This window comes from Pseudarthrobacter siccitolerans (assembly GCF_030823375.1).
Taxonomy (GTDB): domain Bacteria; phylum Actinomycetota; class Actinomycetes; order Actinomycetales; family Micrococcaceae; genus Arthrobacter; species Arthrobacter siccitolerans_A.
Genome location: NZ_JAUSXB010000002.1, coordinates 1 through 57,236 on the forward strand (window position 1 = coordinate 1; position 57,236 = coordinate 57,236).

Annotated in this window: 53 protein-coding genes and 1 pseudogene (1 of these 54 running past the window's edge); 32 read left to right on the forward strand and 22 right to left on the reverse strand. The window is 60.4% G+C overall.

Features of this window, described 5'->3' with window-relative positions; translation table 11 throughout:
• Positions 1–1,712 (forward strand): Eco57I restriction-modification methylase domain-containing protein (locus QFZ36_RS20560; RefSeq protein ID WP_306639300.1); only part of this gene is annotated, 1,712 nt, incomplete at its 5' end.
• Positions 1,713–2,248: 536 nt separating this feature from the next.
• Complete coding sequence (locus tag QFZ36_RS20565; RefSeq protein ID WP_306639301.1) at positions 2,249–3,196, forward strand: hypothetical protein; 948 nt, start codon at positions 2,249–2,251, stop codon at positions 3,194–3,196.
• 27 nt (positions 3,197–3,223) lie between these two features.
• Here the strand turns inward: QFZ36_RS20565 and QFZ36_RS20570 are convergent, their stop codons facing one another.
• The gene (locus QFZ36_RS20570) at positions 3,224–4,708 is read right to left on the reverse strand and encodes a DUF559 domain-containing protein (RefSeq protein WP_306639302.1); all 1,485 of its coding nucleotides are present in this window, start codon (positions 4,706–4,708) and stop codon (positions 3,224–3,226) included.
• A 122-nt stretch (positions 4,709–4,830) separates the two neighbouring features.
• On the opposite strand from QFZ36_RS20570, the gene QFZ36_RS20575 reads away from it, so the two are divergent.
• Entirely contained in the window at positions 4,831–5,520 is a 690-nt protein-coding gene (locus tag QFZ36_RS20575; RefSeq protein ID WP_306639303.1) for a DUF6308 family protein, read from the forward strand.
• A gap of 1 nt (position 5,521) precedes the next feature.
• Here the strand turns inward: QFZ36_RS20575 and QFZ36_RS20580 are convergent, their stop codons facing one another.
• Positions 5,522–6,745, reverse strand: coding sequence for a Shedu immune nuclease family protein (locus QFZ36_RS20580; RefSeq protein WP_306639304.1), 1,224 nt, complete (start codon positions 6,743–6,745; stop codon positions 5,522–5,524).
• 233 nt (positions 6,746–6,978) lie between these two features.
• Complete coding sequence (locus tag QFZ36_RS20585) at positions 6,979–7,410, reverse strand: hypothetical protein (RefSeq protein ID WP_306639306.1); 432 nt, start codon at positions 7,408–7,410, stop codon at positions 6,979–6,981.
• A 134-nt stretch (positions 7,411–7,544) separates the two neighbouring features.
• Here QFZ36_RS20585 and QFZ36_RS20965 point away from each other — a divergent pair, with 134 nt between their 5' ends.
• Positions 7,545–7,904, forward strand: a complete 360-nt coding sequence (locus QFZ36_RS20965) for a 4-fold beta flower protein (protein ID WP_373427094.1) — start codon at positions 7,545–7,547, stop codon at positions 7,902–7,904.
• Positions 7,905–8,008: 104 nt separating this feature from the next.
• On the opposite strand, the gene QFZ36_RS20590 is transcribed toward QFZ36_RS20965, so the two are convergent.
• Both QFZ36_RS20590 and QFZ36_RS20595 read right to left on the reverse strand, forming a co-directional pair.
• A complete protein-coding gene (locus QFZ36_RS20590) occupies positions 8,009–8,152 on the reverse strand; it encodes a hypothetical protein (RefSeq protein ID WP_306639308.1) in 144 nt (47 codons plus the stop codon).
• Between the two features lie 9 nt (positions 8,153–8,161).
• Positions 8,162–8,878: an SOS response-associated peptidase gene (locus QFZ36_RS20595; protein ID WP_306639310.1), complete on the reverse strand. Its 717-nt coding sequence runs from the start codon at positions 8,876–8,878 to the stop codon at positions 8,162–8,164.
• Positions 8,879–8,966: 88 nt separating this feature from the next.
• On the opposite strand from QFZ36_RS20595, the gene QFZ36_RS20600 reads away from it, so the two are divergent.
• Positions 8,967–9,851 carry a hypothetical protein gene (locus tag QFZ36_RS20600; protein WP_306639312.1) on the forward strand — a complete coding sequence of 295 codons (885 nt, stop codon included), beginning with the start codon at positions 8,967–8,969 and terminating at the stop codon, positions 9,849–9,851.
• Positions 9,852–9,876: 25 nt separating this feature from the next.
• Here the strand turns inward: QFZ36_RS20600 and QFZ36_RS20605 are convergent, their stop codons facing one another.
• Both QFZ36_RS20605 and QFZ36_RS20610 read right to left on the reverse strand, forming a co-directional pair.
• On the reverse strand, positions 9,877–10,797 hold the full coding sequence (locus tag QFZ36_RS20605; RefSeq protein ID WP_306639314.1) for an AbiTii domain-containing protein: 921 nt from the start codon (positions 10,795–10,797) through the stop codon (positions 9,877–9,879).
• Positions 10,798–11,308: 511 nt separating this feature from the next.
• Positions 11,309–12,355 carry a hypothetical protein gene (locus tag QFZ36_RS20610; protein WP_306639316.1) on the reverse strand — a complete coding sequence of 349 codons (1,047 nt, stop codon included), beginning with the start codon at positions 12,353–12,355 and terminating at the stop codon, positions 11,309–11,311.
• Positions 12,356–12,494: 139 nt separating this feature from the next.
• On the opposite strand from QFZ36_RS20610, the gene QFZ36_RS20615 reads away from it, so the two are divergent.
• On the forward strand, positions 12,495–13,532 hold the full coding sequence (locus QFZ36_RS20615; protein ID WP_306639318.1) for an ATP-dependent DNA ligase: 1,038 nt from the start codon (positions 12,495–12,497) through the stop codon (positions 13,530–13,532).
• 191 nt (positions 13,533–13,723) lie between these two features.
• On the opposite strand, the gene QFZ36_RS20620 is transcribed toward QFZ36_RS20615, so the two are convergent.
• Complete coding sequence (locus QFZ36_RS20620; RefSeq protein WP_306639320.1) at positions 13,724–14,305, reverse strand: recombinase family protein; 582 nt, start codon at positions 14,303–14,305, stop codon at positions 13,724–13,726.
• A gap of 286 nt (positions 14,306–14,591) precedes the next feature.
• Here QFZ36_RS20620 and QFZ36_RS20625 point away from each other — a divergent pair, with 286 nt between their 5' ends.
• From QFZ36_RS20625 to QFZ36_RS20635, 3 genes are all read left to right on the forward strand, one after another.
• On the forward strand, positions 14,592–16,682 hold the full coding sequence (locus tag QFZ36_RS20625) for a restriction endonuclease (RefSeq protein ID WP_306639322.1): 2,091 nt from the start codon (positions 14,592–14,594) through the stop codon (positions 16,680–16,682).
• Between the two features lie 38 nt (positions 16,683–16,720).
• Positions 16,721–17,239 (forward strand): hypothetical protein, encoded by a 519-nt coding sequence (locus tag QFZ36_RS20630; RefSeq protein WP_306639324.1) that lies wholly within the window; start codon positions 16,721–16,723, stop codon positions 17,237–17,239.
• A gap of 474 nt (positions 17,240–17,713) precedes the next feature.
• Positions 17,714–19,138, forward strand: coding sequence for a hypothetical protein (locus tag QFZ36_RS20635; protein ID WP_306639326.1), 1,425 nt, complete (start codon positions 17,714–17,716; stop codon positions 19,136–19,138).
• A 119-nt stretch (positions 19,139–19,257) separates the two neighbouring features.
• Here QFZ36_RS20635 and QFZ36_RS20640 read toward each other — a convergent pair whose 3' ends face one another.
• From QFZ36_RS20640 to QFZ36_RS20665, 6 genes are all read right to left on the reverse strand, one after another.
• The gene (locus QFZ36_RS20640) at positions 19,258–24,210 is read right to left on the reverse strand and encodes a helicase-related protein (RefSeq protein WP_306639328.1); all 4,953 of its coding nucleotides are present in this window, start codon (positions 24,208–24,210) and stop codon (positions 19,258–19,260) included.
• A gap of 107 nt (positions 24,211–24,317) precedes the next feature.
• Positions 24,318–24,671, reverse strand: a complete 354-nt coding sequence (locus tag QFZ36_RS20645) for a TnpV protein (protein WP_306639400.1) — start codon at positions 24,669–24,671, stop codon at positions 24,318–24,320.
• Between the two features lie 192 nt (positions 24,672–24,863).
• Positions 24,864–25,226 (reverse strand): ParB family protein, encoded by a 363-nt coding sequence (locus tag QFZ36_RS20650; protein WP_306639330.1) that lies wholly within the window; start codon positions 25,224–25,226, stop codon positions 24,864–24,866.
• Positions 25,223–26,146, reverse strand: a complete 924-nt coding sequence (locus QFZ36_RS20655) for a ParA family protein (protein WP_306639332.1) — start codon at positions 26,144–26,146, stop codon at positions 25,223–25,225. Before QFZ36_RS20655 ends, QFZ36_RS20650 begins: the two co-directional genes overlap by 4 nt.
• Positions 26,147–26,306: 160 nt before the next feature.
• A complete protein-coding gene (locus QFZ36_RS20660; RefSeq protein ID WP_306639333.1) occupies positions 26,307–28,160 on the reverse strand; it encodes a hypothetical protein in 1,854 nt (617 codons plus the stop codon).
• Between the two features lie 138 nt (positions 28,161–28,298).
• Positions 28,299–28,544 carry a hypothetical protein gene (locus QFZ36_RS20665; protein ID WP_306639334.1) on the reverse strand — a complete coding sequence of 82 codons (246 nt, stop codon included), beginning with the start codon at positions 28,542–28,544 and terminating at the stop codon, positions 28,299–28,301.
• Between the two features lie 230 nt (positions 28,545–28,774).
• Here QFZ36_RS20665 and QFZ36_RS20670 point away from each other — a divergent pair, with 230 nt between their 5' ends.
• From QFZ36_RS20670 to QFZ36_RS20685, 4 genes are all read left to right on the forward strand, one after another.
• Positions 28,775–29,266: a hypothetical protein gene (locus QFZ36_RS20670; protein ID WP_306639335.1), complete on the forward strand. Its 492-nt coding sequence runs from the start codon at positions 28,775–28,777 to the stop codon at positions 29,264–29,266.
• Positions 29,263–30,261, forward strand: a complete 999-nt coding sequence (locus tag QFZ36_RS20675; protein ID WP_306639336.1) for a hypothetical protein — start codon at positions 29,263–29,265, stop codon at positions 30,259–30,261. Before QFZ36_RS20670 ends, QFZ36_RS20675 begins: the two co-directional genes overlap by 4 nt.
• Positions 30,262–30,882, forward strand: a complete 621-nt coding sequence (locus QFZ36_RS20680; RefSeq protein WP_306639337.1) for a phosphatase PAP2 family protein — start codon at positions 30,262–30,264, stop codon at positions 30,880–30,882.
• 95 nt (positions 30,883–30,977) lie between these two features.
• Complete coding sequence (locus QFZ36_RS20685) at positions 30,978–31,436, forward strand: hypothetical protein (protein WP_306639339.1); 459 nt, start codon at positions 30,978–30,980, stop codon at positions 31,434–31,436.
• Between the two features lie 139 nt (positions 31,437–31,575).
• Here QFZ36_RS20685 and QFZ36_RS20690 read toward each other — a convergent pair whose 3' ends face one another.
• Positions 31,576–31,830 (reverse strand): winged helix-turn-helix domain-containing protein, encoded by a 255-nt coding sequence (locus QFZ36_RS20690; protein WP_373427095.1) that lies wholly within the window; start codon positions 31,828–31,830, stop codon positions 31,576–31,578.
• Positions 31,831–32,101: 271 nt separating this feature from the next.
• Here QFZ36_RS20690 and QFZ36_RS20695 point away from each other — a divergent pair, with 271 nt between their 5' ends.
• The 12 genes and pseudogenes from QFZ36_RS20695 (at position 32,102) to QFZ36_RS20750 (ending at position 44,053) form a co-directional block, all read left to right on the forward strand.
• Positions 32,102–33,178, forward strand: coding sequence for a CHAP domain-containing protein (locus QFZ36_RS20695; protein ID WP_306639343.1), 1,077 nt, complete (start codon positions 32,102–32,104; stop codon positions 33,176–33,178).
• Complete coding sequence (locus tag QFZ36_RS20700; protein WP_306639345.1) at positions 33,178–33,690, forward strand: hypothetical protein; 513 nt, start codon at positions 33,178–33,180, stop codon at positions 33,688–33,690. Before QFZ36_RS20695 ends, QFZ36_RS20700 begins: the two co-directional genes overlap by 1 nt.
• A gap of 41 nt (positions 33,691–33,731) precedes the next feature.
• Complete coding sequence (locus QFZ36_RS20705; RefSeq protein WP_306639346.1) at positions 33,732–35,198, forward strand: chromosome partitioning protein ParA; 1,467 nt, start codon at positions 33,732–33,734, stop codon at positions 35,196–35,198.
• 35 nt (positions 35,199–35,233) lie between these two features.
• Positions 35,234–35,830 (forward strand): DUF6668 family protein, encoded by a 597-nt coding sequence (locus QFZ36_RS20710; protein WP_306639348.1) that lies wholly within the window; start codon positions 35,234–35,236, stop codon positions 35,828–35,830.
• An 11-nt stretch (positions 35,831–35,841) separates the two neighbouring features.
• Positions 35,842–36,111, forward strand: coding sequence for a hypothetical protein (locus tag QFZ36_RS20715; protein ID WP_306639349.1), 270 nt, complete (start codon positions 35,842–35,844; stop codon positions 36,109–36,111).
• 27 nt (positions 36,112–36,138) lie between these two features.
• Positions 36,139–36,876, forward strand: coding sequence for a hypothetical protein (locus tag QFZ36_RS20720; RefSeq protein WP_306639350.1), 738 nt, complete (start codon positions 36,139–36,141; stop codon positions 36,874–36,876).
• The gene (locus QFZ36_RS20725; RefSeq protein ID WP_306639351.1) at positions 36,873–38,135 is read left to right on the forward strand and encodes a hypothetical protein; all 1,263 of its coding nucleotides are present in this window, start codon (positions 36,873–36,875) and stop codon (positions 38,133–38,135) included. Before QFZ36_RS20720 ends, QFZ36_RS20725 begins: the two co-directional genes overlap by 4 nt.
• The gene (locus QFZ36_RS20730; RefSeq protein WP_306639352.1) at positions 38,122–39,630 is read left to right on the forward strand and encodes an SCO6880 family protein; all 1,509 of its coding nucleotides are present in this window, start codon (positions 38,122–38,124) and stop codon (positions 39,628–39,630) included. Before QFZ36_RS20725 ends, QFZ36_RS20730 begins: the two co-directional genes overlap by 14 nt.
• A 134-nt stretch (positions 39,631–39,764) precedes the next feature.
• A complete protein-coding gene (locus tag QFZ36_RS20735) occupies positions 39,765–41,222 on the forward strand; it encodes a helicase HerA domain-containing protein (RefSeq protein WP_306639354.1) in 1,458 nt (485 codons plus the stop codon).
• Positions 41,219–42,988: a type IV secretory system conjugative DNA transfer family protein gene (locus QFZ36_RS20740; RefSeq protein ID WP_306639356.1), complete on the forward strand. Its 1,770-nt coding sequence runs from the start codon at positions 41,219–41,221 to the stop codon at positions 42,986–42,988. The genes QFZ36_RS20735 and QFZ36_RS20740 overlap by 4 nt, the downstream gene beginning before the upstream one ends.
• Before the next feature lie 14 nt (positions 42,989–43,002).
• Positions 43,003–43,431, forward strand: a pseudogene (locus QFZ36_RS20745) (DUF4913 domain-containing protein).
• Between the two features lie 139 nt (positions 43,432–43,570).
• The gene (locus tag QFZ36_RS20750; RefSeq protein ID WP_306639358.1) at positions 43,571–44,053 is read left to right on the forward strand and encodes a hypothetical protein; all 483 of its coding nucleotides are present in this window, start codon (positions 43,571–43,573) and stop codon (positions 44,051–44,053) included.
• 201 nt (positions 44,054–44,254) lie between these two features.
• Here the strand turns inward: QFZ36_RS20750 and QFZ36_RS20755 are convergent, their stop codons facing one another.
• A complete protein-coding gene (locus tag QFZ36_RS20755) occupies positions 44,255–44,419 on the reverse strand; it encodes a hypothetical protein (RefSeq protein ID WP_306639359.1) in 165 nt (54 codons plus the stop codon).
• Between the two features lie 780 nt (positions 44,420–45,199).
• On the opposite strand from QFZ36_RS20755, the gene QFZ36_RS20760 reads away from it, so the two are divergent.
• From QFZ36_RS20760 to QFZ36_RS20775, 4 genes are read left to right on the forward strand one after another with little or no spacing between them, the layout of a single operon-like run.
• Positions 45,200–45,619 (forward strand): helix-turn-helix domain-containing protein, encoded by a 420-nt coding sequence (locus QFZ36_RS20760; protein WP_306639360.1) that lies wholly within the window; start codon positions 45,200–45,202, stop codon positions 45,617–45,619.
• Positions 45,619–47,991, forward strand: a complete 2,373-nt coding sequence (locus tag QFZ36_RS20765; protein ID WP_306639362.1) for a hypothetical protein — start codon at positions 45,619–45,621, stop codon at positions 47,989–47,991. Before QFZ36_RS20760 ends, QFZ36_RS20765 begins: the two co-directional genes overlap by 1 nt.
• Positions 47,992–48,027: 36 nt before the next feature.
• A complete protein-coding gene (locus QFZ36_RS20770) occupies positions 48,028–48,708 on the forward strand; it encodes a vWA domain-containing protein (RefSeq protein ID WP_306639364.1) in 681 nt (226 codons plus the stop codon).
• The gene (locus QFZ36_RS20775) at positions 48,709–49,461 is read left to right on the forward strand and encodes a PP2C family serine/threonine-protein phosphatase (RefSeq protein WP_142938811.1); all 753 of its coding nucleotides are present in this window, start codon (positions 48,709–48,711) and stop codon (positions 49,459–49,461) included.
• Positions 49,462–49,767: 306 nt separating this feature from the next.
• Here QFZ36_RS20775 and QFZ36_RS20780 read toward each other — a convergent pair whose 3' ends face one another.
• Genes QFZ36_RS20780 through mobC form a run of 3 tightly spaced genes read right to left on the reverse strand, consistent with a single transcriptional unit; the run spans position 49,768 to position 53,054 of the window.
• Positions 49,768–51,000, reverse strand: coding sequence for a hypothetical protein (locus QFZ36_RS20780; protein ID WP_306639366.1), 1,233 nt, complete (start codon positions 50,998–51,000; stop codon positions 49,768–49,770).
• Positions 51,001–51,030: 30 nt separating this feature from the next.
• A complete protein-coding gene (locus QFZ36_RS20785; RefSeq protein ID WP_306639367.1) occupies positions 51,031–52,662 on the reverse strand; it encodes a relaxase/mobilization nuclease domain-containing protein in 1,632 nt (543 codons plus the stop codon).
• Between the two features lie 2 nt (positions 52,663–52,664).
• Positions 52,665–53,054: a plasmid mobilization relaxosome protein MobC gene (gene mobC / locus QFZ36_RS20790; RefSeq protein WP_306639369.1), complete on the reverse strand. Its 390-nt coding sequence runs from the start codon at positions 53,052–53,054 to the stop codon at positions 52,665–52,667.
• Positions 53,055–53,282: 228 nt separating this feature from the next.
• Here mobC and QFZ36_RS20795 point away from each other — a divergent pair, with 228 nt between their 5' ends.
• Positions 53,283–53,618, forward strand: a complete 336-nt coding sequence (locus QFZ36_RS20795; RefSeq protein WP_306639371.1) for a hypothetical protein — start codon at positions 53,283–53,285, stop codon at positions 53,616–53,618.
• 534 nt (positions 53,619–54,152) lie between these two features.
• Here the strand turns inward: QFZ36_RS20795 and QFZ36_RS20800 are convergent.
• Together QFZ36_RS20800 and QFZ36_RS20805 are read right to left on the reverse strand one after the other, a co-directional pair.
• Positions 54,153–54,440 carry a helix-turn-helix domain-containing protein gene (locus tag QFZ36_RS20800; protein WP_306639372.1) on the reverse strand — a complete coding sequence of 96 codons (288 nt, stop codon included), beginning with the start codon at positions 54,438–54,440 and terminating at the stop codon, positions 54,153–54,155.
• A gap of 426 nt (positions 54,441–54,866) precedes the next feature.
• On the reverse strand, positions 54,867–56,222 hold the full coding sequence (locus QFZ36_RS20805; RefSeq protein ID WP_306639373.1) for a ParB/RepB/Spo0J family partition protein: 1,356 nt from the start codon (positions 56,220–56,222) through the stop codon (positions 54,867–54,869).
• 400 nt (positions 56,223–56,622) lie between these two features.
• Here QFZ36_RS20805 and QFZ36_RS20810 point away from each other — a divergent pair, with 400 nt between their 5' ends.
• Both QFZ36_RS20810 and QFZ36_RS20815 read left to right on the forward strand, forming a co-directional pair.
• Entirely contained in the window at positions 56,623–56,811 is a 189-nt protein-coding gene (locus QFZ36_RS20810) for a hypothetical protein (protein WP_306639374.1), read from the forward strand.
• A 40-nt stretch (positions 56,812–56,851) separates the two neighbouring features.
• Positions 56,852–57,064 carry a hypothetical protein gene (locus QFZ36_RS20815; RefSeq protein WP_306639375.1) on the forward strand — a complete coding sequence of 71 codons (213 nt, stop codon included), beginning with the start codon at positions 56,852–56,854 and terminating at the stop codon, positions 57,062–57,064.
• 94 nt (positions 57,065–57,158) lie between these two features.
• On the opposite strand, the gene QFZ36_RS20820 is transcribed toward QFZ36_RS20815, so the two are convergent.
• A protein-coding gene (locus tag QFZ36_RS20820; RefSeq protein ID WP_306639377.1) for a hypothetical protein crosses the window boundary here: on the reverse strand, positions 57,159–57,236 show its 3' portion. It continues 72 nt past the right edge of the window; 78 of the gene's 150 nt are visible here — the last part of the coding sequence; the start codon falls outside the window, past its right edge; the stop codon is at positions 57,159–57,161.

The following is a 57,236-nucleotide window of genomic DNA, read 5'->3' on the forward strand; positions in this document are numbered from 1 at the left end:
AGCGGCTCGATCACGTTTTCGAAATCATGGGAGAAGAGGTGGAAACCGGCGCAGCTTTTGATGTTGTTTCCGCAAAGCTCGTCGCCTCCGGATCTCTTACACCCGCGGAACTCGTTGCCTGGAGCCCGCCGCTGCAACGGACCTACGGGCGCGTGCTGGACCTGCATAACCAGAAATGGAACGGCATCTGGTTCCGAATCGTGCGTAACTTCTTCTGGTCAGCAACAGCTGGAGAGTTCGACCTGGTCATTGGAAACCCCCCGTGGGTCCGGTGGTCAAAACTGCCCGATGCCTACCGTGAACGGGTTAAGCCCACCTGCGAGAGCTATGGAATCTTCTCCGAAGCCGGACGCCACGGGGGCAACGAACTGGACGTGTCGGCAATGATTACGTACACGGTGGCTGATAAGTGGCTGAAGGTTGAAGGCCGCCTTGCATTTGTCATTACTGGTGCCATCTTCAAGAACCCGTCCTCATCTGGATTCCGAAACTTCATCATCCATCCCGAAGACCCCGACTCGCCTCATCTGGTGCCCAAGAGGATCGATGACTTCAAAACCCTCAAGCCCTTTAAAGATGCTTCCAACCACACCGTGGTGGCGGTCTTTGATAAGTCGTCAACCCAGGGAACGTATCCTGTTCCGTACGTCGTATGGTCAAAACCGCCTCGGACAACGCTTGGTTTGGGCGACACTCTTGAAACCATCAGGGGCCTCATTACCTCGACGATGAACGATGCCGGACCCGTAGAACCTTTAATTCCAGGATCGCCATGGAGTGTTCTTGCTCCGGGACGGCACGAAATCCTGCGGTACTTGGCGGGGAAATGCTCCTGGGTAGCCGGCCGCAAGGGGATTACGGCCGATCTGAACGGCGTCTATTTCGTTCCTGTACTCAACGACAATGGCACGGATGTTCAGATCGCGAGCAGGCCCAATGCGGGCCGTAAGGATCTTGGTGCCCGCAGGACGGCCTGGGTGGAACCGGATCTTCTTTACCCGCTGATCAAAGGCGCAAGCGACTTCGAGCCCTACTACCTGAAGCTGAGCAACCCTGATTACGCCGCTGAGCGTCTCTATACCTTCGTACCAAATACGGGCATTCAAGGCGCCCACTACAGACAGGCAGAACAGGCGATCAACGCGCCGGGCTTGCGGAAAACCAAAGATTGGTTTGCCAACTTCAGCGATCTTCTGAAGGAACGCTCAACGTATCGCCGCCAGATGAAGGGTGCGCCGTACCATGCTGTCTACAACGTAGGCGACTACACCTTTCAGCCCTGGAAAGTCGTCTGGCCCGAAATGTCCAGTAACTTCTACGCAGCAGTGGCGGGCATGGGTCAAGTCCCGATTGCAGGAGAGCGACCCTATGTCCCGGACCACAAGGTTTATTTCGCCTCCTTTGACAAGCCGGAAGCAGCCTACTACCTTTGCGGGCTGCTGAACTCCCCGGTCGTGAGGGAGTGGATCCAGAGCCACACTGTGTCCATCCAGGTGGGCGACGTCTTCAAGCACCTGAGTGTCCCGGAGTTCGACGCCGAGAATCCGGTCCACCTTAGACTGTCCTCACTAGTGGAAAAAGCCCACCAGGAGCATGATTCTGTACGCCGGAAGCAATTGATACCAGACATTGAGGCGGCGGCTGATCGTGTTTTGAGCGTGGGCGTCGTGCAAGCACATGAAAACTTAGAGGCTGCTTCGGCAGCCTGCTAAGTCCTTGCGCTAAGGAAACCACTGTCTCTAGGCTGCTCCCCTAAGATAGAAGGCGGATGGAACCTGCCCTGCCGGTCAGGTTCCATCTTTTTTGCCCTTCCACTTCACCCCGCTGTGCTCCGGAAGCCGGGACGAGTACTACCGGCTCCATGTTCTGCTTCCACGTGAACCCATACTTGGGCGAGTTCGGAAGGATTACTTATATCGAGCGTGACTCTGGTCACTGAAGCCGATGACCCGTCTGGTAGGAGGATTTGTGTTCCTACTGGCGGGAAGATATCGCTTCGTAGCCAAGCAACAGTGTCCCCGTTCTGGTCCAGGAACCGAGTTCCTCCTGTGTTGGCAGCGTCAAAAACAAATGTGGAGGGCTTCATTCTGGGGGCTCCTGAAGATTTCTAAGAGTCGAATTTCGAATCACATGCCTTAGACATAGCTGGAATCGGGTAGGAGTGGACGGACGAGTGCAGTGTCGCGCCTGTCCGGTCGTCTTCGGGACAAAAGTGAGAAGAAGGTGGGCGGTTGGATAATGAGCAACTATGGACCCGAATACTGCGGCTTTCCGTTGTCCCGCGCCAGGACAGCAATGGGCCTACAGACTGCGCGACGACGAGCCCTCCGAGCGGGTGCAAGTCTTGGCGTTGCACCAAGAGGCTCGTCGATTCCGGGTTGATATCCGCCATCTGGATGGGGACGCATGCGGCAGGGAAGATAACGTGCCTCGTGGACGCCTCAGGGTGCCGTGGGAAGAGGTAACCCAGTACGACGCCTCAATGGATGGGTGGAGGCGTCTCAGGGCGGAATCTATCGACGAGAACGAATCTTCGGCCATGTGGGCAGTACTTGAGCTACTCATACCTTCGGAAGTTGGCGAACTATGCGTTACTCCAGTCGACGATGCTTTGGTTGTCCACGATCAAGGGGCGCTTGAAACACTTATGGGGCAGCCTCTGGCCGACGTACAGACCAAGTTTTCATGCGTGGTTCACGACGGAGAGTCGTGCCTCTCGCCGCGCGCGTCGCTATCTGTCGTAGAGCTTGCCTGTCACAAGAACCCAACCCCTGTTCTGGACTTGGTCATAGCCGAGGAGGCAAAGGCTCGGGAAAAGGCCAAAAGAGGCGGGACAGTTGAGGACTGGGAAACCAAAAAACCGGTAGATACCTCGCCCCAATATGAACACGGATACTACCTACGCCGGCAAAAACCCATCCATGAGATCCTTCGCCAGTGGTGCGGGTATCGCTCTGTAACAGCCCACGAACGGCTCTTGGCTGCAGAGGCTGAGGTCAATCGCCTAGACGTTCTCCTAGCCTGGTCAGTCGATTACATCCGCCGGATCGACGAGAGCACCGCGGCAATGATTGAGAAGGAGCACGAGGAGGACCGCATCACCTCTTACAACATCCGCCCCGTTCCCCAACGTCCACTGGAACCACATGAAATCCCCCGCGTTCAGGTTCCAAGCCGTCGGCGCTGGCCCCACTGACAACACAGGTGTTGCATACCACCCGTTCTAGTGGGATTGGAGTTCCTCGGAGATCCCGACCTCAGCGTCTACCAATAAGGGGCGCCGCAGGAGCTGGATCTCCTGGTATGTGTCATTCCGTACAGTTCTCGTCCGAACGGTCCCAATCCGCCAACCGCGTTCAACCGCTTTGGGGTGCAACTGAGTCAGCACCTTCCCTCCGGCACATACGGCCACCTCGGTGTATTCATCCGCGCCGTCAATGTTGGCGGTCAGCTCGAAAGATGCGGCGCCCAGGTAAAACTTGGGCGCTTCGCGGACTGCATGAGCATGGTCCCCGATGAAAAGATCGTTTCCCCAAGGGAACGTCGAGGAGGGAGTGAAATCCGAATCTGACATCCTTTCCAGGATGCCTTGCACGGTGCTGCGCCACTGCTGCCGGGGCACCTTGTCCAAACCAAGCATGCAGATAAATCGTGGGGCTTCCGACCGCTCTGAAATTGCAAGATAACGACCCGAGTCCATCGCAACCATTCGCAGGACGGCACCGGAATTCAACTTCCACGAAATATAAAAGGCATTGTAGTAGTACTTGTGCTCGGCAATTGCCCCCAACCTGGATTGCGGCCTGGTCGTCACCGGCTCCTTCTTCTTCACCTTCCTAATCGTTCCTGGACGGCCCGCCATGGCATCGGATAATGCCAAGACGAGTGCTTCAATTACGTGCTTAGTAACCACTTCAGACTGTGCCAAGACATCGTGCTCACCGATTGGGCCCAGCCCGCCCAACCGCAAACGCACGACCTGCCACCCTACGCCGGCTAGAAGATCGTTGCGCCTCTTGTCTTCTCTTTCCTTGCCAGCGTGGGTGTAGGCAGGGTCAACTTCCACGCAAACCTTTGTCTTGGAAATAAGGATGTCTGGCGTCAGAACGGGAAAGTTATTGCGTTCTGGTTCATGTCCGCACTGAATTGCGCTGCGACCTTTATGGACTCTGAATCCGGCGGCAACCAGCTTGTCCCGTACCTCTTGCTCCGTCTTAGAGGTCGAGAGGTTACGAGATTGGATGACGGTGCCAGCCTGGTAATAGGGGCCTGAACTTTTCGCTTTTCTCTCTGCGAAATCAGCCCTGGCCGTTGGCCGGCATGCTCTGCACACTGCCATGTACTCGACGCCAGGCCGGGCGATTACCTCGTGGCCACAGCTCAGGGTTACGCGCCCGTACAACTGTTCGTCAGCGCAGCTGAGACATGCCCTCGATCCACCGGCCTTTTTACGCCATCCTGATACGGCAGCGCACTGAACGACAGCCGACTCAATAAATTTGTGCCCCACCGGGCAAATCCAGCGGACCTTCACCGGAGAGGTGGCTGGAATGTCTCCTGGCCCGAATGGATTCTCGTCGTCCCACATGTCAAGCACTTCTTTGTGCTTCAGCGCAACCGTCACTTCCGCTTTTGGCGCACGTCGAGCAAGGCCCAGCCGGCTTCGATCTTCCGGCGTCAGCGCCGGCCAGTCTTCAAGTGCTTTCACAAATGCCCCCAATTCAGATCCGGATGCTAAACCTCGGTTCCGGCTGATAGTAGACGAGCCCACCGACATTACGCGGCGAAGTTCTGGGGCACTTCCTGAGACGCCGCCGTTAGGCTCGAGCAATGACTGGGATGATTTCAGTTGGCGGGTTCACCGAGCCGATTGAGAAAGCCACGCGCTTGGTACGGGAGTACGTGACCGAATACGGCAGGTGGTCCTACCCCGCCTACGATGGCTACCTTCGGGATACGCCAACCCTTGACGTCCGCCAACAAGACCTGCTGGCCGCAGCGCTACTCAATGCCGGTCAGCAGCCAATTCCCACTTACTACGGGCTGCTGGAGATCCTGCCTGAAATCAACCGCCGCCTAGAGGACCCACGCTTGACTGGCACGCTTGAGGAAGCTTCAGGTGACACCCTAGACGCAATCGCGGACCTTTACGGCATCTTGGACGACCACCCCCAGCATCAGGTCCAGCTCGTCAAACTCAGCAAAGTTCTGCACCGGAAGCGTCCGGAGCTGCTGCCGCTGTACGACAAGAATGTTTGGCGCTGTTACAGCCAAATCGGGAATCCGGTCCGAGTGGAACCGGTTAAGCGCCGCAGCGATAGGAAGCGCATGCAGGCCTGGTTGCCGCAGGTGCAAGCCGATCTAAAAAGGGCCTCGATCCTTTGGCGCGACTTGGCCGCCCTAGCCTCCAAACCGACGATCACTCCGCTACGAGCCTTGGACATTCTTGCTTGGCGCCTCGTTGATGAAGTGACGCCCCGTCAGAAGCGGCAGCGCGTCTCGTTCGAAAAAAAGATCTAGTTCAAGCAGAGTTGCTCACTATCCATTCCGCCCTGGCCAGAAGCTCATCGAAGGTCACGACTTCAGGTTCTTGAAGGTGGCGCCGTGCTAGTTCAAACGAACGAATCTTCTCTGGATGGTGTTGACCCTGGTCATTCTTAAACTCGGATAGCTTTCCGATAATCAAGAAAGACCTCGGCCGGATTAAGTAGGTCAAGTCCGTCGTTTCGAAGCCATCATCACCACGCCTAGCTACTCGTTCTCCCACGTTTGCGACAGCTTGGTGGACTGTCACCTGGGCCTGGCTGATACCGCCAGAAAGCTCCTTCGACATCGACCAAACGCTGGGCCGATATTCGTCCTTCAAAAGAGGCGTTCGGTGGTGTTTAATTTCCGCGAACACCATGGACTGGATAAGCCCACTTGTGCGGAGTACCGCGTCCGCGCGCTTTCCGTCCCCCGTGATCGAGTGACCTTTTACGATCTGCTCAAGCTTCTCTTCTGACCACGACGTGAAGAGTTGAGTACCGAGACCGACGCCCAAGACCCAGGGGTTGCTCTCGAAGAAATTCTGCCAGACTGATTCTTTTCCCTTGTTCCCCTCTATCTGGGAATCAAAGAAGGCGTCGTCATCGAGCATCCTTCGAAATTGTTCAAGCGCGGCGCGCCTGCCGGCTAGGGCAACGACATCCTGCGCCTGTGCATCATCGGCGATTAAGGCACGAAGCGCCGGCGCCTGAGACTCGTACACGCGGCTGGCTGATTCGGGATTGTTCAGCAACGCGGAGAGAGTTTCCTCATCGAGTTTGGTACCAGTGTCGGCGCCGTCGGGCTCAATGAGCATAAGACGGCGAAAGAACTCCGCCAACCGAATGGCATCTTCACGCCGGACTCGCAGGACCTCTTTAACTACCGCTCCAGACCCTGCGATCGGCACACGTTGAATCCAAAGATCCACGAGGGATCCTTTTTCTCTTGATATCAGGACCTTGATCTGTGAGCGGCTACCAGCAATGGGAGTGACCATCCACTCCTCACCTACTCGTTGCAGTGATGAGGCAGTGCCATCGTCATCGAGCACCTGGTAGACAAAGCGGCTCGGTTGACCGTAGTCAGAAGAGTTTGAGTTGCGGTTGCCGAACGTTTTGGATGTGTATAAGCGCCCGGGCAACCGGGCCTGCGCATACTCGGTCTCCGTTTCTGGCTCATACGACGCGGAAGCGAACTCCCATTCTTCTCCTGACACAAGCGACCCCCGTTGAAATCTCGACTGGCGTCAGACTACCCGCCCTAACGGGACGCAGGAGCAGCAGCACGACTGATACCTCCTCAGAGTGTCCAAGTTCCCTGGAACTAAAACATCTGCTGTGTGCGTTCATCTGCGGATCCGCATTTCCGCTTCCGGAGGTTGCCCCTCACATCACTTTCTGGTGGTTGGGGCAACCGTTCTTTCCGTGCAGGTCCTTGCTACAAGCCTACCTACGCCTTTATTCCGTGGGCCTGAGCCAGAAGGTCGGCTTCGGCGTCGTAACCCCGCGCACGAAGCTCTGGGATGAAGATGTGAATCGGTGGGATGCATGACATGTAGGGGTTTTCGCAGGGTCCGTCATAGAGGCCACCGCCTGGCGAGGTGTCCAGGCCACCACAGTTGTAACGGTCGAGCCCGCCGCCGTTGTACTTGTCCAGACCGCCGCCGTTGTAACGGTCGAGGCCGCCCCCGTTGTACATGTCCAGACCGCCGCCGTTGTACTCATCGAGACCGCCCCCGTTATAGCGGTCGAGGCCTCCCCCGTTGTACTCGTCAGCTCCACCGCCGGAGTAGGGGTAGAGTCCCCCACCTGGCCCCTCGTAAAGTCCACCGCCCGGGCCTGTGTACCTGTCGCGTGGAAACTTCTTGTTGGTCTTATTCATACTGCGCATCCTACGTTCCACGCGCACAGCGTGAACTGATGCCTCTGACACTGATGCGTGCAGAATTGTCAGATGCGGTGGCTACCTTTGAGCAACAACCCCATCGACCCCAATAACCGCAGGAGCTAAACGGCATGGACCCCGTATTCAACAAGAACGGCACTGTCGTTGCTTGGCTTTACGGCAACGACATCTTGGATTTAGGCGGAACGTACCGAGGCTTTGTTCAAGGAAGTAACGTGATCAGCTACCGGAACGGACGTCACCTTGGCTGGTTTGAACAGGGTGCTTTCTGGGACGCTCATAACCGTGCCATCGGGATGACGCCCGATGCTTCCGCCCCCATCCCTCGCCCAGGACTCAGTGGCGTACCAGGAAAGCCGGGGATCGGAGGCCGTCCAGGACGGCCTGGCATCCCGGGGACACCGGGTAAGCCCGGGCGATCCGGTAGCTGGTCTACGCAAGATTGGAACAGCTGGATGCCAAACAAGTAGCAGTAGCGTTGATTCACCCTTCCGACCCAGATGCGACGGCCAGGGGGCGGTCAACTCAAATAGATCTCTTTGTCCCGTTTCCTTAGACCTGGGCACTGTTGAAATCAGTCCTTGCGGATCGCTATGAGGTTTTGGCCGTCTTCCAGAAGCGCGTAGACGTTTTCCCGCGCTTCTTCGTAGGTGTCGCCTTCGGCCTCGATGTGCTCGTAGCTGCCGTCAGGGTTGGTGATAGTGCCGATGAGTATCACCGCCGGAGTCTATTCCGCTGCAGGTTCGGCGGGCTCGATGAGCTCCGGCCCGTTGTTGCGGACACTGTTGACTCGGGGGCTGACAATCCGAGGTGTCAGCGTCGGTTCCGGCAGGGAGTCCAGCAAGTGCTGAATGTCGTCCTTGCCGGTCAGGTCCGGGTCGAGCCACTCAGCGAAGCGGTCACGCGGGATGATCACCGGTGACCTGTCATGGACGTGGCCCAGGGCGTCCTGGGTGGTTGTGGTGAGCACTGTGCAGCTGAGCAGCCACCTTTCCGGATCGTCCTCCGGCAGCGTCGGGTCAGCCCACCACTCATACAGGCCGGCGAAGCCCAGCAACGGCTCCTTGTCCGAGTACAGGTAGTTCGGGATTTTCTTCCCGTCCTCGGTCTTCTGCCACTCGTAATAGCCCTCCGCCGGGATGATTGCACGGCGCTTCACTGCCGCCTTCCGGAAGGACGGCTTCTCAAGAATCGACTCACTCCGGGCGTTGATCAGCTTGGAGCCGATCTTGATGTCCTTAGCCCAGGACGGGACCAGGCCCCAGCGGGCAACCAGCAAATGCCGGTCAAGGGTCCCCTCATCTAAACGTTCGGCAACGATCGGCACGCTTTGGGTTGGCGCTACGTTCCAGCTGGGCGGTGGAGGGCTTCCTTCGACTTCTTTAGCCTCAAAGTGGTTCAGAAGATCTCCGGTCGCTTTGGACATCACGTATCTGCCGCACATGAAGCCCATTCTGCCTTGCATCATCAAGCGGTTCGTCATAACGGGCCGCTTAGGAGGGCTGGTGCTGAGGTCAGCGTAATCTCATTTGGTGTCCACAAATCCATTGTTCCGTCCTCAGACAAGCGAAGAACAAGCGGTGGCCCGCCGAGATCTACTGGAGTGCTTTGCAGACATCGCCCACCTACAGGAATTGGTGCGCGATGCGCTGCCCGTAGCGCAACGCTCCGTTCTTTGGCTGGACGACCAATTAACGCGTCCCTACCAAACCTCGCACGCCGTCAATTACTTAATCCTGACGGCTGTGGACCACCTTCACTGCCTGAAGACTGTGATGCAAGAGGCGGAGTCTCAGCACATCTTTGCTCCTTTCACGCTGATTCGCTCAGCAATTGAGACGGCCAGCACCGCTCTCTGGCTTCTAAACCCGACGGACCGAAAGACCCGCATTACTCGGTCATTGCGGTTGGAGGCCAACAACATGACGATGCTTGGCAGAGCCTACGACACCATGGGGGTCGATACGGCTGAAACGACCACCATGCGTTTGCAACTACTTCGCGCGGCCATTGAAAAGTCCAAGGTGGACAAGGATGTAGTCATGGGCGGATACCCAGCTGTCCAGACCATCATCACGGCAGCAACCAAGGAGGCCGGCCTGTCACGCTGGATCTTCGCTGCCTGGCAGTTGAGTTCCGGATCCGCCCACGGCAAGACTTGGGCTGGGGCGCACACATCAACTTTCACTGAGAATGAAACCTCCAGCAGCGACGCCGTCCTCAGCGGCGTCCTTACCTCGGATGAAATCAGTATTTCCAGGGTCCTGTTTGCCGCATTGGCCGTGGTCAACCGAGCGCTTGCACTCCAGGCACGGCGCGCCAGACGTCCAGTAGCAGGCCGCAGTTTTATGCAACCAGAGCCGTGCAACACCCCTTCGGCCGGCGTCCGCGAACCGGGCTCAGCCCTAGAGAATTAGCTATGGGAACAGCATCGAATTGCTATCAGGCTGTCGGCATCCCAAAAAAGGCTCCCACAGCCTGCAAAACGCCATCGGCAGCGAGATTGGAAGACACACCGCCAGCCAAGGAATAGCCGCCAGCGCGGAGTTTAGACACAAAATTGTTGGTCTTTTCGGCTGGGCTCGGGCCATCCGCCAGAACAGCGGATCGCAGGTCCTCCGCTGCTTCGCGCTGCAATCCAAGCTCCACAGCTGCTTTGACCAGCGAATCGATGTCACCCTTTTTTACCACCGCCTTTTGTTGGATATCTGACCCAGCGGCGATGTTGTTGCCGTCACCGTTGATGGTGAAATGGAAGTTGTTTGTCACTTGTTTTACCTCGGGATCATCAGTCGTCGGTCCACCTGGTTCGCCAGCTGTAGGAGCTACTTGCTCCAGCTCCAAAGCGAACTTCAGAGCAGTAGTACGAACAGCGTCGATGATGCCAACGATTGCGTTTTGCGGAATGGCTTGTGTCGCGCCGATGAGCTCCATCATGTAGAAACCCGCTCCGCCCTTCTTCTCCGCCACGTGCCGGTTGTATTCATTCACAATGAAGGGGTCCCAGCTCATACTGGGATTCTTGTCGCTGGCTCCAAGCAATTCGAGGTCTGCAACGGGTTGACGAATCGTGGCCCTAAACCAGCAGTTAATGAAGTCTTCCGGGAGGCCGACATAAGAAACGACATTGGTCGCGCGGCTGCCGACGGGTCCTGACCACACGCCAGTGACCGGCGTCGGGAAGGGACCCCTATACCCGGGCACCGGATCATTGCTCTTGTATCCAAACAACTCTCGTTGTGACCATGCACCCAGTTCCTCGGCCCTGAGACGAAAGGCAACTGTCTGGACCTTCCTAAGCAGGTTTGAGGTAGTAAAGGTCCCATCACTCGCAGCATCGATGATCTCGGTCAGCTTGGTCATGGGGCCAATTCTCTCCTGCGCAAGGTGCAGATCGCCCTACTGGGTTACTAGCGCGTGCTGCGGCGTTGCTTTGCGCTCTTCGCGAGGTTGTCATCGCGGCATCGCAGCGGTCCCATTTCCTTAGAACTGGGATCCCCAGGTGGGCGACCCACTGACGAACACAGCCTCAATGAATGACGCGTAATCTGACTGTCCCGGAAGTCATTCCTTAAACTCGCGCCATTGACGCCGTCAGGGCAGTGAATTTCGGTACGGGTATGGGGAGCGCCAAGCGACTGCATCCTCCCCCCCTTCGACGGGGGGATTAATCGGAGAAGATGTTACTGCGCGTAGTAAGCCACGGGCTCAGAGTCATCCACAATCTCGCCAGAAGCGATGCGCTCTTCTGTGCGTCGGTATGCGCCGTCGATGTAAGTCCTCAAGGTCATTGATTCCGATGCGCCACATACCGCGTCCTCCGACCTGAATGGCACGCAGCTCCCCGGTCTTCAGCAGTGCCTCGTAGTGGCCCCTATTGCTCTTCCTGAGCTCGTGGCCGGCGTTCGCTCAGTTCAGCGCGCAGCTGGTCGATTTGGCGGCTGTAGGTCTCGTGAAGGTCCTTGACGCGTTGTTCACCATGGGCGCGCTCACGCTCGACGTCGGCCCTGGCGGCCTCACGCTCCGCCGTCAGGGTCGCCACGGTGCTGCGCATATCGGCTGCAGATTCGCGCGTTGCCTCAAGGTCGGCGCGGACTGCCGCCAGCTGACGCCGGGCCTCTTCGGCTGCAGATTCCTCGCGGTCCGCGCGTGCCCGCTCCGCCTCGGTGCGGCTCTCGGCCATCCCGGTACGTTGCTCTGCCTCAATCCGGGCCCGTTCCTCTGTCGCGGCCCGTTCCGCGGCTGCGTCACGTGCCTGTTCAGCCAAAGTCAGTTGCCCACGGAGTGCTTCAAGGTCGGCCCGCAGCCCGGCATTCTCGGCTTGCGCCAGTTCCCGATCGTTGGCGGCCGAGGCATGGGCCTGCGCGAGTTCATCGGTGAGTTGCTGAGCCTGGGACAGGGTGGCGTCCAGGTCCTGCTGGCGGCCTGACAGCTCCTGGGCGAGGTCCTCGCTCGTTCGCGTTGCTTCTTCAGCGGCCGCGTCGGCTTCGGCTTTTTCTGCCTCGGCCAGGCGCTGAGCCTGTTCAGCACGGGTAGCTCTCGCGTTCGCGGCCGCAACCCGCTCGGCGGCTTCGCTGGCTACTGACTCAATCTGAGCTTCTGCCGCCTCGGGGTCCCCCACGGTGCGAAGTTCCTCAAGAAGTGTCGCGAGCTGCTCGCCCAGGTGCTCGATCATCCCGCTAACCTGGCCCGTGATCTCACTGGCACGCTGACGCGCAGAGTCGACAGGGCGAGCCTCTGTGCCCCGCGAAGCGTCCCCGTTGGGGCGCTGCCGTGCGCGCCAGGCCGACGCGCGGTTATGCGCGGGGTCATCACAGTATTCGGGCGGCCGGCCTGTGCCGGCCTCGGCTGCCATGGCGGGCCGCTGGCAGCCCGGGTAGCGGCAAGTGCGTGCGTCCACTTCAACAATGCTGTCGCTCATAGTGTAATCATATCGTCTTTCGTTCGTTGGCGGAAGACATAACGAAAATACATAACGTAACTAAAGACGGAACACAATTGCACAGCAGACGTTGGCTCGGTAGGTCCCCTGGCAGCCCCCGGCGCGTAGCGTGAAGGCCATGGGACGCGTCCGGGAAGAAGGCACTGGACCCGGCCTGCCGGCGGGACTGGTGCCTCCGATAACAGTGGCCTTGGCCCGGGCTGTCACGAAGATGCCGCCGGTCGGGGCCATCGCCGGGACTTTGCTCTATGAACCCAAGTGGGACGGCTATAGGGCCGTCTGCGTCCGTGACGATATCGGCGCCACGTTGTGGTCCCGGCAGCAGAAGGAACTGACGGGGTACTTCCCGGAACTCGTGGCTGCGATCGCCGCGACCGTGCCACCGGGATGCGTGATCGACGGCGAAGCGGTGATCTGGAGCCAGGGCCGGCTGAACTTCACCGCCCTGCAACAGCGCCTGAGTGCTGGGCCAAAGACTCTTTCTGGACTAGTTGCTGCAACGCCGGCCAGCTACGCAGCGTTCGACGTCCTGTCCGTCGCCGGGCATGACGCCAGGAACCTGCCGCTGAGCGACCGCCGGGCGCTCCTGGAAGAACTTGCCCGCAGCTGGGAACCGCCTCTCTCCCTCTCCCCCGCCACCACCGACCGCGTCGTAGCCGAACAGTGGCTCGAGAACCTGCCACCCACAGGGATTGAAGGGCTGGTCATCAAAGATCTGAACCAGCCCTACACGCCGGGTGCCCGCTCATGGCTGAAGCTCAAACACAGAGAAACCGTAGAAATCATCTGCGGCGCAGTGATTGGGCCGATAACGCAACCCTCTCAAGTGGTCGCCGGCCTCATCCTTGACGGCGAGCTGCGGATCGTGGGCCGGTCCACGCCACTGAAGGCGAGGGATAGCAGGGAACTGGCACGGTGGCTTCACCCACCAGGGGGTGAGCATCCCTGGCCAACCACTGTGAAAGGTACGACCCTGGACAGGTTCAACAGAGACAAGGAACCTGTGGCGCTGACGCTCGTGGACCCCGTAGTTGTAGAGGTTTCCGCAGACACGGCCTGGTCGGGCAGGTCCTTCCGGCACCCGTTGCGGGTACTTCGGGCCAGGCCGGAGCTATCGCCTCACGACGTTGTCCTGGGTGAGCGGTGGAGAACGTAAGACTGCCCGGCCCCCGGTGCACCCGGTGCCCGGCAGTCTTACGTTCTACCTCAGTGCCAGAACGGGTTGCGGCGACTGCAGACGCTCCCGCGGAATTCCGGGGCTGTGCAGACGAGTGTTGACAACGGAAATGTCAGAAGTGCCGTGCACGGAACCGATTCCGCTCAATAATCCTCTGCACCAACGGGGAACTACTGCTTTGAAGCCACGGCAGTGCCAGCGGCCGGGACCCACCGGTAGAGCGTCGGCACGGAGACGCCGAGGCTGTTGGCCACTTCCCGCGGTGGTGTTCCCTGCTTGAGTAGTTTGCGGGCTGAGCGGATCTTGGCTTCGGTCATGATGCGTTTGCGGCCGCCTACTCGTCCCTGTTCCCGCGCGGCCCGGAGTCCGGCCTGGGTACGTTCGACCATGAGCTCCCGTTCCATCTGGGCCAGGGATGCCATCACATTGAAGAAGAAGCGCCCGGAGACCGTGGTGGTATCGATCGCATCGGTGAGGCTGACGAAGCCTACCCCGCGGTTATTCAGGCCGCCGGCGAATTCCAGGAGGTCTTTCACGCTCCGACCCAGGCGGTCCAGCTTCCACACCACCAGAGTGTCACCGTCACGCAGGGTGTCCAGCGCTTGGTCGAGCCCGGGGCGTTGGGAGGTAGTGCCGCTGATCTGGTCTTCGTAGATTTTGTCGCACCCGGCCTTCTTCAGAGCGTTGATCTGCAGGTCCAAGTTCTGGTCCCGGGTGGAGACCCGGGCGTAGCCGATACGGTGTGCGGTCATGGAGTGTTCTCTTCTCAAAACTCAATTCGGGGCGTTGCTTCGACTGTATCGTTTCGAGAACTATTTGTGAGAACGACCGGTCCTAAGCTCGGATTTTCGGCTGCGCGGCGGTCTTGCGCAGAAAGACGCCCCTTCACAGCCGCTCGCCGCAAACACCCCGATTCTCAAATCAACCTGCTCTTGAAATCCTTCGTTATCGAGACTCCCGATAGACATCGGTGTATCTGGGATGGGATCGAATCTTGGTCACACTAAACATGTCCTACCTCCCGAATATGATTTGCGCATGGGCACATCCGATTCCAAGCCGTTGGAGCTGATTTACGGCGAATTCCTTCGAGCGTTGGAGGCGAATGACGTCGAATGTGCGCTGGACCTGATGGCGATGGCAGCGTTCGCGATCTGGAGTACTCCGGGACAGTCCGAACGCCTCAACCTGATGAACCTGGCACGCCGAGGCGTGATCAGTACCGAATGCGCTGATTTCCGGCGGGACAAAGACTTCGAGACCGCTGCATTGCGATTCGCAGTCGACTCGGCCAGTCCGCTAGCCAGCGCCCTGCCTGCAGACGTTGGGGCGTCAATGGCCCGACGACGAGGGTGGATCTATGCATGGTGTCAGTTGATACGCTGCCAGCCCGAAGCATCGTCCGCGACAAAAGCCCTAAACGCGTACTCGGAGTACTTAATGACTTTCGCCGAGTTCCCATCACTCTATGAAGCCCAACCCGATGCCGGTACCAATTTCGTCCGGCTAGCAATGAACGTCGAGCATGAGTTCGCGGATTTCAGGGTCTTGTCCAGGGCGATCCTCCTGGAAGCCTCTGGAGCCTCGAAAGCGGACCTAGCTGACGACGAAGAAGACAGCTTCGAAAATGAGACCCTCCTCATCGATGAATTCAATTCCTTTCTCGACTGCGGCGAAACGGCCCAAGCCCTTAATCTTCTAGCCGTCTCCCATTTCTCTGGCGAGTCCTCCGAGTTCGACAGTGAAGCAATATCCGAGCTTCTTGCCAGGAGCGCTGGTCTCATTCGGAACGAGTGGCATGACGACTCCCCCGAAGTCGATGACCTCCTGTCCCGACTGTGGGTAACCGCCTACTCTAGGTGCCTTCAGCTAGCAAAGAACAAAACGCTGGATAATGTAGGACTCCCGGGATTCGAGCCAGAGCTGCTCCCCTTATCAGATGCTCAGCACCAGATCCTCCAATCCTTCTTACTGGAACACCACGCCGCGCAATCCGAACAGTTCATCAAGATTGACCGTGGAGACGAAGCCGAAAATGCTGACGAGGAAACCGACGGGCCCGTAGATGAGTGGTTAGAGGACACCGGTCCACCACCGGCACCAGTAGATCCACGATCCGCACTCGTCGGCGTGGCTCAGCGCCACCTGGACCGCTCTTGTGGAGCCCATTCCGGCTCCCGCATTCTGGCTGAACGTTCCGTTGATGCCGCCCATCAAATATGGGCTGTCCACTCGACCATAACCGCGGGATGGAAGGACCAGACACCGGAGAGACCTGGATATGGCCAAAGGATTCAGGCAGAACTGGCGGGCTGGGCCGACACTGTGGCCGCCGAAAAGTACCCGCGCCCCGCAGACAATCGTCCGACCCCCCAAAAGAGAGGACGCCGAATTTACGAATCTATCTGGGCATGGGCAATCACAGCCGGCACTCTCGCTGCTGTGGCTCAAGTCCACAACGGGTTCTGGTTCGCGGTCGGACTCGGTGCATTTCTCGGATACCTGTTTTCATCAAACTACGACTCAATCACGGCACCTGGCCTAGTACCTCTTCCAGACCCCGCAGTGGAACAACGCGCGAGCCTGCAAAAGGCACTCCTTGAGATCGGCGTTCACGTCGCACTGGAATACGATTCCGCAGAATATGCTTCAAACCTCTCGCCGTCCGAACTGCGGCAACTCGTCAACGGCGCTTGGCAACCACAAGGCCCGCCGCCGCCACGCATGGCCTCTTGTACTCCCCGAGAGGCCGAATACGTGGCCGCACAGTGGATGCGATACCTCGGGGCCACTTCGTGCAGAGTCACCCAAGCCTCACGAGACGGGGGCATGGACATAATTTCAGACACTCACGTTGCAGAAGTTAAACATCATCAGTCCCCAGTCGGAGTGAACTTTGTTCGTCAGATCTACGGAGCCGCAACAGGCGCATCCAAACAAGCCGTGTTTTTCTCACTAAGCGAGTTCACCCGTACAGCAGAAGAATTCGCTGACACCAACTCCATTCCACTCTTTCGCTACGACCCTCAAGAACGCACGCTTACAGCGAAATCACGAAGTGCACTTCGGGCCTTGCAGCACGGACTGCAGTCGGGAATGAACCTAAGTGAAGCCGCCATTCAGGGGTGAGAATTACAGAACAAGCCACACCGATTGGAGGCATATGCATGGCTAAACTGAAGCACTTTACTGTCCATGAGCTCATGGGCGAGGGTTTCCGAGGATTTCAAACCTTCCAAGATGTCCGGCAGCAGTACGCCCAGGATGATGGGGGAATCCCGAAATCGCCGGGTGTCTACGTAGTACTACGGGTGAACACTTCTGCCCCACAATTTTTGACCAAGGGTTTCGGCGGAACCCACAAAGCCCGCAAGGCAAACGCGCCAATAAGTGAGCTTGAAGCAAGCTGGGTCCACGGGGCTTCGGTCTTGTACTTCGGCAAGGCAGGCCAGCGTAAAGACGGTGGAGGGTTGTGGGACCGGATCAACGAATACTCAGTGGCGGGCCAAGGACGAGTCCACGGCCACAGTGGCGGCGAATACATTTGGCAGCTAGCCGATGCTAGGAAACTGTTAGTGGCCTGGAAGGTTGTGCAAGGCGGAACGGAAAAAAAGCTTGAGGACGCCATGATTCTGGCTTTCAAAGACAGGTATGGGAAGGTTCCCTTCGCTAATCGCACACTTTAACTGAAAGCGACGGTTCGCTGAGATGAACGAAGCGCCCACAAGGGAGTAGGCATGAAGTGTCGCTTGGACGATCGACATATGCACCAGCGGGCGTTCACAGACCCTGGCGTGAGTGGATCGAGGGGCAGCAGGTCGTTGGACAATGCGTTTGAAAAAGCAGAAGCTTTGCGACCCGGTCCATTCCTAGCGGAATTATTGCCTGGCCTTTACTCTGTTCTCAGGCGCATTCGCGCTTCGCGCGGCGGATAGGCACTTCCGGCCATTTGGCAGTTGGTGACCGTCAACGCGAAGGGAGCCGGGCCATGTACGAAGCATTACCGTTCGTTATCGTCCTGCTGGTGTTCCTCCAGATCACCAAGCGGAAGTAGCCAAAGGGGTTTGGGCGGGCGATGTCCGTCCAAACCCCGATTACGTAGTTGCTCAGGTTCTGGACCAAGTGGGCGTAAAAGTTCCTATCCCATTACGCTCTCTTTTATGACTCAGCACACGGGGGACGTACTGACGTCCATACAGACAAGCGACGTTTTCACACCCGCCAAACTACCGACCATCACCGACGTTGATAGGGAAGACCTGTCAAAGGCGTTGGATCGCCTACTTAGGCGGGGCGGTTTCTATATTCCAGTGATGGGTACTACGAAGCTGGGCAAAACCACCCTAGTTAACAGCGCCTTGAAAAAGATGGGATATTCAATCTTCCTGCGCGGGCAGTCCTTGAGCGAGGGGAGCGAGACTCTTTGGCTCAAGCTGGCCGCCGAGCTGGAGATCCCAGCGTCCAAGGATACGGGCACTGTTTCTGGCGACAAATCTACGTGGGGCTTTTTCGGTAAGTTTGCAGCCACCCTTGCCCTGGTGGGCAAGGCCGAGGCCGGCGCGCAGGTAGGTGGAGAACACTCACTACAACAGTCGACTTCCAAGACTGTGCCGCTTGATGCCGAGAGTGAAGTCATAAAGGCACTTGAACTCCTGGCTAAGGGAGGGTTGAAGGTCGCGATCGCCATTGACGATTTCCACTTCATCACTGATGTAGAAAAACGGCGATCAATCATCCGCGCTCTGCGGCCGGTGACCGGGGCCGGGGTTTCTGTCGTACTGATAACCCTCCCTAACCGCGCAACAGATCCAGCCTTCCAAGGCACCAACATAGGTGGCAGGCAAAAGTCCATCACTGTTGGTACCTGGGACCAGACGGACCTGGAAAAAATTGCCACCTTGGGTTTTGCAGCACTAAACGTAGTGGCGAAAAAAAGCACTATCGCCCGCTTGGCTTCAGAAAGCTTTGGCAGCCCCCAGATCATGCAGCAGCTGTGCCTGGATCTTTGTGAAGATGTCAACGATGTCCTCGAGAAAGTAGAAGGTGATACTCCTCTTACTCTCCAAGAACCAAGCAATTGGAATGAATTCTTCAAGTCGATCAAGGATCACGACTCCGCTGATTGGCTCACGACCCTCGGTTTGGGGCCGAAAAAGAAGCGAGACAAGCGGAGCAAATATGAGGTGGGAGGGCGTCGAGCAGATGGATATCAGCTGATCCTTCTTGCCCTCCGGGACTTGGGTGTCCCCACATCGGTTCCTTTTGCTGACATCAAAGCTCAGATCGGCAAGATGCTTCAATTCGATGCCAAGCAGCTCAACGTGATGGCGCTTGAAGCCAAGGCCAACAACATGCACGTCCTTGCGCACAAGGTCATGGATGAAAAACTGGGCAACTTCAAGGCTCTGGAGGCTAAAGCCGAAGACGATGATTACTTCTTCGATGAAGAAGAAGTAGAGCTCGCAGGTGACATCCCCCAGCCTGTATTTGAGTTCACCAAATCAGCTACAACTCCCCTGCTCAACGTCTTGGACCCCTGGCTCGCCTACACACTGAAGTGGCATGAGGATTCCTTCCTCGGTTAATCCACCAGAAAGCCCAAGGTAAGGCCGGCATCGATAGGACGATGATCGCGCCTTGATCCGCACAGGAAAGCCCTGCACAGCCTGTTGGCTGTGCAGGGCCTTCGTACATCTGCCACGGGTTAGCGCCCGTAGTCAGAATCCTGCTGGCGGCGGTGTTCTGCTGACCGTTGTTGGATTGCTGTGGCGGTGCCTGCAGCGGCCGGAGTGGTGGACTGCTGCGGGAAAGAGGCATTCATCAGTCGCTGCATCTTTTCCAGCCGGGGGTCGATTTTGATGGGAGGCTCAGGCTGCGGTTGTTCTTCCGGTTTTGCTGCGGCAGCCATGAGTTGGTCGATGCGGGCAGAGTTGGCTTGGGCGGCTTTAAGCGCGTCAGCGTGTTTGAAGGGTTCTGCCAGCGCTTTCTCTGCCTGTTCGACCCGGGAGAGAGCTTCCTGGCGCCTTGACTCCACATCGTCGGCGAGCCGTGGCAGGGAAGCCACCCTGTTTTCGAGTTGACGGATGGTGCCGATGTCAGCGGACAGCAGGCTCCTGCGGGCGATCTGAGTTGCTGCCCTGGGTACTCCTTCGATACGTACTTCAACGGTGGCGCGGTCCAGATCCCGGGCCGGCACGAGCTTCGCGCGGAGCTCGTGGCCACCAAGGGTGGCAATGGTTCCCAGTTCGTCGTACCCGTAGAGATTCATGAGCCGGTGGCCGTGCTTGCCGGCCCATGCCCGCAGCGCTTCGGCGGCGTCTCCGCGGTTGTCGAGGGTTTTACCGTCGATGGTGGCCTTGAAGGCATCTGCCGTGGTGTCCACGGTCCGCGCTGCTGCCGCCTGGATCAGAGGCAGGTCGGCGGTAGCGGCGTCGGCTGCGGATTGTTCGCCGCGTTTGGTATAGGCGACAGCGATCATGTTGCGGTTGTAGGCCCGGTCGAGGCGGCTGAGGCGGGCCAATTCTTGGTCCGCGACGGCCTTTTCGAGTACCAGCGGGTTGCCGCTGGTGATGGCTTTGGCTTGGGCGAAGTTCAAGGTGTTGTCCCCGATGTCTTCGATTTCCCGGACGTCGAGCCGGCCGCGCATGATTTGGTTGATGAAGCGGGACTTCCGTTCCAGCCCTTGCCACATGAAGGAGTCGAAGGATTCCTTTGTGACGACTTGGGAGATGCGGACCTCGGGGTTCAGGTTGCCTTGGCGCATGATGCGGCCGTGGCGTTGTTCGACGTCCGACGGACGCCACGGGGCGTCCATGTCCACCAGGTGCACTGCACGTTTTTGAATGTTCGTGCCGACACCCATTTTCGAGGTCGAGCCCATCAGAACGGCGATCTGGCCGGAGCGGGCTGCCGCGAAAAGCCTCCCCTTTTCGGTGTCATTCTTGGCTTCGTGGACGAACCGGACCATGTGCTCGGGTACGCTACGGCGGCGGAGCTGGTCTTTGAGTTCGCCGTAGACGTTCCACCGGTCAGATGGTGTGCCGAAGTCGCAGAAGACCAGCTGCAGGGCCCCGGGTACCGGGTCAGGTTCCCCGGTTTTCGGGTCGGTGTAGATGCGGTCTTTGTGTTCTTCGTAGACGCTGGCCAGCAGGTCAGCGGTGGCGCTGATTTTGGTGGGTCCGCGCTGGAACAGTGTGGGGTCCACGAGTCTCATGTCCAGGGCGGCCTTGCGGCCGTCGGAGGAGACTTTGAGCATGTTGTCTTCCTCGGAGTCCACGAGACGTTGCTGGATGGCGTCTACGCGCTTGCCGATGTCCTGGATGTATTCGCGCAGTTCGGGGCTGGGTTCCACGGCCAGCATGTTGGGCTGGCGTAGCCCGTCCCCGTCCCGTGGGGCGAGGTCCGGGACGGGGAGCTTGAGGTCTTCGGCGGTTTTGACGTCCGCGAAGGTGTGGAACATCTTTAGCAGCTCGGGGACGTTCTGGAATTTGGCGAACCGGCTCTTGAGTTTGAACCGGTCGCCGCCGGCTACGGAGAGTTCCATTTCCTCGACGACCTGGCCGAACGTCGCGGCCCAGGTGTTGAAGTCTTGGATCCCGGTGGCCTCGAGGAGGTCCGGGCGCAGGTAGCGCTGCATGACGTACATTTCTGTGACGGAGTTGGCGATCGGCGTTGCCGTGGCCCCGGTGATGACCCGCCGGCCTTCGCGCTGGCGGAGGAACTCGGTCTTCATGTGAAGGTCCGATGCGCGTGCTGAGCCTTGGATGGCGGCACCGGGGATGTTGCTCGGGGTCCGGAGGTTCTTGTAGTCGTGCAGTTCGTCCACGACGAGGTAGTCAATGCCGGTCTCTTCGAAGCTGATCCCTGGATCGGCGGGAGCGTCGAGTTTGGCTTTGAGGATTTCTTCCTGTGCAAGAACGGCTTTTTCCAGCCGTTTGACGATGCTGGAATTGGCGCGTCCGTTGTCCTGTTCACTGTTCCTTACAGCCTCAAGCTCGGCGCGTATCTGAGTAACTTCAGAACTGATGTAGGCAGCTTCGGCTTCAGGGCTGAGGCTGACGCGCTGGAAGGCGGTGCGGGTCATCACCACGGCATCCCATTCGTTGGCGGCCGCGCGGGCAACGAACTGGCGGCGTTTGTCTCCTGCGAGGTCGGCCGATGAAGCGGCGAGGATGCGGGCCTGGGGGTAGATCTGGAGCCATTCGCGAGCGAACTGTTCCAGCATGTGGTTTGGGATCACGACGGCGGGCTTGTTGACCATGCCCAGGCGGCGCAGCTCCATCACACCTATGACCATCTCTCCGGTTTTGCCTGCACCGACCTGGTGGAACAGACCGACGGCAGGTTCGGAGAGCATGCGGGCCACGGCTGCGTATTGATGCGGACGCGGATTCCAGTCCTTGGCCTTGCCTGGCAGAGTCAGCCGTTCCCCCTCGGTGCTGTAGTCGCGCAGCACGATGGAATTGAAGCGGCGGTTGTACTCGTCGATGAGGCGGGTAGCCCGTTCGGGTTCCTCCCACACCCATTCGCTGAAACGCTCCTGCAGCAGCTGGGCCTTCTCCTGGGCGGCTGCCGTTTCGGTCGGGTTCAGGACACGGCGGTTATTCTCGCCTTCGTCCGTGACCCGGACGGGCCGCTGTTCCAACACCTGCTTGAGGATGTCTGAGACGGGCATCCGCTGGGTGCCCCAGTTGCTGGTGGCGGCGAGGGTGTGACGGTTGGCTTTGACGTCCCACATGGAGCCGGCGGCATTGGAGACGGTGGCGTAGGGGTCATTCAGGATTTCACGGACAAACTCCTGGTGAGTGCCGGCGTCGATCCAGACCGCACCCAGGCGGGCCTCCACCTCGTCCATGCGCAGCGGCTGGGGCATGACGTCGGTGAGAGCCCGAACGTTCACGGCGAACTTGTCATCCGAGAGTGCGGCCGCCTGGGCTACTTCGAGTTTTTCGCGGACATTTCCGGACAGGTATTCGGCCCGGGTCTGGAAAGCCTCATCAGCGCCGGGGATCTGGTAGATGCTCTCCCCCATCGCTGCCCGTGTCTCTTCACGGCTGATGCCCAGCAGGGACGCGGCGTAGTCCAGGTCAACCTCGCCCACACTATCCAGTGTGACGGTAAGTGCCTCTTCAGCAGTGTCCACACCGAGGACCGGTCGGCGTGGCTGGACCTGACGGCTGGAGAGTAGGGCAGCCGGGGAGGCTGTCTGGGTGGCTTCGTCGAAGTTCTCCAGTGCCATGACCAAGGGCCCGAACGGGTCCCGGGAGACGACGGACACTGCCCGGGGCGTGATGCGGGCCCGGATGGGCTCCTGCGTCTCTTCATCAACCCGGCCAGTATCCCGGAGGGTATAGCGGTTGATCGGCCCGTAGGTGTCCGCATACCGGCTATAGGCGGTCTTCAGGTCCTGGCGCAAAGCATCGATCTCGGCAGTGTCGTCCCGGTTTTCGGCTTCTGCGCTGAGAAGCTTCCGTGCGGCGTCGCGCAGGCCCAGAAGGGCGCGGAGTTCAGTGGCCTGGGTCTTGGGCACGGCGAAGTCGGTGTGGGAGCCGTTTTCAACGATGGTGAACCCGTTATCGGTGGCGCTGATGTGGCCATCCCACTCATGGCTTGCTGCCGGGACGTAGGCGGCCCGCTGGCGTTCCTGTTCGGCCGTCCGTTCGGTCATGACCATGCCCGAGGCTTTCGCTTCCGCCACGATGTCGGCCAGTGCCGCGTTCAGCCGGGCCGGTACGGCTGCGAGGTCGTCGGTGGTCAGCTGGAGGGTTTCTGCCCCGTACATGCCATTGCCGACGTGCAGCTCACCGAGAAGCCGTTCCGGGTACTCATCGAAGTGCGAGTTCAGGCGGGTGATCGTCCCGTCGATTTGGCGGGCGGTGACGGTTTCCCAGAGGGTGGAGGCCGGTTCCTGGCCGGGTTCCCTGCGCCGGAAGATCAACAGATCCGTCATCGCGTCGGTGCCTGCTGCCTTGCGGTGTGAGCCGGTGGGCAGCCTGACGGCACCCACGAGGTCGGCCAGCTGGTTCATCTCCCGACGTGCTGCCGGGTTCGTCGCGTCAAGACTGAAGCTGGAGGTCAGGACGGCCACCATGCCGCCCGGACGGGTCAGTTCAAGGCTTTTGAGAATGAAGTGGTTGTGCATCGAGTGGCCGCCGGCGTTGTGGCGGGGATCGTGCAGCACGGCTTTGTCGAAAGGCACGTTGCCGATGGCGAGGTCGAAGTGCCCAGTGGGCAGCTTCGTGTCGGCGAAGGACTCGGCCCGGACGGCGGCCTCTGGGTAGAGGGCCTGGGAGATAGCCGCGGTGGTCGGGTCCAGCTCCACGCCGGTCATCTCGACCGTATCCGGGGCAAAGCCGATGAAGGTACCCACACCGGACCCTGGCTCCAGGACAGTCCCGCCGTTAAAACCAAGTTCCTGCACGGTGGACCACATCGCCTGGACGTAGGCGGCGTCGGTGTAGTGGGCATTGATCGTGGTCCGCCTTGCAGCGTCGTACTGGGCCTCGGACAGGAGGCTGCGCAGATGCTGGCGGTCCCCGGCGTATTCCTCGCGGTTCTCATCGAAGATCTGGAAGACGCCCTGCGCTCCCCAACTCCCCCACCGGGCCAGCAACGCTTTCTCGGTGTCCGTGGCCTGCCGGCCCTCGCTCTGCAGCATCTGCAGCACCTCGAGGGCTTCCAGGTTCGCCCTGATGCGACTGCGGGCACCGGATGGGGCCAGGTCTTCCTGCGAAAACGGACGGAACCTGCCCGTCTCGTTGTCGGCTAGAGCTGTTGGCGCAACTTGTCGATTTCCGCCATGGAGTTCAGGTACTCCTGAATGCTCGGGTTCACGTGCTCGTCCTCCTCGTCCTCGCACTCCGTCTCCGGTGGCGAAAGCAGGTCGTAGCGGACGATCTCCTCGGCCTGGTTCTTCGCTGCGTTCAGACGGCCTACCTTCTCGAAGTAGCTCTCGTCCTTCGGATCGGGGCCGGCGATCTTGGGCAACAGCTCGTCCACTTGTTCCTGGGCCTGCTCCCCCAGGCTGGTGAAGAACTCCGCCGGGTTCTGTATTTGGCTGTAGCGCGTCGGACTTGCTGCCTTCCAGGCTTCCTGTGCCTGCCTGCCGTACTTGTTCATCACGATCCTCCTCTGGTGCCGCCCAGAGAGCGTCAAAGCTCATCTGGCCATCAATTTGTTTCTTGCGCCCCGCCATAGCCCCCGCCTTCTACTGAAATCATTTCAGTAGGCAACGCTAGCGGGTATGCATCAATCAGGATCACAACAGCATTCAATGCTGGCATTACTGGCATTGACAGCAATGCCAGCTTTCTATGGTGCGAGCTTTCGCCCGGGAGCTAGCTTTGCGCTCACCCTCGGGAACGGATCTCCGTTGTTGTACATGCGTTCCCGCCGAAGAACCTCGTTCATAACAGCGCGGGCGACGAAATCCGTCCAGGAGGCGTCCATCTCCTCCCCGTTCGTGGCCTTGTAGGCGGCCTTGGCTCGTTGCCTGTCAGCGCCCAGCATGTAGAACGTAACCGGTTCCTTCTTCGAAGAAGGAACAGCTTCCACCGGAGTTACAGGTGCCTGGCTTTCAGAGGCGGGCGCCCTGTTGGCTTTAAGAAGGTTCTGAACTCCACCTGCGGAGGGGCGGCGCGGCGGAGGGCCGATGGGTTCACGGTTCTGACTCATGAGGCGTTCCTTTGTTCTGCAGCTTCCAAACGGGCCACCAATTCTTGTGCGACCCGGTGAAGATCCTCGGCCACATTTCCGGCCGATCTTGGCTGGCTTGGCCCCGCCTTAGCGGTTCCCCGAAGGACTTCGTACCACTTTGGTCCGGAGTTGACCTGTTCCTCCAGCTCATGGACGAGAACTCCCCGTTCACGGACAGCCTGGGCAGGCGATTCGGCGTGGCGAACCATATTGTCAAAGAGCACATCGTCGGTGCCGAACGCATCGATGATGGCTTCCCGGACGGTGCGTTGGACGGATTTGGCCGACGAAGACGTGGCGGCAATGATCACGCCAAGGAGGTCAATGCCGGGATTAACGTCGATCACGGAGTCAAGCCGCTTTGCCACCCCGAGCAGACCTTCCCGGCCGCCGCGGTCCGTCTTGGTGGGCACGATGATTTGGGCAGCAGCGCCCAGTGCCGCCAGTTGGAGTGGTTCATTGCCCGGCGGGCAGTCAATGAAGATGATGTCGTATTGTTCAGCGACCGGAGACAGCGCTGCCGCCAACGCAAGTTTGGCTTTACGGGCATCCTTGCCGGCCAAGGAGACGAGGCCTGCTGCGGCTTGGTCGAGGTGAGCTCCCCCAGGTACCACGTCTAGGTTGTCCCGCACGTTCTTGAGCGGACTAAGCGGAGCACCGAACATCAGGCTCTGCGCCAACCCCATTCCATCGTCGTCCCGTTCCGTGTGGCGGTATCCGAGGTCAAGACCGAGGTTCCCCTGGGGATCGAAGTCCACCAGCAACACCCTCCAGCCTGAGATGGCGAGAAGTCCGCCCAGATTCGCGGTGAGGGTGGTTTTCAGTACGCCGCCCTTGCCGTTTACGAATGCGCAGACCCGGTCCAGGCCGGTCCTGTCGAATGGCTGATCTGTCTTCATGTCCCCCAACTTACTGTCATTACTGTCATTACTGGTGTTGCTGGCAATCGTGTCCGTTACTTTTATTACTGGTTATACTGACATTGCATGTTTTACAAGTATTACTGGCGTTGACAGTGTTGCAAGTGTTGCTGTCAATACAACTTTGGATCCTCGGTGTCTATGCCGCGAACCATAGAGCCGCATCATCAGGCGGTATCCAGTGGTCTTCCCGCTCAGCGTCGTGAAAGTCAGACTCACTCACCTGGACGTCCAGAAACCGATCCAGGTAAGCGTGCCAAGCCGCGCGTTCGCGTCGGTTGCGACTGATCTGGGATGCGTAGTCCTCCATTACGCCCAGGCGTTCCGCGAGGGCGCGAAGGCCCACTGTGGCGGTTATTTTCCAGCGCCGGTCGTCACGTTGGATCATGCCCAGACCCTCCATTGCGGCGAGAGCCTTGTCGACGGTTGAACGGCTGATTCCGCTGTTTCGTATGAGTTCTGCGGTGGTGGGGGAGTGGCGGCCGCGTTCCATGTTTTCGTAGACGATGGCTGCTGCATCACCGAGTGCCCGGAATACCGGCCGGATGGCGTGAATTTTCCCTTTCCGCCAGGTGAGTTCACGGGCCAGCATCTGAAAATGCTCCGGAAGTTGGATAAGGTACACGTCCGCTGCTTTACGGCGGGCGTCGGCAACTTTAGTAAGGATGCCGTCTGAGGCTTGGACCAGCACTGGTAGGAGTCGGGCAATGGTCACATGGTGCTTCCCCATTGCTGCGGCCAGTGTGCGACATCCAACGTCAAGCAGGTCGGTCTCCTTCGTCCTCATATAGGCGAGAAGTGCCCGGATGAGGAAGCGCAAGCTGAGGCCTTCACGGCCGCGATCTTTGAGCCGATGGTCCAGTACCGCGTAGAGCACGTTTTCCAGGTCGTTCACGAGCTGGTGTATTGCAGCTGGGCTGGAGTTGGGTGCCCCCCCTGTGGGGTTCTTGGGGCTTGTGTTGTTAATACGGGCACTGATTTTCCCGGTTCTGCTGGAGCCGGGTTTTTGGCTCGTGCCAGCGTTAATAAAGGCCTGGGCCTTGGCCCATTCGAGGGGGAGGAGCCGTAGCTGCTTTGAGGGCGTACCGTAAAGAGCTGCCAGCCCTGGGAACTGGCCGGTCAGTTCGTTCTGGACGTCCTCTAGGGACCATCCGCAGGCAGCGAAGTGATTCAGCACGCCCATGCGGGCCTCTGACGGGCTGGCATATTTGGCCGTGTCGTATAGCCCGGTACGCGCAATCCGGCGCAGTGGAGTCTCGCTGCGCCCACCGATGGGCAGATGGACCGCGGCCGCCGCCCGTGCTGCAGTTGCGGCTCTGGCCTGGCGTTCCTTGATGACCGTGTTGCGTGCCAGTTCAGGAGCCAAGGCTGCTCTCAGTGCCCCTATAGCGCGAGGGGAGTTCCGGACGCGGAGGATGGCGTATGCCTGGGACAGGGGAGTGATGAGGGTTTGGTGACCGCCTGCCTTGTGAGCGGAACCGGGGACACGGATGCATCCGTCCGTGATGTTCTGGTGGGGGCTGGGGTCCAGGCTTGCGGCCAGAAGGCCGAGGGCTTCAATGAGGCCGCGGGCTTCTGCAGCGGTGAGGCGCTGCTGAAGGGGGATGTAGATATGTCGGCCGCCGCTGGGGGAGAAGTCTTCCACGAACCCGACGTTGGCTTCGGCCAGAAGCTTCCTAAGACGTGCGGCGTCCGACTCGACGACGCCTTTCAGCGCCTTGGATGTGTCCAGGTCAATGCAGAGGGTGGAGACGGAGCCATCCGCGCCGTGGATCATCACCGCTGCGGGGCGGTCAGGAAGAGACTTCGTGATCCTCGGCTGGGTTGCCGGCCGCGGGTACTGGAACCTGGTGCCTATCCATCGCCCCAGGCGGTAGGACGGTTGGCCGGCGATCAGGGGGGCAAGGACCCAAGCCTGCTGGGGAGTGGTTTGCCCCACGACACCCTCACGTGCGTGCGTTGACGCGGAATTGACTTCCGGTACCATAGACATCAGTTACTCCTTCGGGGGAACGACAAAATCCACCCACTGGGTGGGTGTTTGGATAAAAGTTCAGATCGAATCCCGCCAAGAACGAGATCTGAACTAAATACTTAACGAAGGCCCGCCTCTGTGCGGGCCTTCAGTTATTTAACTGGCCTTCGGTATAGGCAGCGCTCCCTGGTCCCTGTAGTCGTCAATGTCATCCCACAGCGGCAGCCCGCGGGCATCCAAAGGGATACCAAGCAGGAGCCGTTCGGTGACGAGACCTTTGGAAAGATTGGTATGGGCGGACACACGGTCCACCAAGTCCTTAGCGGACTTTGAGACGTCAACACGCAGAATCACGTTGTCTAGGCCTGTGCCTCTGGGACGACGGGTTTTGGATGCGCTCATGCTGGCGAGTCTAACCGTACGGGTACGGTTAAATCGGCTGGGTGGCGCAGCGTGTCGCATCGTTTACCTCTCTGACATGGGGAAATGACAGATGCGCGCCGCGTGACAAGCAGAGATAAGGGTGCCTTGATATGGTTTGCCCTTGCCTGATTAGTCCGGTCAGGCGCTGAAATCCATACTACACATCACTGAAATAATTTCAGTGGCATGTTCACCTGAGTGGGAAGCTGATGGCGAACCAATTGTTAGAACCTACGGAGTTGTCCCTGCGGACGATCCAGTCCTTGCAGCTGCCGGCATCTCCTACCCTCCCGCACCTCATCACCGCAGTAGAGCGGGCTTACGGCAAACCGTTGGAGTTTGACGAAGTAGCGGACGACGTTCTGGCGGATGGCGTTACCGGGCGTTGGGTCGACATGCCGGAGCGGGGTCTCATTCAGTACCGTCGCGGTCACGCGTTCTGGTGCCGGCACGTGATTCTGCACGAGTTCGGGCACATTCTGTTGGGGCACAAGGGTGAACCAGCGGACGGCCTTCAGTCGGCAGGATTCTTTTCGGGGGTCGGGAAGCGGCGAGGGATCAGTTGGATGTGCCGGCCGGCGGCCATTCCTCTGGAAGAGGCCGAGCAGGCGGCCGAAAATCTCGCCTATGCATTGGCTCAACGGCTGGTAGCAGGGCCGGGCTCGCGCGTCTCCGACGCAGAGCGGATTTTTGGGCTGTGATTCAGGCGGCATTCTGGTTGTTAGCTGTTGTCTTCGCGGCCCGGTTGTACCTGGTAGCCCGGCACAACGCATCGACGGCGTTCCTGGGAGCAACTGGCGTCGGCGTCGTGGGCCTCTTCTGTACCGGTCAAATCGTCCCGGAGAGTACCCTTGACGCTTTGATCGGTGGGACAAACTGGCTTCACTTGGTGAGGAACCTCCTGGTTACCGCAGCCGTGTGGCTTGTCCGGGAAGGCGTGTTCAGTGCCCTGTCCGCAGAACCCAAGACCCAGCGCCGCACGACGCACCGGCCTCTGTTCCTTGCTGTACTCCTCCTGGCAATAGCTGTCCCCTTCACCCAGCAAGCATTCGTCCCGACAACTGACGCCTTCATCCCGGAAACCATTCACCAGCCGGCGGTGTATATCTATGCAACGGTCTACATGGCGATCCTTGGATCCCTAGGCCTGTCGGTTCTAAGAGTGAGCATTGGTCCGCGTGATAGCCGCACGGTTCTGGCCAGCGCCACCGTAGTCGGTGTGGGAATGGGCCTTATGGTTCTTGGCTGCCTCGACGAAATCATCTACATGACCCTCCGCTTCGCAGGAGTGGATGGCCCCCTCGCAGGTGTCACGTATTTGCTGTTCACCCCCCTCTTCTACAGCGGAATCTTGCTCACATCCCTGGGACTCGGCATACCGCCAATGGTGCGGCTCTGGCGCAGGCTGGCCCTCGTGGATCGTTTCTGGATTCTCGTGCTCAATGGCAAGTTTCCTGCCGTGAGAAGTGAAGGGAAATCTCCGGAGGCACGTTTTTCGTTCGCGGCCGACGTCCTGGGGCCTCACCCGTCGGAGCGGCTGTACACCTTGGTTATCGCCATTGGTGATCTTCGCGCTGCGGGCCAGCAAGCAGCTTATTCCCCATCCGCTGAGAGGGCCCTTGTCCTGGCTCAGCGGCGGCTGACCAACACACTCGAGCCCCTTGGGCTGGAGCTTACGAAAAGGGCGGAAGTTTAGGTGGCTACAGACACCCAATACGCAGCAGTGGTTACACCTTCGATGATTCAGCGCTTGGCGCGCATATCAACGGAAGTGGCGCAGCCGCCCCTTGTTCTCTCGCTGCTGCTCATCCTTGCTGCAGTGCGCGACGGTGGAGGGATCACGTCTCTGCTGCCTGGACTCGTGGCGGCCGTAACCATTTGTTTGGCGCCCCTACTGGTGGTGGTGATTCTTGCCCGCCGCGGCACACTCACGGACCACCATGTGGGAGACAAGAAGCAGCGCCGCCCTGTCATGCTTTGGACCCTGGCATCAGCCCTTGTTGGCTGCGGGATACTGACATTGATCAACACTCCGGTAACTGTTTGGGCGCTGATTACGGGCATTCTCGGCGGAATCCTTGCACTCATTATTGTCAGCCCCTTCTGGAAAGTGTCCGGCCACGCCATGACGCTAGGGGGCGCGACGGTTTCCTCAGCGATGCTCTTCGGAGTCTGGTCAATCCCTTTCGTCATCGCTGCGCCTTTGGTGTGCTGGTCACGGGTGTATTTGAAGGATCACACGTTGTCGCAGGTCATAACCGGTTTCCTGACAGGACTCGTCGTATTCGGATCAGCCTGCGTGCTGATTCTGAACTGACATAGTATTTTCTCTAAACGTTCAGGGTCCCCAGTTTTGGAACAGCAGACACCGGTACAACGAACGGCACACGTGCGGCTCCGAGAGCAGGAAAAATGACTGAGGGCACCAACCCCGTTGATAGCAGGACAGACCGGGAGGTCTTGGCGTCCAAGCTACAACTCCTTCTCGACATAGTGCATGCCAAAGATGCTGACACCTTCACTTACGAGGAGATACGAGCCGGTCTAGCCGAACAGGGCTTCAATCTGACGAAGACCCGTTGGCATCGACTCCTCGCCGGCTCTCCGGACAACCGGTGGGACCCCGAACTGCTGAAGGCTCTCGCGTACTTCTTCGACGTGGACCCCGACTACCTGCTGCAGCGCAGCGGCCCCGTTCCCGAGCGAGTGGAAGCCGAACTACGGCTCATTGAAGCGTTGCGAATTTCAGAGGTCGAACATTTTGCGGCACGTGTCCTCGGGGAAGTGAACATCGAAGCAGTCCGCGCAGTGACGAAGGCACTCAGAAACCTCCCGACGCGGACCCAGGATGAGGGCACCACGGCCAACTGAAAGAAATTCACTACTGAAATAATTTCAGTAAGATTGGTACATGCGCCGCTACCCGCAGGCTGCCGGAAAACATTCTTCCGGCCGGCCTGATTATCACCACACCGCCAATGGCAGCGGTGGAGCTAGCGACACGGGGCTTCTAGCCGGCTTCCGGAACCACACCCAAAGCTTCGCCAAGCATTTTGTAGCGCCGCAGGACTTCTTCGCGCTCCAGCAGATACTGAACCCGCATCCCGTTCCGCTCTTCGGTTGCCGGTGGGTCCTGGCTTGTGATGCCTGCCTCGGTGAGCAGTTGCAAATTGTGCTTTGCCGTCGCTACGCCGATATTGAGGCCTGCCGCCACCTCACCCCGGGTTGCGGGACCATTTTGTGCCAGAAACCCAATGATGGCCACTCGGGTCAGGTTCCCGAACGCGCTAATGACCGGCTCCAAGTGAGCCGTTGTCTTCGGATGGGCGTACCTGGGCATACCTGCAATCTTGCCGTACCCGCACGTGTGCTCGCATGACAATACGGTAGCGGCTAATTAAATTGCCCGCTATGCTCGGGGTAGAAGCTGTTCGTCTTCAGCGCGAAGACCATTTCAAATTGGGGGAAAGCACGATGACCACGTTGCGGTTTGCCGCCCGCTGGCCCACCAGGTACTGCACAAAGGGCCTGTCGTAATGCAGCGTAAATCGCTTGGCCTGGTGGCCGTCCTTGCCATCCCCGGGCTGTTCTTCGGGCTGATCTTCTCCATGCTCCTGCTGCTCGCCCCCGCGAAGCCTGCTGCCGCGACGTGCGGTCCGGCCGTCTCTGTTGTCATCGACGCCGACACCAAGGTCGAGGGCTACACCGCGGAGCAGTTGAAGTACGCCGCGGCGATCATGGGCGCCGGTAAGGCTCTGGACCTGTCCGTGAAGGGCCAGATGATCAGCGTCATGGTGGCGCTGGGGGAGTCGGGCCTGCGGGTCCTGGACTACGGCGACGGACCGGGCCCTGATTCCCGTGGCTTGTTTCAGCAGCGCGACAACGGCGCGTGGGGATCCTATTCAGACCGCATGGACCCGACCATCAGTGCCACGAACTTCATGAAGGCCCTGCAGAAGGTCGAGGGCTGGGAGCTGCTAGAGCCGACCCTTGCCGGCAACAAGGTGCAGCGCAACGCCGACCCGTACCACTACCAGAAGTACTGGCCGGAGGCCGTCAAGCTCGTCCAGGCGCTCTCGGACGGCACGTTCTCACTGCAAGGCAGCGACTGCGCAATCCCGGGGAAGTCCGGTGCCGGGGATGACTACCCGTGGAAGGACTCTCCGACCTGGGTTCAGGTCGGAGCCAACGACGCCAGCACTTCGCCGTTGAACTTTTACTACCGGGAGTGCGTGGACTTCGCTCTATGGCGGGTGAATCAGCAGATGGGGTCCACCGGTGAACCGTTCAAGTTCGTCAACGGCATGTTTCGCCCCGACGGCCAGCGCTTGGGCTCTGCCGTGACGTGGAAGGCCGGCTGGGACGCCAAAGGTTGGCCCACCGGTTCCGTTCCCCGTGTTGGGGCGGTCGTCTGGTACGCGCCCGGCGCCGGGGGAGCGGACCCGACTTTCGGTCACGTCGCCGTGGTGAAGGAAGTCAAGGACGACGGGACCTACGTCGAAGAGGGCTACAACGGCAATCCGCCTCCGGATGACCACAACTACTACACCCGGACCGTCAGCAGTGATGTCCCATCAGCGTTCTTGTACCTGCCCACCCAAGAGGAGAAGTAATGAAGAAGCCCCTGGCCCTGATCGCAGTGGCCCTGCTCTGCGCCGCGTGCGCACCGGCAGCGAACACCACGCCTGCACCTGCCGAGCCCACGACAGTTACGCCTTCCGCGCCCGTTTCGCTGAGCGCCAGTAGCGGCCCGCAGGCTCCGGGGGGCCCGGTGCCGGCAACGATCGGCATCACCTGGGATGAGTCCAGTAAGGACGCTGCCGTAGACGTCGCTGAAAAGGCCATGGCGGACTTTGCCCGCCCTGGCGTGGAGGAAAAGCAGTGGGCCAACGATCTTGCCCGCTGGCTGACTCCGCGGGCCACTGCCGACTACTCGGCCGTGGATCCGGCCAACATTCCCGCCAGCCGCGTCACCGGCCCGGCAACGCTGAGCGTCGATGAAGCCAACGGCTACGGGGTCATGGCAGCGGTACCCACCGACGCCGGGACCTACACGGTGCAGCTGCTCCGCACGGGCAAGGAAGACCCGTGGAAGGTCAACCGCTTCACACCCCCCTCGTCCTAAGCGCCGGAACCCTCCATCTCACACACGTAAGGAAGAAGCCCATGAGCACCACATCAACCGAGGTCCTGGCCTTTCCAAACATCAGGGCCATCGTCCGGGACAACGGAACCGCTGAGGTCGTCGTCGCCGGTAACTCCCGCATCGTCCCGGCCGGGGAATCCCTGCAGGACCTCCGCAACAACGCCCTGGCCCTCGTCGTGGGCGAGGCACAGACGCTGAACCGTCCCGTCAGAGTTCAGATCGAGGATCCCGAAGGGCACGGCGAACTCATCGTGCACCCGGACAACAGGATTGAATCCGTCTCCTACGAGGCACGCCCCGCCCGGCGCAGGGCACCGGACCCCGCGCCCGAGACGCCAGCTCCCACCGTCATTGACACCGTTCAAGCTCCTGTTCCTGAGCCTGTGGATGCTCCGGCAGAGCCCACTGCTGCCGCCGTCGCCGCGGTGGACCGACAGCCGTGGCCGCCGAATCCCGTCGCGTCAGAGACGACGGACATGCCGGCCACCTCGGTGCCGGAGACGGCAGTGGTCACGGAGGAAGCACCGCCGACGCGGCGCAGCTTGAAGGAAACTTCGTTCCTGGTCAGCGCCCCGGTTCTGGAGCCGGCCACGCAGGGTTGGCGGGGTGCGCTCACGCGCCTTGGCTTCCGGATGGACCCGTCCGCGGAAGAGCTTTCCGAGCGGGAGGATATCCGCACGGTCAGCCAGCACTGGCCGGGCCCCCGGACCATAGCGGTGGTCAACCGCAAGGGCGGTGCGAACAAGACCCCCACCGTGGTCATGCTTTCGGCCATCCTTGCTCGCTACAGCGGTGCCGCGACCGTCGCCTGGGATAACAATGAGTCCCAAGGCACGCTGGGGTGGCGGACGGAAAAGGGTGCCCATGACCGGAGTGTCCTGGACCTGATTGATTCCTCGACCGAACTGCTCTCCCCGTCAACGAACGCGGCCGAGATTGCCAAGTTCGTCCACCACCAGACCGCAGACAAGTTCGATGTCCTGCGCTCGGATGAGAACGAGGAAGGCGACCACGAAGTCACCGCTGAGGAAGTCGACATCGCCCACCAGGTCCTCACCCGCTATTACCGGTTGGTGGTCATGGACTCGGGCAACACCGCCCGGGCGGCTAACTGGCGCCGGATGATCCATCACACCAACCAGCTCGTCGTGCCTGTGACGGCCATTGAGGACCGCGCGGAAGCCGCTCGGCTGACGCTGCAGACCCTCGAATCCCGTGGTGGCCACGATGCCGAGCTGGCCCGCAACGCCGTCGTGATCGTCTCTGAGTCCACTGACGCGAAGCGGGCCATGTCAGGGGATGCCTTGAAGCGGGCCAAGGACGAGGCCCAGCGGATTGCGGACGGCTTTGAACCGTTCGTCCGGGCCGTCGTCCGGATTCCTTACGATCCGGCACTGGTCAACGGCCCCATCCGCTATGAAGCCCTGCAGCCGGCCACCCAGCGGGCATGGCTGGCGGCCGCGGCCGCCGTCGCCAAAGGCTTCTAAACCCACCTTGATCCGGACTTTCGAAAGGAGGAACTATGCAACAGTCCCTGAACCCCTGGATCACCAGCCCCGCCACGGAAACTGCGGAAGAGGAAACAACGGATACGTATATGCCGCCGGCGGCAGTCATCAGTGCGCCTCTGAAGGGAATGGTCGAACCCGACGCAACCGACAGACTGGCCCGCCGCACCATGAGCGGTTCCGCCGCATTGTGGATCATCGGCGCACACGGGGGAGCGGGCGAAAACAGAATCGCTGACCTCCTAGGTGCACGTGCCACCGATCACTGCTGGCCCGTCCTCCAAGACGGAAGCGAGCCACGGGTGCTGCTGGTGTGCCGCGCAGACATGCGCGGCCTGACAGCCGCCAGAAGTGCGCTGACCCAATGGGTGTCAGGAGCCACACCGGAAGTTGACCTGCTTGGCCTCGCCGTCCTTGCTGACGCACCGGGGAAGACTCCGAAGGCGCTGCGGGAGTTTGCCTCAATCGTGGGCGGGGGGGCGCCCCGGCTCTGGACCCTGCCCTGGGTAGAAGCCTGGCGGCACGGGGACACCACGGCCCCGCCCCGCGAATTTCAACGCTTCATTACTGACATAGCCACCTTAGCTACCAACACCACAACCGCTCACTGAAAGGTCTCACCATGAACTACTTCTCCGCACTTGCAACCGGTGTCATCCCCAACCCCACCCCGACCATCCCGGCAGAGGCAGACGGGCTGCTTCTGGTCCTGAACTGGGCCTCCGGCATCGGCCTGGTCCTGGGCGTACTTGGCGTGATCATCGTCGGCATCGGCATGGTGATCCAGCTCCAGCGGGGCGAAGGCGCACAGGCCATCGGCAAGCTCGGCTGGGTCCTGATGGGCTGCATCATCATCACCGGTGCCGCCGGCATCGTCCGCGCGTTCGTCTAAGCCAGCACCAACAACGGGAGGTTCACCGTGAGCCAGTCAACAGATAGCACCACCGAAAGCAATCCGTTCACCAAGCCCGGTTTCATCATTGCGGCCGCGCTGGTGGTTGCGCTGATCGCAGCAACCATCGTGATCTTCCTTCTCCCCAAAGGACAGGGCAACGCTCAGCCGACCCCTGCTCCGGCAGAAACCAGCAGCACAGCCGAGGCCAGTCCCAGTGCTTCAGCTGCTGGCGAGAGCATCTGCGGGCTTCCTGCAACTTCGGAAACCGCGCTGGGCTCCGCGCCAGAGACGAAATGGGAACTCGTAGGAACCATGGCTGCCCCAACTGATGTCAAGGTTGGGCCAGGTAAGACCGACGATCAAGGCATCAGGTCCTGCTTCGCCCATACGCCTACAGGTGCGCTATATGCTGCGGTCAACCTGTGGGCGCTGGGCAGTGATCCCTCCAAAGAGCGAGCCATCGCCGAACAGCTCGCAGCTAAGGGACCTGGCCGTGACGCAGGTATGAAGGCGCCACAAACCGCCGCCCCATCTTCGTCCGTGAAGATCCAGATAGCCGGCTTCAACGTTTCGTACACGGCGAACCAGGCTGTCGTTGAACTGGCATTCAAGGCAGACAATGGTGCGCTGGCTTCTGTGAGAACCACGCTGCTTTGGCAGGACGGCGACTGGAAAGGGGTCGTGGCCGACAACGGTGCTCCGTTGGAAGAACCACGCCAAATCCGTGATCTTTCAGGCTTCATCCCATGGAGTGGAGCATGAAGCCCGCATGGAACCCGGCAGGCGATTGGATAGCCGGGATCGCGGACGACGCTATGGGAAACATGGCGAAGGCCATCATGGAGGGCATGAGTCAGATGGTGACGACTCTGTCTACCTTCTGGGTTTCAATGCCCACGGTGAACCTGATCAGCGAGGACAGGACTGGGCCAAGTTCCGTGGTCTCGATAGTCAACAGCGAGCTGATGACTTGGACGCTGACGCTGGCGGTCCTCGCCGTCATCATCGGCGGCATCCGGATGATCTGGGAACAACGCGGTGCACCGCTCAAGGACCTGCTCCGTTCGCTGCTGACCCTCACCCTGGTGTCCGGCCTTGGCCTGGGAGTCATCTCAATTTTGGTAATTGCCGCAGATACTTTTTCGGCCGCCATCATCGAGCGTTCCACGGACGGGAAGGGCTTTGCTCAGTCGATGAGCGTTCTTGTCATGACCGGCCAAACGGAGGTTGGAGTATTCATCCTCATCGTCCTAGGCCTGATCGGATTGATTGCTTCACTGGTCCAGATCGTCCTCATGGTGGTCCGGAGCGGCATGTTGGTAATCCTGGCGGGCATTCTGCCCACCACGGCCGCGTTCACCAACACTGAGATGGGCAGGCAGTGGTTCCAGAAAGCAATTGGCTGGACCATCGCTTTCATTCTTTACAAGCCCGCGGCAGCCATCGTGTACTCCGTCGCATTCCTCTTGATGGGCAACACCACCGGGCAGGACGCCTTGGTCGGCTCAATCACAGGCTTCACGCTGATGATCGTTGCCCTATTCGCACTTCCGGCGTTGATGCGGTTCGTAACGCCAATGGTTGGAGCCGTGGCCTCGGGCAGCGGCGCTGCAGCCGGGGCTGCCGTTGGTGCGATGGCCACCGGTGCCGTGTCCCTGGGCCGCGGCGGCAGCGGACGAGGCAATGCCGCGCCAATCCCCGCGACAACAAGCACTACGGCCAGTACGCAGAGCACTTCCACCGGTGCTTCGCCGAAAGGCAGTGACGGAGCGTCTGGTCCCCGGGGCGGGGGAGGCCAGCCCACCCCCGGTGTTACGGGTCCGGGCGGAGCCGCTGGCGCTGCGGCCGCAGGCAAAGCAGGCACCGCAGGAGCAGCGGCAGGGGCAAGCGGTGGGGCAGCAGCAGCTGGCCCGGCCGGCATGGCTCTAGCCGCCGGGGCGCAGGTGGCGTCCAGGACGTCGCAGGCAATTGAAAAGACCGCGCAGGATTCAACCGGGGAGGGCCCCAGTGGCAGCAATTAACACCGAATATAAGGAACCGTCCTACGGCAACTGGCGCGTGCCGCGCTCTGCCGGCCTGGGCAACCTCGGCGCCATCGGCACCGGAATTGTCATGGCCGGCCTGTTGATGGGCATCACCACCTTCGCTATCTGGGGCCTGTTCCCGGGCCTCGCTGTCCTCGCCCTCGCCGGGGCCAGCGCCCTGTTGCTCACGGTCAAGGACAAGCACGGCCAGTCCGTCGTAGACCGGTTTGGCACCAGGATGACCTTTCGGCTCTCCAAGTCCTCTGGAACGAACCTCTACCGCTCCGGCCCGCTGGGGGTGACCGAGTGGGGCATGTACCAGCTCCCCGGCCTGGCCGCGAAATCGGCCCTGTACGAGTTCACCGACTCCTACAAGCGCCCGTTCGCCATGCTGCACGTGCCGGCCACCAGCCACTTCACCGTCATCTTCTCCACCGAACCCGATGGAGCCTCGCTGGTGGATCCTGAGCAGGTCGACGCATGGGTCGCTAACTGGGGCGGCTGGCTGGCCGGCCTGGCCGACGAGGCCGGACTTGACGCCGCGGCCGTCACGGTGGAGACCGCCCCCGATTCCGGGTACCGGCTCCGGAACGAAGTCGAGATGAACATCGACGCCAACGCACCGGAATTCGCCCAGGCGATCCTGCGCGAAGTCGTTGACACCTACCCGGAAGGATCAGCCACCGTCCGCGCCTGGGTGTCCCTGACCTTCAACGCCTCCCTGCGGGCCGGTTCCAAGAAGCGCACACCCGAAGACGTTGCCCGTGACCTCGCCTCCCGGATCCCGGGCCTCTCGGCCCGGCTGCAGTCCACCGGTGCCGGTATCGCCCGCCCGATGTCCGCGCAGGAACTCTGCGAGGTCGTGCGCATCGCCTACGACCCGCCTGCCGCTCTGATCATTGATGAAGCCCACGCCGCCGGTTCCCCCGTTGCCCTGACCTGGGGTGAGGTCGGCCCCACCGCGACGCAGGCAAGCTGGGACGACTACCGCCACGATTCCGCGTTCTCGGTCTCTTGGACCATGACAGGCGCCCCCCGCGGTTCCGTGAACTCCTCGGTTCTGTCCCGGTTGCTGGCCCCGCACGGGGACATTGACCGCAAACGCGTATCCCTGCTGTACCGTCCGATGGATTCCGCGAAAGCAGCCACCGTGGTCGAGCGGGACCAGAACAACGCCAACGTCCGCATCACCTCCGGAACCCGGCCCAGCGCAAGGGCCTTGGTCGATGCCCGTTCCGCCGTGCAGACAGCCCAGGAAGAAGCCCGCGGCGCCGGCCTGGTGAACTTCGGAATGGTCGTCACCGCCACCGTGACCGACAAGGAACGGTTGCCTGATGCCGTTGCCGCCATTGAACAGACCTCCGGCACGGCCCGGGTGCTCCTGCGCCGCGCCTACGGCGCGCAGGACACCGCCTTCGCGGCGTCCCTGCCGCTGGGACTCGTCCTGCCCAAGCACAGCATGGTCCCCTCCGAAATCAAGGACGCACTCTAATGGCACTCAAAAACCTCTTAACGTCAATGACAGTAAAGACAGTAATGCCAGCAAAGGGCGCGCCAAAAAAGGCTGCTAAGCAGCCACGCGAGGCCGGGCCGGGTGCCCGTGGTTGGTCCGGTCGTGGCGGCGGCATGGCCCAGCTCGTCCCGTCCGTGAAGGAGTACCGGGGAACCACTGTCCAGGTCTGCGGGCTGTGGCCGTTCTCCTCAGGTGCGTCCTCACCCATGATCGGCGTCCCGCTGGGTCGGCACGAGGAAACCCAGGCCACGGTCTGCTGTGACCCGATCAGCTGGTTCCAGCGTGCACGCCTCATCTCCAACCCTTCCGCTTTCATTCTCGGCAAACCCGGGCTGGGAAAGTCCACTCTGGTCCGCCGCATGTTCCTGGGCCTCGCGGCCCAAGGCGTCAACCCATTGGTTCTCGGTGACCTGAAAGGCGAGCACGTCAAAGCTGTTGAAGCTCTGGGCGGGCAGGTGATCAAGCTCGGCCGCGGCGTCGGGTACCTGAACATTCTTGATCCGGGCCAGGCCGTCGAGGTCGCCCAGCTCCTCGAGGACCACGGCCACCACGAAGCGGCCACCCGGGTCCGTGCCGATGCGCATGGTCGACGCCTGAACATGGTCGTCTCACTGATCACCATCAGCAGGAACAATCCGCCCACAGACCAAGAACAAACCATCCTGGACCGGGCCCTGCGGGTCCTCGATGACCGGTTCGACGGCATCCCGGTCCTGAAAGACCTGCTGGACGTCATCGTCTCCGCCCCGGATGAGCTGCGGCAGGTCGCTTTGGACCGTGGCGACATGAACGTCTACCTGCAGGAGACCCGGGCGCTGGAAGCGACCCTGCTGGGCCTGACCGGGGGAGGAAAGCTGGGAGAAATCTTCTCCCGGCAGACCACCAACCCCATGAAGAGGGACCGCGCCGTCGTCTTCGATGTCTCCAGCATCGACGAAACCGAAACCGACCTCCAGGCTGCCGTGCTGCTGGCGTGCTGGTCCTACGGATTCGGAACAGTGAACGTCGCCAACACCCTCGCCGACGCTGGTCTGGAACCGCGCCGGAACTACTTCGTGGTCCTGGACGAGCTGTGGCGGGCGCTGCGCTCCGGCAAGGGCATGGTCGACAGGGTGGACGCCCTGACCCGCCTGAACCGCTCTGTGGGCGTTGGACAGATCATGATTTCCCACACCATGTCCGACCTGCTGGCACTGCCGGCAGAAGAGGACCGGATGAAAGCCCGCGGCTTCGTCGAACGCTCCGGCATGGTGATCTGTGGCGGCCTGCCTGCCTCAGAGATGCCGCTGCTGACCTCAGCGATTCCGCTGTCCCGGCAGGAGCAGCAGAAGCTCATTTCATGGCAGGACCCGCCCGCCTGGGACTCGCGCGGCCTCGACGTCGAACCCCCGGGCCGGGGCAAGTTCCTCATCAAAGTCGGCGGCCGCCCGGGAATCCCCGTCCAGATCGGACTGACCTCCATCGAGAAAAACGACGGCCTGAACGACACCGACACCCGCTGGCACCCACCAGCCGAAACGCTCATGGACCCGGCAGCACCAACGCTGCTGACAGAAGGAGGCGCGCTGTGAGTGCACCGAACCGCAAAGGAATGGGCCTCGAAGATGCCCTGCTCGTCTGGCTCGCCATCGGCGCCATCGTCATCTTCGGCGGCGGCACCTACGCCGCCGCGCACCTCGGCTCATGGATGGCAGGCATTGACGCACCCCCTGCCCACCCGATTGACCTGGTCGCCGGGCTGATCAAGGGCAAGGTGCCCTGGCCTATCCAGGCCACGGTCGCGGCGTGCCTTATGGCCGGCGTGATCCTGGCGCTGGCTATCGTCGTGCTGATTGCGTGGCGGAAGGGCGCGTCCAAGCGTGCCCGCGTGGACAAGGCCGCCCGCTACCTGGGCCGCGGGAAGTCCCTGGCCGCTTTCTCCGAGAAGGGCGCACAGGCCAAAGCCGAACGTCTCGGTATCAAGGACAATCCCGGGATCGTCGTCGGCAAGGTGGTCTCCACCGGCCAAAAGTTCGTCCAGTCATGGGAAGACCTCAGCCTCGACATCTGGGGACCCCGAACGGGTAAGTCCACCTCCCGGGTGATGCCCGCCATCCTGGACGCACCCGGCGCCGTTGTCTCTACCTCGAACAAGCGCGACGTCGTGGACGGTACCCGTGGCGTCCGCGAGAACGTGGCCCCGGTGTGGGTGTTCGATCCGCAGAAGATCGCCCAGGAAGAACCGGACTGGTGGTGGAACCCGCTGTCCTACGTCACCGACGAAGAAAAGGCCTACAAACTCACCCAGCACTTCTCGGTCGGTTCCCGGGTCCCAGGGTCCAAGCCGGACGCCTACTTCGATCCCAAAGCCGAAGACATTCTCTCTTCGTACTTCCTCGCGGCCGCACTCGGCGGGCTTCCCATCACGCAGGTCTACCTGTGGGTGACCGAACAGGTCAACCGCGAACCGATCAACATCCTCAAAGCCCACGACTACGAGCTGCAGTACAAAGGCCTGGAGTCCACGCTGGAACTGGCCGACAAGCAACGCGACGGCATCTTCGGCACCGCCGAGAAGATGATCCAGTGCCTCAAAAGCCGCAACACCCTCCGCTGGGTCGCCCCGACAGGCGGCGCAGGCGTGGCCGGTGATGCCCGCCGCCAGTTCAACCCGCACGCCTTCGCCGCCTCACAGGAGACGATCTACATCCTCTCCAAGGAAGGGGCCGGCTCAGCCGCCCCGCTCACCACCGCACTGACGGTGGCCATCGCTGAGGCGATGGAGGAACGGGCCGAACGCAGCGGCGGCCGCCTGCCCAAACCGGCACTGTTCGCTTTGGACGAGTTGGCAAACGTGGTCCGCTGGGCCGCCCTGCCGGACCAGTTCAGCCACTACGGCTCCAAAGGCCTGATCGTCATGGGCATCCTGCAGTCCTGGTCCCAAGGCGTCGAACTCTGGGGCGAGGCGAACATGCGGAAAATCTGGTCCGCTGCGAACGTCAAGGTCTACGGCGGCGGCGTCGCCGAAGAAGGCTTCCTCCGCGCCCTCTCCGACCTCATCGGGGACTACAGCTACACCAACGTCTCCATCTCCTCCGGTAAGTCCGGTTCCAGCCGCTCCCGCCAGGAAGCCAAGGAACGGATCTTCGACGTCTCCAACCTGGCGGAGCTGGACCGCGGCCGCGCCGTCGTCCTCTCCTCTGGCGCGCCAGCCACGCTGGTCCGCACCATGCCTTGGTACACCGGCCCGCACAAAGAAGCTGTGGAAGCTTCCATCAAGAAGTACAGCCCCCGCCCCGAGGAAGAGGCGGTGCCGGCCGCTGCCGCACCTGTCGACAATCCCTGGGTGACGAAGTAAGGAACCTGCCAGCCATGACAGACGATTTTGGGTTGTTCGATACGGACACACCCCCGCCCAGTCCAGGCGGAAGCGAGGACGAGAGAACCGAGAAGAAGCCGGAGCTCGTCTACGGTTCGCCTGAGGAGTTCCTTCATTAGCAGCTGCTGCCCACGTATGTCCGCAGCGTGACCGGGAAGTCCGCGAAGTGGTGCATCGAGTGGTACTTCCACCCGGAAGCCGTCTCACGCGTAGCTGCGATGTGGCGGGCCTGGGAACACCTCCGCCTCGACCCCGCCACCGGCATGAGCGTCTGGTGGCGAGACCACGCAGACCACCACATGCGAGTCCTTCTCGACCCACAAGGCCCGTTCTACAACTGCGACATGAAAGAACACCGAGACCCCGACCATTTGGAACCAAAAAAAGCACCAGCAGGTTGGTTTCCTGATGCTAAAACCTAGGGTTCGAATACCCTGTCGCTCCCTCATCCCAAAAGTAACTAAATCTTCGCGCTACTTTAGAAAGCGGGGGGAAGTGAAGGGCCCTCCGTCTCATCTTGGAATCAGTTTTCGATTTTTGGGCTCTAGGTAAGGAAGTGCAGTGACAGATCAAATCGGTGTCGATGGCAACAAAGAGTTGAAAGAACCAGGCGAACCCAATGACAGTGGCGGTGGCAAGATCATGGGCAAGGGCCGTTCAGAACGGCCCACCCCAATCACACGTGTGGCACTCTGGCTACACAAGACGTGGAAGTTCCCCATGTGGGGAATCTACATCGTCGGCTTCTTGGCGGTCATAGCATCTTGGGCTCTCCTTGTATCGGTGATGCCGGAGGGTGCCCGCCCGCTTGTCAATGTTGTGGGCTGTGGGCTGTTGGCTTTGGGTGGCCTGTTTGCCGCCATCTCAAAAACCGAACCGCTTCTCACGGGTGGACACGAATCAGATGCTCACACGCACTGGAGGTCCAAAGTGGAGGACGCTTCCTATATCGCTGTCGTGGTGGGCGCTCTTTTTGTACTCGTTGCCGCGGTTAAGGATCCCGCCGTAATAGCTTCGTGGCACAAACTCTGGCACCTCTGGTAGGCAAATAAGCGGCAGTGGGGCGGTCCCTCCTCATGAAGCACCGACCCCACGGTGCCCCTCTTCCAGGGCAAAAGACCCATGTAGTGGCCTCTATGATCTACAAACCCGTAGCCTTCCTCCATGAAGGAGCAAAAAATATCCGGGACAGGCGACCAACAAGGGCGCGCCGCCCCTTTTAGGGTCTGGGCGCCCATAGTTATCTCAGCGCTGGCTCTCGTCATCAGCACTCTCGGCTTTATGGTCCAACAGAGCGCCCTGGATCAGCAGCGAGAACAGCTCGCAGCGCAGAACGGTCAGCTCGACACCCAGAAAAATCAACTCGACATTCAGCGAAACGCGCTTGAGACCCAACAGAAGGAGTTCCAAGCTGCCGAGGATCGATGGAAAGCGGAAGGTCCCCTTTTCGTCGCACGTGGATACCTACGCCAAGACCCGGAACGGTCCATGGCGTTGCTCGAATTCTCGGAGGACGGGCCTGCGCAACGTTCGGATGAGGAACTAGAGAATATTTACGTGTCTGAGGGACAAGCCGAGATAGGTCCGATGTTTATCGAGGCTGAGGTAACGAATGTTGGCCGCTCTCCAGGTCAGATAAGTAGCGTTTGGGGCGAGCTTAACGGCTATCGAAAAGACTCCCGTCCCTTATCGCCAGCGCCTGGCCTTCGGATATGCACGGCAACCCTCGGGGAACGGATTCCTACTGTCTGCAAAGAACACTTCGCCGAGCAGGATGTCATTTGTTTGGGACCGGACGGCGTTGAGGCCGTCTGCCAGTTTCCTTTGCATGTGCCACAACAGACCTCGATCAGGCTGCGGTTCAAACTCCAGGATTACTTTGCAGAGCACCTTATGTGCGAAGGGAGCCTACGCGGACGTGTAGATGTTTCAATCCGCCCCGGCAGCGGCCCACAGTTGAAGTCTGCGTTTTTCGCTTCCAACTGGCGAGGGTGTCCTGGGGGTTCTGGCGAGTTTAGGTATCCAGGGCGAGTGCCGTTCAAATAACCTACAGTGCTTGTCAGTTCCGTAAGGGAGACTGTCAAGCGCGGCCTCCCCACTTTTACGGACAAAGTCGACTTGGCGTTACACTTGCAACAGTTACCGTTTAGATGCATCAGTTAGGTGGATTTGTGACAGTTACGAGGTGTGATGGTCGGTCATGTTGAGAGCGCCATCGAGGCAGTTCGAACCGCTCTGATGGAGCCGGGCGACCCTATCATCAAGGTTGCGTTCTCGTTGCCTCGCAACAGCGCTGAGAAGATCCTTGAACTATTGGAAGCAGAAGGTAGAGCTGGTGCCGTTGTAGTTCCAGTCAAGGAGCAGTTCACTACCACTGAGGCCGCGAGGATGCTCGGTATCTCACGCTCAACCCTCATGAAGTTGATCGACTCGGGAGAAATCGACAGCGTCAAGGTCGCCAGTCATCACCGGATTCCTGCGCCAGCAATCCTGCGATACGAGAAGGCTAGAACAGAAAGCCAACACCGCACCGCAAAGGCACTCGAGGAGTTTGCACACGATGCGAAGGAAGCTTTCCAGAACAACGTGACGTTTGGGAAGCAAAGTTGATGGCGGCTCAGGAACTGCTGGACCCGATTGATTTCGTTAGTCCTAGCGGACGTCTCTTAATTGACACAAGCGTATTTATGGACGACCGACCGGAAAGGCGAGGTGGTCTGAAGGCGCTGCTCCAACGGTGTGGTCAGACGATTCGCCTGAACGACAACCCGATCGTGATCCCGATCGACGTGGTTGAGGAACTGACGAAGCAGAGCCGCAAGGTTGACCCGGAGCGAGCAGAGGCGATTCGCCGGGCTGGGGTTTCGCTTGGGTTCATCGAGGACGCTGCGGCGCTCGGGCTGGTACGTACCGACATAGGCCACGACTCGAAGCACTACGCCGACTCTGTCTTCGAGGCCGTCTTCACACGCTATGCAAACCAGTACGACATGTGCCTCCTGATCAACGATATTACGCCGCTTCTTCATGTCCGCTTGCTGTCGCACACGAGCAGCAAGAAGCTCGTAGCTGGGTCTCTGACCAGCGATGGCCGCGTCAGAATCGAGAGCGACCAAATTCTGTACGAGCGTGGGGTGCGGAAACTTCGTCGCAAGCAAGACGAGGGAGATGCGCGAGAAGTGGCCGCGCTCAGCCCACTCCTCGCTGACTTCAAGGGTCAGTTCGGAACCTCGGAGCTGGCGGATCGCCGGACGGGATCACCGGTACTCGGGTCGCCAAGCGCGGAATCAGGGGTTCGCTGCCGGGTCGAGCCTTTTGATAGAGAGCCGGCATTTAAGGGGGCCGACTCATTACTTGAGGTTGCCACCATTCCAAGTGTCGGAGACAAGGTCCACTTCAGCTCGCCTTCGGGCAGTGGGTCGGTGGTCCTCGATGAACTCCTGGGAGAGGGCGGAGAGGGCGCTGCCTATGCAGTCCATGGGGATCGAGTCGTCAAGATCTTCGACCGAGACCATGTGACGCGCCACCGCCAAGCGAAGGTCGAACAGTTTGCGTCCCGGAGTCTGTACTCACAAGGCATCTGCTTTCCCGAAGCAGTTGTCACAAACGATGCGGGCGAGTTCGTCGGGTACATGATGCCAAGGGCTCGTGGCAATGAGTTCCGCGTGATTATGAACCCGCGGCGGTTCCTCAAGGCGTTCCCCGGGTGGACCAAGGCCGACCTCGTCGATGTCTGCATCTCTTTCCTGGAGAAGGTGTCGTACTTGCACTCACTCAACGTGATCGTCGGCGACATCAATCCCAAGAACGTCATCGTTGATGCCAGCAAGAACGTCTGGATGATTGATGCAGATTCTTGGCAGGTCGATGGATACCCGTGCCCGGTCGGGACTCCAATGTTCACTGCAGCATCTGCACTTGACCGCCCGTATGCCGAATCACTGCGGACGAGTGAAGAAGAACTTTTCGCTGTCGCAACGATGCTCTTCATGGTTCTGATCACGGGCCAGTTCCCCTATGCGCGTACGGGGTCCGATGGTGACATCGCTCGCCTCATCAAAGACGGCAATTTTGCGTTTCAGGTCGGAGAGCGCTCAAATCGTGACCAACCCGAGGGCAACTGGAAGTACATGTGGAGCCACATGCCACGCGGCCTCAAGGAGATGTTTTGGAATACCTTCCATCGGGAAGGCCAGCGGTACACCTCTCCACCGTCTGCCGAGGAGTGGCTCCGAGCATTTCGGCAATACCGCTGGTGGCTCGGAAGCGACAAGAACTTCGACCCAATGTCCAACGATGTCTACCCCTTCAGGTTCAAGGCGTTCAAACCTGAAACTCCGATTCTCGAATGTCCACAGTGCAACCGCCGCAATGCCCTGGTGGGGGAATGGAATGAGGCCACTCAAGATCACGTCATCCCCGGAATGTGTTTTGACTGTAGTCAGCAGAATCGGCCGAGGTGTTCTGATTGCGGCACCCCGCGACCGGCCGGCGCTCTCAAGGACGGCAGGTGCCGAGATTGCAATCGCAAGCGTGACTTCGGTACGTGTGAGAGATGCGGAACGGAGACGCCCCATCGCTACCTCGTCGGTGGCCGCTGCTCCCAGTGTCAGCTGGGAACCTGCAAGAGCTGCAAGAAGTCAGTTCTGAAGTCGGATCTCTCCTACGGTCGTTGCACCGCGTGCGAGAGGCGAGGTAAGGAACTCGATCCGTTGAGGCTATGCACAGATTGTCGTCAATCATTCATTGACTTCGACCACATTGAGTGGTTCAAGGGCAAAGGACTTGATGTCGCGAAATCTCACGTGGCGATCAAGAAACAGTGCCCACCGAGGACTACGAGCGCCCAACCTGCGTCATCGCAGCGTTACCCAAATGTTCCACGCGCAGCCACTACGACCACCAAACAGGCGGCATCGAAGTCAAGTGCTCGGCCGCAGCCGACCTTCTGGGAGCGCTTTAAGAAGTGGTGGAACGGTTGAAATCCCTAAACTCATCCCGAAAGGAATTTTGAACAAATGGCATTTGATATCCGAGCCGCCGACCTAGTCGAGAACCCAACTCCCCGAGTCCCGGTCTCTCTCTGCATCGACACAAGTGGCTCTATGGCTGGCGACAAGATCCGCGAACTTGTTGAGGGCATCGGCCTCTTCTATGACGCCATCGATGAGGACGATGATGCTCACGACTCCGCAGAGGTTAGCGTCGTCGCTTTCAACACCGGAGCCAACCTCGTTCAGGATTTTGCGAGTGTCGAGGGCCTTCAGCGGGACATCACGATTGCGCCGAGCGGTCTTACTCATCTTGGCGAGGGCGTGAACCTCGCCCTCGATACGCTGGAGAAGCGCAAGTCACTGTACTCCGACACCGGCGTCCTATACTTCCAGCCTTGGCTTGTACTTATGACAGACGGACAGCCAAACGGTGACAAGAGCGAGTTGGAGCGGGCGATCCAGCGCGTGACGCGCATGGTCGCCAGCAAGAAGCTCACGGTCTTCCCTATCGGGATCGGAAGCGACGCAGATCTTGATGTATTGGGTCGATTCACTCCGGAGAAGCCTCCTCTTCGCTTGAAGGGAATCGACTTCAAGGAGTTCTTCGAGTGGCTCTCGAAGTCCGTTTCAAAAGTCTCGCAGTCGATGCCTGGGGGCGAGCCGCCGATCGACTTCGGCTCAATCCGAGGCATCGAGGATCTCTAATTGTTTCGAGAATTCCACTATCAGGTTCGGGGACGAGGGCACGTTCTCGATGGCAGCCGCGGTCAAGATCGAACCGCCTACCTTGCTCGCAGTGGGGTGCAAGTGGTTTGTCTTTCCGACGGTGCCGGCTCGGCAACGCACTCTGAGTTTGGTGCGCAAGCGCTCGTGGATACTGGCTGCAAACTTCTCTCGGAGCGTTTCGGAGATTTTGTGTCGAGCGATGATGGGGTCGCTTTAAAGCTTGAGATCGTGAATTACCTACTCGATCGTCTGCATGATGTCGCGGAACGCCGTGCGGTCGGAATTCGCGACTTGGCCGGCACATTCCTGGCTGTCGCGACAGCCGGTGACCAGTTCCTTGTCCTTCATGTGGGTGACGGCGTCGTCGGGTACGTGAAGGACGGAATTGCACGGGTAGCTTCAGGACCCGACAATTCTGAATTCGCCAACCAAACAACGTTCCTCACTTCGGAACGGTCGGCCGTTGGGATGAGGATCATCCGTGGGGGCCTGGACGGTATTACGGGCTTCATCCTCATGAGTGACGGGACGGCCAACAGCCTGTACAACTCTCGCACAAAGGGGCTAGCCCCGGCCTGTGCAAAAATCGTGGAGTTGCTCGCGTCTGCCCCAACTCGTCAGGCTAAGAATCCTAAGCACAAGAAACAACTCCGCCGTCTCGTGGATACTAAGATCCGGGTCGCAACGAAGGACGACTGTGCGATCGCTGTCCTGGCCAGGAAGCTCGCTTAGAGCCGACGCATAAGCCTGCTGACACTATCCAAGGCTAAACGTTGCCAATGCAGCGCGCCCCCTGCCGATCGGGGCCGCATGCCGCTGTGTGCGAAGGCGGAGGTGATGCGGTCGGATACAAGACGCTGCCCCCGCTCTAAACCGGCGCCGGCAATCAGCTCAATGTGCCAAATAGAGATCACAGAATGCCGCCACAAAGCACGAACAGCCAGAATCGATTGCGTACGTTCTAATGCGCATGCTGAAACCAGTCAAACCGTTTACCTTCAATCGAACCTTTGCGACGATTGCTCGAAACCGCTCGCGCTACCGGGCGGGGCCGCTCTTGGCCCGCTCCGCACCCAAGGCTGCTCCTGTCCGGGTTTTCTTAGCCTTGGCAGCACCTTTAGTCATGGTGACGGCTCCACTGGGGTGTGTGCCCTCGCTGCGTTCCGCAGCTGCCCGTCCACGGATTTGGCTTTCGTTGGCCCCGGTAGTGCCCAGTGACGCGGCAAATGCTTCTTGGCGCTCTGCGGAGCCGTAATCTGCCACCGATGTGCTTTCAGCCTTCAAGCCCTGGTCCTTGAGCCGACCACTGTCGTCTCCCGTGATACGGTTCTCGATCTCGCGGCCCACGCCCTCAAAGCGGGCAAAAAGCTCTTTCTCGGCCCGCTCGTACCGCTGCTCCAGTGGAGATCGTTCGGAGCCCTCGAATCCATCCTCGGCAAGGAGTTTGGCTTCGTGCATCTCTTTGGCGGCTTTGACGAACTCGGGATCTTTGAAGTGAGCCTCGCTGGCACCGTTGACGTTCGCTGTTGTTTCTGTGCGGAGCTGGTCGATGTCGGGACCGTTGATACCGTCCTTGCCGATCAGGAATATGCGTTCCTTGATGTCCGCATCAGCGGCCGCGGCTGCCGTCGGAGTTTTTGCGTTGTGTGCCCGCTGCAGCGCCTGTGCCAGCTCGGGGTTGGCCAAGTACTCCGCCGGCACCTGGTGCCGTTCCATTTCGGGCGCCAGCTTCTCCGCCTGGGCGCGCAGTTCTTCCGCGCGGGCCGCTGCGAGCAGCTGCATAGCCTTCTCCTGTTCAGCGGCCGCCTTGCGCGCCTCTTCCTGGCTCAGGGCCAGCGCCTCCTGCCTGACCCGTTCAGCCGCGATGGTCTGGATACCAGACTCCAAATAGGCAGTGTCCGAGCCGACGTCGCGGGTGTCGATCCCGTAGCGGGTCAGAACTTCCTGCCTGATCCGGTCCGCGGCCGCCAACGCGGCCGGGTCATGGTCTTTCCATGCCTCTGCGACAGCGTAGGCGGTGGAGATATCGTTGGGCTGCGCTTTGTCCCACCACTGATCCTTCTCCACCGGCGAGAGCGCGGCGCGTGCAGCGCTGCGTTGGGCCGCCAGTTGTGACTGCGCTTCGTGCGCTGCCTGGGCGTCCTGCTGTTCCCGCTGCCGCTGCAATTCCTGCCGCCGGCGGGCCAGGGTTTCAGCAATCCGCGAGGCGATCAACAGCGACTGGCGCATTCCGCCGTCCAGGACGTCGTCGATTCCATCTGATTCACTCATGGTGTTCCCCCTTGCACTTGGTGTGATTCGTTATCGGTCGAGCACAGGGCCGGAATCGCGCCCCGTTTGCTGGCGGGTTTTCGCCGGCATTGCAGTGGTGGGTACTACCGAACCTGGACGGATGGGAGCCATACCGCGAAGACCAAGTTCCACCGACTTTGGTGCCGTCGTCTGTTCTGATGTGGCTTGCTCTGGTGCGCCCACTGTGACAGGCTTCGGCATGGTCGCAGCGAAGGGTCTCAGCTGTTCGGTCACCACGGCCCGGATCCGCTGCGCCTCTCGTGTTCGCCCCGATTGCTGATGCATCTCATGGATGGCAAAAGCAGTGTTCACCAGCTGCAGCATGAGCGCGGCCTGGGCCGCTGTCTTGTTCTTGCTCGACGCCGCCATGAACAACATGGCCGTCCCGGCAATGGACGGCAGCGGCACAGGCTTGCTGTGCTGGCGTGGTCCGCGCAGCTGCGCTGTGCGGGACAGTTCGGCAGCGGTCGCTGCCAATGGTCCGGGCGTCGGTTCCAGCCGATGCGACCATGCCGCAAATGCTCCCGAAACTTCCCGTGCCGCCTTCGCCCAGGTGGCATGGTCATCCCTCGGCAGCACACGGAGCTTCTCAACCAGCGCTGCTGCGTTGCGCGTGTACTCCACCCACACATCCGCTGAAGGCGTTGCGTTCTCGGGACCGGTTTTGGAGACCTTGCGCTTGTTGCGCGCGGCCGCGTTCCATTCGGCTGCCGCCTCGGTCGCTAGGTGCGGCGAGTCCATCCATTCTTCACGCAACGCACCGAGCTTCAGGTCGGACGCCAGGGTGCCACCGCCGAACCAGATAGGACGCTCCCCCTGCTTGGGGCGCTCGGCGACGGAGTAGCCAATGATGACGTCGGTCGTGTTCTTGGCGTAGCGCGGCCGGAGCAACAGCCCGGTGTCACGTGCACGTCGAACGAACTCCGCTTCTGTCGCAGACGAGCTTGCACTGGCGCGCACCTTCCGTGCCAAGGAAGACCGGTGCATTTCGCGCTCATCGCGTACAGCGGTAGCCTTCTCCGCCTGGTCATAACCACGGGTGGCGTGCACTGAGGACAGCTGCTCCAGACCGTACTTGACCTCCAGCTCACGGCAGGTCTGCTGGGCCCTTTTGTAGTCGCCATGGGTCGAGGCTTTGGTGCCGTCCTCGCGGATGAGTGAGACGGCGATGTGGATGTGGTGGTTACCGTTTTCGGACGTGCCGTGGTTGATCGCCGCCCACCGGCAGCGGGCTTTGCCGCTTGCTTCGGTGAAGCCCATTGAGTCCACGAAATCGTTGGCGATATCGCCCCACTGCTGGTCAGTCAGTGCGCCCTCCTCGGCGCGCAGGCTAAGGGAGCAATGCCAGACGCTGGCGTCCTTGTAGCCGACATGAACACGTTCCTTTTTGGCCGCGTCCCACAGCATATCCTTGATCTGAACCGAGACGCCGAACGCCTTGCGCGGCTGGTCCAGATGTCTGGCAATGGCCAGTGCGTCGGAGCGGTCGAGGACCCCGTCGTCGTACCACGCCATGATGGCGGCGTCGCCGGCCACCAGGTGGGGATCGGCATGTGCGTTTTTCGTCTTGTCAGAGTCGGTTGAGGCCAGGTAAACCATGAGGCCGGCCATGCGCGAGCCGCGGGTAATGTTCGGAATCATCCCTACATCAGTCCGTCAACGGCGTCGTCGATCCGCATTGCAACGGAGCGGATGTGCTTCAGCGCTTCGCGGGCCTCGGCCGGGAACTCGCTGGTGGCGTTCGCCTGGCGGGCGAGCTGGTTGATGTTGTTGGAGGACCGCGCCAACAGGTTGTGCAACGCCATCAGTTCGGCCATGATCGCCCGGCGTTCGGTCGGTGAATCCGAGTGCTCTGAGAGTGCCGCCGATACCAGCAGGTTCGGGACGGTCACCTTTTCACGCGTGGCCCGCGCGATGAGGGCGGCTTCCTCCTCCACGGTGACCCACACATCTTTGCGCTTCTTCGTCCCCGCCGGTGAGTTCGCTCGGCGCCGCCTGGAGAACCGGGAGCGGGGCGCATTCTCTTCGCTCATCCGCTCCCCCAATCCCTGGAAATGCCCAGCGCAGCGACCCCGAAACCGGGGACCACACGACCAGTGTGCCAAGTGATCAACCGCAGGGCCGTGAGCGACACGCCATTTACACCCGTGTAAATGTATAGCTTGCTCCGCACGGTCGGCTTCGGAGGTTTTCCTGCGGTCTACGCGCCACGCCCTGAAAGCTGCCCTTCAAGTGCAGTGCTCACCGATAGAGTCGGGCCTATGGACATAAACGACATTGCCGCTAAAGCGGCCGCCAAAATCGACGCTGCCCGCGATGTAAGAGTTAACGCAGTGAAAACCGCTGCTGCCAGCAGCGTGGAACTCCTGGAGGCAGCACAACTGCTGGCTTCCGCCGAGCAGAAGTACGCAAAGGACTACCAAACCGCGTTACGAGCAGACTGGACCGAGTCAGACCTGCGTGGCTTTGGTCTGGACGCTCCCGCCAAGAAGGCAAGCGGCCGTCCCCGCGGGAGCAAAGCCACACGGCAGTCAAAGCCGGCCGACGAACCCCGTGAGACAGTTTCAACTCAGACAACGGGCACCGAGAGCCAGTAACCCCTCGCCCACATGTGCACGGCAAAAGCTAACTCCTTCGGGCTTTTCCCGCACACACCTGGACGACGGGACCCAACCCGACCGGCTGCACACAAGCGCCAGGCCACCACGAGTACCAACCTCACCACCGGGACCGGCGAATGTGCACAGCCTAGGAGCATCTTGGGCCACCAACGGATAAGTTCCCCATGGTCCAAGACCGTCGTCGCCGGCCAACCCTTGCGGGGCAGGGTTCTTCTTTCAGCAGGGACGACACGTCGTCATCTGGCGGGACGACCGGGGCATTGACGGAACCGTCACAACGGAAACCTTTTACGGCACCCGGGGGCTTCCAACACGGTTACGGGCGGTGACAACCACAAGCTGCAGGGCGGCGCTAATCAGCACCTGGTACCGCTGTCCCGCTTGATCCAAGTAAGGGCACCTCACGCGGCAGGAATGTCCACAGATTTTCCCTAAAGCCGTCGTGGATGCGGCGAAGGCCGGCACCTTTCTGAACTGGGGCCGGCCTTCATGCTTTCCATAGATCTGGTGTCAGTCTTCCGCGGGCGTGTCACCTTCGGGGATTTGGCCGGAAGCGATCCGCTTTGCAGTCTTCTCATAGGCGGCATCGATGTAGGCTGTCAGGTCATCTTCCCGTACTCGCCAAATGCCGCGGCCCCCGAACTGCGCGGCCCGAAGTTCACCGCTTTTCACCAACGCATATACCAGCGGCTTGCCGAGGTTCAGGACCTCCTGGACCTGGTCCAGGGTCAGCATCCGCGGGAATGGCGCAGTCGTTGGAACGGCCGTCTTGTTCACTTCTTCAGTCCACCTGGCCATAGCTATTTTTCCTCGTTTCGGCACTGCAAATTCATCTCTGGTTCCCTGTTCGCGGCGCGGCTTTCCCGCCTTCACCGGAAGGCCATCCCCACCGCCGTTGCTGAGGGTTACCGAAGGTTTAAGAGCGGCAGGGCCGGCATGTGCCGGCCCTGCCTGGTTTTCCCTTGGGCAAAGGAAATCTGTTGTTCAGCTTAGCTGAACTGTTTGTGCTGCTGCCACGGGCAAGGGAACCCCGTTGTTCCTGGTCCCGCGAGCGGTAGTCCTTGGGTGGTTGTGTCGCGTGAGCGGCGGTCCGCCGCTGGTGAGTGGCTGCTGTGGTTCGCCCTGGGCGGCGGACCGCCCGACTTCTGGAAGGTTCCTTGCCCGCAGGTGTTGAGTGGCCGGGGGTCTTGCCGGGCGGCGAGGGTTCCGCCCGGCAAGAAGTCTTTATGCGGCCGCGTGCGCCTCTGCTGATTTGGTCCCGTCGAGGATGATGTTTTCAACTTCCGATGCGACATATCCCCACATGACCAGCTGGTTCAGGTAGTCCCGGTGCGTCTGGGACGGGGACCGCCACGAGTCCTTGGCGATGGTTTTCTCATACCCTGCGCACACCAGCGCGATCAGGGAGAACTCGGGCCGGGCTTCGGTCCTGGCGACGTGGTCACGAAGCGGATTCCACGCCCAGGCGTTGGACTCTTCGACCTTGGCCCCGACCATATCAGCGGCTACCTTGCCGTCGTAGCCGCTGGCCGTTTCGGAGTGGTGGGTGATGGCGTGAACGGTGAAGTACTGCCAGCCCTTGGGTGCCTGCTTCTTCGACAGCAGGGTTTTGACGAACTCGCGACGGACCTTGGTCGCTGACTCCATGCTCTTGTTATTGGCTATCAGGGTTTTTCGTTCGGCCTTTTGCTCCTCAGTCATCGGGCCCTTGTGTGCCTGTGTCCCGCCGCCGTTATAGCGTTCGTACTTTGGGGTGAAGCCCAGTTCCTTCCAGTCACTGATGACGGGCTTGGCGTTGTGCTGGCCCCGGTAGTCGGTGCTGATGACATAGGCGTTGGCGTCCTCATCGGCGGCCGGTTCACCATCGGCCCGCTTTGCCGCTGAGACGTACAGGTTCTCCTCGTCGGCGTAGTGCCCCGCGTCCTCCACAATTGCTTTGCCCTGGGCGATGAGTTCCTCAATCAGGGTCGCGTGCCCCGCCTTGGATTCCCGGTCGTCCCGGAGCTTCTGGGCGATGTGGTCAAAGTACTGCGGTTCGTCACGAATGACCGATTCAAGCTCCTCGACCGCGTCCTGGTCCCCTTCAAACTCGGTCATTACAAGTGCCATGTCCAGGGTATAGCCGCTCTCGAGGGCCTTGGCTCCGGTGCTGGATGCTTTGGCTTTGAGAGCACTTTCGACCTTGGTCTTGGTCCGTCCGGTTTTCTTGGCGATCGCGGCCGCCGAGACGCCAATCAGGGAGAGCTGGTGGTAGGCGTCAGCCTCGTCCGCTTCGGTCAGTTCGGCGCGCTGGATGTTCTCCACCACCTGCGTCACGATGCGCTCGGCTTCCTCGGGCGAGTCGATGATCAGGACCGGGATCAGGGGCCGTTCGGCTTCGACGGCGGCCCGGGTGCGGCGCTGACCCATCAGCACGTGCACGATGCCGTCTTCCTTGCGGTGCGCGATCACCGGTTCCATCACGCCGTGTTCTTTGATGCTGGCAACGAAGTCAGCGGTCAGGGCGGCGTCTTTCCGGACGTTGATGTCCACGGTCAGGGTTGCCGGGTCGAGCATTTCAAGCGTGGGTGTTGCGTTCATGTGGTGTTGCTCCTTTTTGCCCAAGGATTGTGGTGGGTGGGGCGGCTTTGGTGACCGGCCAGCTTCCCCTCTCCCCCCGTTGTTTTTTGGTTGCTGGCAAGCTTGCTTGCTCGGCGGCCGACGGAGCCCTGTCTACCCACAGGGCAAGGGGCTGGACATTTCCCGGAGGAAATCAGCGACGAAGGAGCGCCGCAGGGAAATTCCTGCGCCGCAGGCCCCGACGAAGGAGGGGCTAGACAGGGTGGAGCGGACGCCTAGAATCCGCAGGACAGCAACCAAAAAACGTCGTAGACACACCAGGTTCAGGGGGTCCGGAGCTCTGCGACGGCGCCCCCTGAACCCCACAGCCGGCCGCGCCAGCGGACGCCCGTTCTCATCTTTGGTCCTTTAGGCTTGGGCCATGAATAACGCCAGAAGAGCAACGCTCATTTGGTCGCTGGGGGCAGTTATTTTCTCTCTCATCGGCGTATCCATCGCACTGAGCTCCAACGGAGCCTGGTACTCCATAGTTTCGGCCGTCGTCCTTCTTCTTGCGGGCGTCACCTTCGCTGCCCGGGCCGTTTTATCCCTGCGCGCATCGGGCGCGTAGGTCATCCTGGACACCGGCCACAGCAGTAAGTCGCGGACCGATGGCAGGTGAACAACCCGCCACCGGCAGTGGCTGGCGCCTGTCCGGGAGGTCATTAAAGATCCTGGCTGTGGTGTTCACGGCTGCCGCCGTCGGGTCGATGGTGTTGGTGGCCGTGGACCTGACCGTTGGTCGGCCTGCTTCGGGCGATGTCTTCATCGCTTTCCTGAATAGCCTGACGGCCGTGACGTTGTGGCGGCTGAGCTCCAAATAGTCGCGGACATGACGAAGGGGCCGGCGCAGGCCGGCCCCTTCGTTGTCTTCCTTGGGCAAAGGAAATCTGGGGCAGCGTCTTTGCTGCGGGTAGTTCAGAAGTTCCCGGGCGCTTCATCCCAGGAGATATTCACAGGGCCGGTCTTTTCACCGGCGGTCAGCAGCAGTAGCTC

Bases quoted from the DNA above. Each gene is read 5' to 3' on its own strand.
- QFZ36_RS20635 (WP_306639326.1), top strand. From the start codon at position 17,714: ATGACTCAGCACACGGGGGACGTACTGACGTCCATACAGACAAGCGAC.
- QFZ36_RS20965 (WP_373427094.1), top strand. From the start codon at position 7,545: ATGGACCCCGTATTCAACAAGAACGGCACTGTCGTTGCTTGGCTTTAC.
- QFZ36_RS20655 (WP_306639332.1), bottom strand. From the start codon at position 26,146: ATGAAGACAGATCAGCCATTCGACAGGACCGGCCTGGACCGGGTCTGC.
- QFZ36_RS20565 (WP_306639301.1), top strand. From the start codon at position 2,249: ATGGACCCGAATACTGCGGCTTTCCGTTGTCCCGCGCCAGGACAGCAA.
- QFZ36_RS20715 (WP_306639349.1), top strand. From the start codon at position 35,842: ATGAACTACTTCTCCGCACTTGCAACCGGTGTCATCCCCAACCCCACC.
- QFZ36_RS20665 (WP_306639334.1), bottom strand. From the start codon at position 28,544: ATGAGCGCATCCAAAACCCGTCGTCCCAGAGGCACAGGCCTAGACAAC.
- QFZ36_RS20805 (WP_306639373.1), bottom strand. From the start codon at position 56,222: ATGAACGCAACACCCACGCTTGAAATGCTCGACCCGGCAACCCTGACC.
- QFZ36_RS20800 (WP_306639372.1), bottom strand. From the start codon at position 54,440: ATGGCCAGGTGGACTGAAGAAGTGAACAAGACGGCCGTTCCAACGACT.
- QFZ36_RS20735 (WP_306639354.1), top strand. From the start codon at position 39,765: ATGGCCCAGCTCGTCCCGTCCGTGAAGGAGTACCGGGGAACCACTGTC.
- QFZ36_RS20610 (WP_306639316.1), bottom strand. From the start codon at position 12,355: ATGAGCGACAGCATTGTTGAAGTGGACGCACGCACTTGCCGCTACCCG.
- QFZ36_RS20765 (WP_306639362.1), top strand. From the start codon at position 45,619: ATGGCGGCTCAGGAACTGCTGGACCCGATTGATTTCGTTAGTCCTAGC.
- QFZ36_RS20700 (WP_306639345.1), top strand. From the start codon at position 33,178: ATGAAGAAGCCCCTGGCCCTGATCGCAGTGGCCCTGCTCTGCGCCGCG.
- QFZ36_RS20770 (WP_306639364.1), top strand. From the start codon at position 48,028: ATGGCATTTGATATCCGAGCCGCCGACCTAGTCGAGAACCCAACTCCC.
- QFZ36_RS20810 (WP_306639374.1), top strand. From the start codon at position 56,623: ATGAATAACGCCAGAAGAGCAACGCTCATTTGGTCGCTGGGGGCAGTT.
- QFZ36_RS20625 (WP_306639322.1), top strand. From the start codon at position 14,592: ATGGGCACATCCGATTCCAAGCCGTTGGAGCTGATTTACGGCGAATTC.
- QFZ36_RS20725 (WP_306639351.1), top strand. From the start codon at position 36,873: ATGAAGCCCGCATGGAACCCGGCAGGCGATTGGATAGCCGGGATCGCG.
- QFZ36_RS20815 (WP_306639375.1), top strand. From the start codon at position 56,852: ATGGCAGGTGAACAACCCGCCACCGGCAGTGGCTGGCGCCTGTCCGGG.
- QFZ36_RS20630 (WP_306639324.1), top strand. From the start codon at position 16,721: ATGGCTAAACTGAAGCACTTTACTGTCCATGAGCTCATGGGCGAGGGT.
- QFZ36_RS20605 (WP_306639314.1), bottom strand. From the start codon at position 10,797: ATGACCAAGCTGACCGAGATCATCGATGCTGCGAGTGATGGGACCTTT.
- QFZ36_RS20575 (WP_306639303.1), top strand. From the start codon at position 4,831: ATGACTGGGATGATTTCAGTTGGCGGGTTCACCGAGCCGATTGAGAAA.
- QFZ36_RS20780 (WP_306639366.1), bottom strand. From the start codon at position 51,000: ATGAGTGAATCAGATGGAATCGACGACGTCCTGGACGGCGGAATGCGC.
- QFZ36_RS20695 (WP_306639343.1), top strand. From the start codon at position 32,102: ATGCAGCGTAAATCGCTTGGCCTGGTGGCCGTCCTTGCCATCCCCGGG.
- QFZ36_RS20650 (WP_306639330.1), bottom strand. From the start codon at position 25,226: ATGAGTCAGAACCGTGAACCCATCGGCCCTCCGCCGCGCCGCCCCTCC.
- QFZ36_RS20710 (WP_306639348.1), top strand. From the start codon at position 35,234: ATGCAACAGTCCCTGAACCCCTGGATCACCAGCCCCGCCACGGAAACT.
- mobC (WP_306639369.1), bottom strand. From the start codon at position 53,054: ATGAGCGAAGAGAATGCGCCCCGCTCCCGGTTCTCCAGGCGGCGCCGA.
- QFZ36_RS20620 (WP_306639320.1), bottom strand. From the start codon at position 14,305: ATGACCGCACACCGTATCGGCTACGCCCGGGTCTCCACCCGGGACCAG.
- QFZ36_RS20660 (WP_306639333.1), bottom strand. From the start codon at position 28,160: ATGTCTATGGTACCGGAAGTCAATTCCGCGTCAACGCACGCACGTGAG.
- QFZ36_RS20795 (WP_306639371.1), top strand. From the start codon at position 53,283: ATGGACATAAACGACATTGCCGCTAAAGCGGCCGCCAAAATCGACGCT.
- QFZ36_RS20615 (WP_306639318.1), top strand. From the start codon at position 12,495: ATGGGACGCGTCCGGGAAGAAGGCACTGGACCCGGCCTGCCGGCGGGA.
- QFZ36_RS20595 (WP_306639310.1), bottom strand. From the start codon at position 8,878: ATGTGCGGCAGATACGTGATGTCCAAAGCGACCGGAGATCTTCTGAAC.
- QFZ36_RS20705 (WP_306639346.1), top strand. From the start codon at position 33,732: ATGAGCACCACATCAACCGAGGTCCTGGCCTTTCCAAACATCAGGGCC.
- QFZ36_RS20670 (WP_306639335.1), top strand. From the start codon at position 28,775: ATGGCGAACCAATTGTTAGAACCTACGGAGTTGTCCCTGCGGACGATC.
- QFZ36_RS20585 (WP_306639306.1), bottom strand. From the start codon at position 7,410: ATGAATAAGACCAACAAGAAGTTTCCACGCGACAGGTACACAGGCCCG.
- QFZ36_RS20645 (WP_306639400.1), bottom strand. From the start codon at position 24,671: ATGAACAAGTACGGCAGGCAGGCACAGGAAGCCTGGAAGGCAGCAAGT.
- QFZ36_RS20785 (WP_306639367.1), bottom strand. From the start codon at position 52,662: ATGATTCCGAACATTACCCGCGGCTCGCGCATGGCCGGCCTCATGGTT.
- QFZ36_RS20760 (WP_306639360.1), top strand. From the start codon at position 45,200: ATGGTCGGTCATGTTGAGAGCGCCATCGAGGCAGTTCGAACCGCTCTG.
- QFZ36_RS20640 (WP_306639328.1), bottom strand. From the start codon at position 24,210: ATGCTGCAGAGCGAGGGCCGGCAGGCCACGGACACCGAGAAAGCGTTG.
- QFZ36_RS20685 (WP_306639339.1), top strand. From the start codon at position 30,978: ATGACTGAGGGCACCAACCCCGTTGATAGCAGGACAGACCGGGAGGTC.